Source organism: Endozoicomonas sp. ALB115, assembly GCF_049310245.1.
Lineage (GTDB): Bacteria > Pseudomonadota > Gammaproteobacteria > Pseudomonadales > Endozoicomonadaceae > Endozoicomonas.
In genome coordinates this window covers 1-57,671 of record NZ_JBLYZG010000004.1, presented here as the reverse complement: position 1 = coordinate 57,671, position 57,671 = coordinate 1, and the positions used below count along the sequence as shown (strand labels likewise).

The following is a 57,671-nucleotide window of genomic DNA, read 5'->3' as shown; positions in this document are numbered from 1 at the left end:
ACCTTTCTAATGAGTTGCGTGACCTCAGGGAAAAACTTAAAAGTAACGAAGGTGATGTAGCTCGTTTGGTGGAAGAAAATAAACAACTGTCAGAAGAAAAAGCAAAGCAAGATGAAGATTTAAATTCTCTGGAAATGTTGATTAGTGGAGAACGTTCGGATAGTGCGGATTTAACAGGTTTAAAAGGAGCATTAAAAGACAGGCTTGAAGCTGACGCTATGACAATCGGGGAGCTGGACGCTAAATTAAAATCTATTGATGAAGCAAAGCTCAAACTGCTGACACAAAATCAGGAATTGCATTACGAGAATGAGCGTTTATTGCAAGCAGTCAATCAATTTGAGGCGCTGCAGGAACAACAGGAAAAATTCATTGAACTTAATAAGGAGCTGCAGCAACAACAAAAGCAAGACGATCAAAGTACCGCTGAATTACCTCGGACTGAAACGCCTGGGTCAGTAGCTGCAAATGAGGTAGTAGAATCCGAAAATGTTGAACAAAAGCCATAACGCCAGTAGCAACCCAAAGGACGGCATTATCGCAAGCAACAGTTCGGCTGGATAGTGTCATGATTGGTTTAGTGAAGTGGCCCTATAGCCAGCTCTACAAATCCTTGTATCTGGCTTTTGATTACGGAGCGAAGCCCATGGCCTCATGGACATGGAAAAAGAGTACGGCTATTGCCGATTCTATACGGCAGAGCACCGGTTGGCTTAGTCGGAAGATATGGGCAAAAACGCCTGATCGGGCCGATTCCTGTGCTAACACGGACAGTCTGCCAGTGTCTTCCAGGCCGGAAGCGGATACTTCAACTTTACCCGATAATCCGGAAGTTTAGTTACGGCTATGCTATCCGGTTTATTCCTTGCATAGTCAGCCTCCGAGAAGCCTGCCTTACTTAATACTGTCCTGCGCGGCAACTGCTCCTGCGTTCCCCTGATACATGGTTTCAATGTCATTGATGGGTTCTCTATCAATGACGCCCAAACTTTGTTCATCCCAAGCGGAGTCGAAGGGTGTAAACACCATACCCAAGACTGTGCCAATCACCCTTCGTTCGTGCATCCTGCGCTGAGATTACACCTCAAACTCATTGAAACGGTGTGCCTGCTCCTGCATCCATGCAGTCGTGCGGTTGCGATAAATGGGTCTAAAACCCCGAACAACCCGATTGTCGAGTTTTCTCTCCCTGGTTTTCAGATAAGTAGCTAACCATATGAAATCGAATATTTCTGACTCCTTGTGCCGGCACTCTGCTTCGTTACAACTCCGGTCACATAGCTACGGCTATGCTCCCTCCGTTGTGCCTCGCATAGTACCAGCCCAAGTAGCCAGAAATATTCGATTCCATATGGCCAGCTACTTAATGAGTTATCGGATATTGAAATTAAAACACTGTCTTTTGATTTTAAAAAAAATATGAATTCATGCAACTTTCTCCAGCTTTATCTTCTCCAAGCATTGTTATTTTGGCCCAACAAAAAATGCAAGGTAATAAAATGTCTTATAGCAATATCATGACAACTCCCCCCGCGCCCAGCTTATATACTGGTGTGCCGCCGTCTGCTCCCGAAACGGGGCAGGGGCAGGGGCAGGTTTCCTGGGGGGGGAATAGAGTATCTGATCACAAGGCTGACATGCCTCATTTGTCAGGGCATCAGGAAGGGCGAGCTCCATCATTTGATGGCTCTCCCCCTTTTGATGGTCGTGTTGTTGATCATGTTAACCCTGAGGCTATGTTCAGGTTGAAGGATCACAACAATGAGCTGAGGAAGCAGAAAAATGAACTTCGCATGGCACTTCGTGACACCAGGGAAAAACTAAAAGCCAGTGAACAACGAAGTCATCAACTGGCAAAAAGAGCTGATATTACTCCTGACAGATATACTGAATTATTAGCGACGGAGCGAAGATCCTCAAGATGGGAGAATTCGAGCCAGCGCATGACTGATTGTACGGAGCGACTCCTGGACTCTCACCAAATGGCCGGTCAAACAATCGAGATGCTACTGGCGAAGAATGAATCATTAACTGAGTTACAGGGGCAGATGAGTGACACTCTTAATAGTGTCAACCATGAGCTCAAAGGGGAGAGAGAGCAATCAGAGCAGGCTCAATTGAAATGGAGCGAGGCAGAGCAAGAGGTAGCCCGACTAAACACTGAGTTGCAATCTGCGCATGCGGATAAACAATCTCTGGAAGGTCAGCTCAATCGCGCGTTAGACCATGCAAGCAATGCTGAAGGCAAGATGTATGCAGAGGCTGAGAAGAATCTTCAGCTGAAATCCGCAATGTCAGAGCTGGTGACTGAAAAGTCAGGGCTGTCAGCGACCATTGAGAACATGGATCGTCGCGTGGCTTTTTTGAACAAAGAGATTGAGCGGGATGGGCAGGCGCTGTCTGCAACAAACCTGGAGAAGAACCAGTTAAAAGAAGAGTTGGACTCATATCGGAAAAATGAGACCCGGTTGCAAAATGAACTACATAACACGAAAACCAGTCTGGAGGTTGCCAATGACCAACTGACCCGCTCGGAGAATTTATTAAGTGATACACAAAATGAACTTTCGGAAATAAAGAAAGAGGCACTTTCCCTGGAGCAACAGCTGACCAGGGTTCAGGCGGATAAAAATCACGTATCGGAATGCGCCAGGCAACTGCAGACCACGCTAAAGGAGAAACTGGAGTCAATAGAAAACCTCCAGACTGAACGTGCACGAATGGGAAAAGAAGTTGACTCTTTACGGGAGGAGGTGGGTCAAAGTAAGGGACGGGTCGCTCACCTGGAGCAAGAACTGAAAGCAAGCGAAAGAAATATTAAAGGTTTAGAGCAACGAATCGAACAACAGGTGTCAGAACTTGGCACTATGCATCGCATGGGAACGGAGTTTAATACTACAAAAACCCTTAATACAGAGTTGCAGCAGAAAAATCAGAAACTAACGGGTGAATTGGAAACAGCTCATAAGCAGGCCAGGGATAACCGGGCCCTGTACGATGCAACTTTACTTGAAAAGGGTAAAACGGATCAGGCTCTGATGAAGGAGCAGAAGTCTCATAAAACAGATATTGAAAATTTTCAAAAAACGATCCAGAGTCAACAGGAGTCAATTCAGACTCATTTGTCATCAATTTCGGCGCGTGAGAAAGAAATTCGTGATCTGAACACTCAGGTACGTGGCCTTGGTGCCGAATTGGCTACCGCTAAAGCTGAAGGTAATAAGGAAGAAATTCAAAGACTACGCCACGATGTTGCCGTAAAAGAACAAAAAATTGCGATACTTCAGGAACAGCAAAGGGTATCCCAGACACAGATAGATACGCTGCGTGAACAGATCGATCAGCTGCAGCAAAAACTGGCTGAATCTGAACTGGAGTGTAAGAAGGGGGTGGCAACCATCAATGGTCATATGTCTTTAATGAATAAAGCAGAAGTTGAGATCCGGGAGCTACGAGAACAACTGGAGGGAATCAACAGTATTAAAAAAAGCATTCTTGAACTGAAAGGTGGTGTACAAATGACTGGTAAGCGTATGGATGACTTCAGTGTTCGTTTACAAAATTGTGAGGGAAAAATACAGGAATTTATCAGCAAAATAGAATCAATTATTAATATCCCGAACCTTGGACCAATGGTGAATGATATAAAGAGTGAATTGAAAGGGCTGGGTAAAGAGTTCTCGACGATAAGAACGGAGCAGGGGCAGAACGAAAATAGACTTGCTTCTCTGGAATCAAGAACAGAGCTGCTGGAAAGTACCAGCAAGACAAGTGTCACCATTAAAAGAGAAGAGAGGTCTATTGAGTCAGGCCCTTCTTCATTGGTGATGAGTACGCCTGGCTTTGATGACCTGTCCCAGTATGAGATCCAAAGAGGGCTCGCTGCCGACCTGGGGGTTGAGGGTGCAGCCAGCAGTATCAGCCAGAGTCGCCTGGACCAGACTGGTGTGGATTCAGCGTACACTTCATTGCAATTACAGAGTCAATCAACAGCTGATGGAACAATGGTTCAATCAAGGCCGACCCACCTGCAGGATGGCTCCAGCTTGATAGGCGGCCTGACACCGATTGGGCGTTATGGGGACGGCTTTTCATCCTCGGAGGATAACTACTTGCGTGATCCTTCCCCTGACATTCAGGAACTATTAAATGAGAATTTTGACTCTGAATCTCGTTCGGAAAGTATTGACCATAGTATGAGTAGTTCGAGGGATATGGACACCATGGAGTCGTTAACAATGCCACTCAACGGAGATAGCAGCGACGAAGCGTGACACTAATCATCTGGCTGAGGATACCTCTGAAGCGATTCAGAGGTATTTTTATGTGTATGGAATGAATACCTCTGTGAAAAAATTGTTTCAATCCGGAACGCTGCCGATGGCAGTCCCCATTTTTATTTTGTTGTCTGGCTGGTGGTGTTCAAGCCAGCCCAAATCATTTGTCTCAGGGTTCCGCTGGTGGGCATGTGAACACGATGATAGTCCCCCGGGGAGAGGTAGATAGTCATAAACAGGCCATGCTTGAATCGGCTGGCCAGCTGATTGTCTCCGGCAAATAACGCTGAAAGGCTGTAATCATGTTGCTTTGCCTGAAAAATCCGGCCGTTGTCAACAGCTCCCATCTGGCTGATAGTGCCATCTACCGGGCTGATGATCAGATCCGGGTCGTCCGGGAGCGGGCGTGCCCCTTTTTTCAGGGCGCGTGTGAAAAAGTCGTTAAAGTTCCGATAGTTATCAGGATGCTCATGGAGCGCTTCACTCAAATCGATGTTATTTCTGGCGGTGAATTCGCTGATTAACTGATTTTTAAGCCATGGCCATTTTTTTTCAGCGAGGGAGTGAGCCAGATAGTTGATCAATTGGTGAGGCAGCAGCCTTTGCAGGTAAGGGGGGACGCTGTAAGCAGTTTCTGACTGGGCAGGGGGCTGCTCAGCTATAGAACATTCAGAAAAGCTGATAATTGCTGTCAGAATAATGCAGCCGGTCAGTAGTATTCGCTGTAAACAGAGCATGCAGGGTATCGCGGTCAGTGCCTTCCAAGTAGTTGGTTAAAAGATTAGACCGCGAAAAGAGAAAAAAGTTACCCGGGAATCGGGTTTCTGAAGTCAATAACTTCAGGACAGGGACCCCTTGAGGGATCCCATTGATTAGCTACTTACGCTTCACCAGCCCCCTGGGAGGCACGGCAAACGTAGATATCAGCCACAAGGCCATTGGAGCAGGTCGGATAGTGTTCAGTAACCGCCTGTGTGACCGCATCCACTTTTTCCGCTGGAATCAGTGCAACGACGCAACCGCCAAAGCCGCCACCGGTCATTCTGACACCGCCTTCACTGCCAATCACCGCTTTGACAATATCAACAATACCGTCGATGGGCGGTACGGTAATCTCAAAGTCGTCCCGCATGGAGAGATGGGATTCAGCCATTAATCTGCCCATGGCTTCCAGGTCACCCCTGCCCAGTGCTTCGGCAGCGGCCAGGGTGCGATCATTTTCAGTCACCACATGGCGGGCCCGCCGGTAGGTCAGTTCATCCAGTTCGCCCTGGCTGGCTTCCAGCTGGTCCAGGGTGATATCCCGCAGAGCTTTGACGCCAAAGTGCTGTGCTGCTGCTTCGCACTGTGCACGACGGGTGTTGTATTCGCTGTCTACCAGGCCACGTTTGACATTGGAGTTGATAATCACCACCGCCGCATTTTCAGGGATGGGCACCAGTCGGGTATCCAGGGATCGACAGTCCAGCAGCATGGCATGGTCTTCCTTGCCGCAGGCGGAAATCATCTGGTCCATAATGCCGCACTTGCAGCCAACAAACTCGTTCTCTGCCTGCTGGCCAATCAATGCCAGCTCTTTCAGGCTGACATCCAGTCCGGCCATTCGGGTCAGGGTCAGTCCGGTAACCACTTCCAGACAAGCGGATGAACTGAGGCCGGCACCCTGGGGAACATTGCCAATAATGGCAATATTGACACCCTTGAGGCTCATTTCCTTTTCCAGCAGTACGGTGGCGACACCACGGACGTAGTTGCTCCAGAAGGCTTCTTCACTGTGCGGAACCGGCAGGGACAGTTCAAACTCGGTTACCTGCCCGTCGTAACTGTGCGCCGTGGCCATGACTTTCTGGTCATCTCTGGGAGAAGCCGCAATCACTGCCTGATAGTCAATGGCACAGGGCAATACGTAACCATCGTTGTAGTCGGTGTGCTCACCAATCAGATTGACCCGGCCAGGTGCCTGGAAATAGTGGGTTGGCTGATGACCGAAGGTTATCTCGAAAAGTTCAGTCAGTGTTTGTTTCTGGTTCATCTTACTTTCCATAACTCGGAGCAATCTTAAAGGCTTTTTGCTGGTTCAGCGCAGTTTTCCAGATAATGCACATCGGACAGTTCGCGCAGACGGGCGGCAGCCTGTTCCGCGGTCAGGTCACGCTGGGTTTCTGCCAGCATTTCAAAACCCACCATAAACTTGCGAACGGTTGCTGATCTCAGCAGTGGTGGATAGAAATGAGCGTGCAGTTGCCAGTGACTATCATCAGTACCTGCCTCACCCGGATGACAGGGCGCACCATGCCAGCCCATAGAGTAGGGGAATGACGTCTGGAACAGATTGTCGTACTTTGTCGTCAGTTTTTTCAGGATGTCGGCCAGGGCATCACGTTCCACTTCGGTCAGATCCGGCATGCGCAGCACCTGTCGCTTGGGCAGCAGGAGCGTTTCAAACGGCCAGGCCGCCCAGTAAGGGACCACGGCAATCCAGTGATCATTTTCAACGACGGTACGTTCACCGGACTCAGATTCCCGCAGGGCGTATTCAACCAGCATATTGGTGCCTTTTTCCTGCAGCCATTGACGTTGGTTGTCGTCTTCTTTGCGCGCTTCGTTGGGCAGAAAGCTGCTGGCCCAGATCTGCCCATGGGGGTGGGGATTGGAACAGCCCATCACGGCCCCTTTATTTTCAAACAGCTGTACCCAGGGGTAACTCTGTCCCAGTTCGATAACCTGTTCTGCCCAGGTATCAACCACCTTGCGGATTTCCTGTTCGGTCAACTGTGGCAGGGTTTTACTGTGATCCGGTGAAAAACAGATCACCCGTGCTTCTCCCCTGGCGGAGCTGCTCTGGAAAAGGTCTGACTCGCTGGTTGCATCCGGGGTATCCGTCAGCAGTGCCGGGAAATCATTGGGGAAAATGTAGGGATCGGTGTAGTCCGGGTTGTGGTCACCGGTAATACGGTCATTTCCCGGGCAGAGAAAGCACTCAGGATCATGCACGGGGCGAAAGTCCGGCGCTGTTTTTTCCACCTGCCCCTGCCATGGGCGTTTGGCACGATGGGGAGATACCAGTACCCAGTCGCCAATCAGCGGGTTGAATCGACGGTGTGGGTGATCAACAGGATTAAATGGTGTCATTGGTTAAATCCGTTCGGGTTTTCTGACTGCCAGCGCCAGGTATCGATGGTCATATCGTCAACGGTGCGGGTGGCTTTCCAGCCCAGCTTTTGTTCTGCATAGGCCGGGTCGGCGTAACACTGGGCGATATCCCCGGGACGGCGTGGCTGGATTTGGTGAGGCAGTTGTTTGCCACAGGCTTTTTCAAAGGCGTGCAGCATATCCAGAACACTGCTGCCTTTGCCGGTACCCAGGTTATAGGTGTGGACACCCTGATCGGTCCAATGGGTACGCAATGCTGCCAGATGGCCAAGGGCCAGATCAACCACATGGATATAGTCACGCACACCGGTACCATCGTGGGTCGCGTAGTCGTTACCAAAGATGTTGAGCTGCTCCAGCTTGCCAACGGCTACCTGGGCAATATACGGCATCAGGTTGTTGGGTATACCACTGGGGTCTTCACCGATAAGACCGGATTCGTGGGCACCCACCGGGTTGAAGTAGCGTAGAATACTGAAATTCCATCGATCATCGGAAGCCGCCGTATCACGGAGGATCTCCTCCACCATGAACTTGCTGCGTCCATAGGGGTTGGTAACCTGGCCAACCGGGAAGTCTTCCCTGATCGGCACTTCATGGGGGTCGCCATACACGGTGGCAGAAGAGCTGAACACCAGGTGTCGTACGTCAAACTCACCCATGACTTCCAGAAGTTTTACCGTTCCGTTGACGTTGTTATCAAAATAAGCCAACGGTATCCGGGTAGACTCACCAACGGCTTTTAACCCGGCAAAATGAATCACCGCTTCAATGGTGTGTCTGGTGAATACGGTGCGCAGGGCCTCTTTATCGCGTATATCCACAGGATAAAAAGCGGGCTGCTTACCCGTCAGGCTTTCCACCCGGTGTAGCGCGGTCTCATGGCTGTTGCACAGGTTATCTACGACGACCACGTCATAACCGGCATTCAGTAATTCCAGACAGGTGTGGCTGCCAATGTAGCCAGCCCCGCCGGTGATCAGGATACTCATTGTCTACCTCGTTCAGGCAGCTTGTCTGCCCGTTAAATAATCGATTGTGGTCATTTTAAGAACAGGCAGCAGGATATTTCTTTTACGGTTTTTTTCTTGTTTTTCCCGAAAACAAAGATTTGTGCCACGGCAATGGGTATCATTGTGGGGCTTTTTGATAAGGGTCAATATTTGTGAGCAGTCAGCAGCTATTGTCGGTCAGGCAATGTCGTGGAACCGGTCGCAGAACCGAAGGTGTGGTCCCCATGCCTGGCTCGATTTCCGATATTCAGGGGGACATCTTTTATATCGAAAACCGGGCCCCTTATATTATGGACAGTGGCCATGTTCATGGCCATGTTGAGCTGAACTATCTGCTGGGTTGCTCGGCCACTTATATTGTCAATGGCAGGGAGCAGCGCATTCCTGAAAACCGGCTGGCCATCTTCTGGGCCAACATGCCCCATCGACTGGTGGGCCTGGTGGAAAAAAATCCGGGGAAAGGCACCCTTTATAATCTCTATATCCCGTTACCGGAATTTCTTCAGTGGCCACTGATGGGACAGCTCCGGCAGGAGGTGATGACCGGCGCTATTGCCCTGGCAAAGCCGGACCATGACTACCTGGTCATGAGATTGAGTCGCTGGCATGAGGATTTTCGCAGCGGTCACCCGGAATTAAAGGAGATTATTCTGGGTGAGCTGTCACTGCTGTTAAAGCGCATCAGTTTTCAGGGGTGGGATCACCCGGAAAGTGTCTCCGAAGACCATCTTGAGCAGGCACCGGCTGCCGGTCATCCGGGCAGTGGTCGTTTGAAAGGTGCACACCATGTTTCTACCATGATTCACTTTATCGGGGAAAACCTGCATCGGCCTATTTCAACCGCCGATGTGGCGGCTCATCTTGGGCTGCACAAGAATTATACGACCAACCTGTTTACCAGTGTGATGGGGGTCTCTATCAAGCAATATCTGCAGTTCCAACGCCTGCAGAAAGCTCAACTGCTGCTGATGGACAGCAAGCGGCCCATTGCCGATATTGGCTATGCCTGTGGTTTCAGTTCTCTCAGCCGCTTTTATGAAGCTTTTCAGCGTTATTTTGGTATGCCGCCAGGGCAATTCAGAAAACAGCTTTTATAACTCAGTGCGTGTTATCAACCACTGACCTCAATACCCGTTTACCTTCAAAGTACACCGTCAATTTTTGGTCTGGATAATACCAGCGGGTGATGGCGGGTTCACCAATGGTTTCTGTCTGGCTGGCGCTGCCCAGCACCTCCCTGACTTCATCCATGGTTTGACCATGTTTCGGTAAAGCCAGAGATTGACGCAACTGCTGAGACTGACTGCCCACGGGAGTCACAGTGATACCTTCGGAGTACGGAGTCTGGTCGGGAGCAAGCTCATTGGCAGTGACCTGGATAATAGACGACGAATAAATAATTGCTATAGTCACGGAAAGAGTACCAACAAGTGTTTTCATAATAATTGCGTCCTGCTTGACTCGAAAAGAAGGCTGAAGCGTTAATCAGGCATCACGCAAAGAGATTACTCCTGCCAGTGGTTCATTGAAAGTGCGTTCTAATTATTTTCTCAGCAACAATAGCTCTGGTTCTTAGGGTAGATTAAGCATCTATCCGCCCTGATACCGTTAATGATAAAACCAGCATAAGCGATAACATACACAACAATACCCATTAACTGAACAACAGAATACGTAATATGGATTTGAGATGGACAGCATCAACTCACTGGCTGAATTGAAAAAAATATTTCAAGATTACCTGTCACACACAGGTCCCGCCATGGATCTCACGCTGTGTGAACTGGGTTTAACCCATGATAACAAAGTGGTTCAGCTGCCAGATTATCCGGGTCAGCAAGAAATACTTAAGGGCAATCTCGATAATGTATTAGACGAAATGGCACCGGTATTACTCAGTGATCGAAAAATTACTCTGCAAACAGCCTGTCAGAAGTTAGAACTACAAGATATAGTCGAAGCAAAAGAACCGAAACCAGACCCACAATCCGTAGCAAACCGTGAACATGCAAGAATTCAGCAGCTCCTGAATGAGCTGAAAATCACTTACAAAAAAGAAAATGAACATTTAGCTGAAATGACAGAGACCTTTCCAAGCAAATATTCAGATGGACAGGAATGTTATTATACATTTACATCCAAAGATAAATTGGATAAATACGGCCCGTGCAGATTTATCAATACCTTTACGCCAGAAGCCTGGTTTTTTAAACTCAATTTCAAGTCGGATATAGTGCCCGGGCATTTTTTTTTCATGTCCAATGTCGTTGCCTTGCAGTATGAGAACTGTTTCAGAGACAATGGATGGCCACTTCAACTGCCGGAAACCATTCATCGATGTGATATAAACAACAAGCAATCTGATACCTTGATCCTGAAATACACGGGCCAACATGACTCATCAGCATTTATGGACGATTTTCTTCATAACACGGTAAACGGCAAGAGTACCCGGAGAATTGCTGACGCTTTTGGGCTGGAAATTTATCAGCTGGCCGTGCGTGAAGGTCACATAGATCGTATAGAATCTGCACGGCGGGCCAATCCGCATCTGCCCAGGAAGCTATTTACCGTCGTTGCTCATGTAAGACCGAAAAGCTAATATTTCTTGTCGAACAGGGGTGGAGGAAACAGTCGCAAAGCGCAGGAAAATTCGACGGGAATTATACCGCTTTATGGCATAATGCCAGCTTACTGGCTTTTGAAACAAGTGGCCAATCCGCCCCTGACACGCCGATGGCGCAAGGAATACTGGCAGAATAAATGTTTAGACCATTACCTTTTTTTATCGGTTTGCGCTACACCCGCGCAAAGCGACGGAATCATTTTATCTCCTTCATCTCCGGAACATCCATGGTGGGGCTGACGCTGGGTGTTTCGGTACTGATTATTGTGCTGTCAGTGATGAATGGCTTTGATCGGGAGCTAAAGCAGCGAGTGCTGGGTATGGTTCCCCATGCCACCATCACGGCAGCCGGTGGTGGTATTGAAGACTGGCAGGCGCTGGTCAATACCATTCCGGACAAAGAAGGCATCGAAGCGGCTGCGCCGTTTGTCGATGCCCAGGGTATGTTGGCCAATGGTGATCTGGTGCGGGGAACGCTGGTTTACGGTATTGATCCCGGCTACGAAAGAAGGGTCTCTATTATTGCCGATCACATGAAGCAGGGCGCATTGGAAGACCTGCAGCCCGGAGAGTTTGGTATTCTGCTGGGTGATATTCTGGCCAATTATCTGGGGTTGTCCGTTGGCGACAAAGTGACCATGGTTCTGCCTGAAGCCAGTGTCAACCTGGCGGGTGTTTTGCCTCGCCTGAAACGATTCACTGTCGTTGGTACTTTCTCGGTAGGTGCCGATGTGGATGGCAACCTGGCCTACGCCCATCGTGAAGATCTGGCCCGTTTTCTGCGGGTGCCTGAAGGGGTAACAGGTATACGACTGAAAATGGATGATCTGTTTGCCGCACCGAAACTGGCCTGGGATGTAGCGATTACCTTACCCGGTCGCTACTACGTTCAGGACTGGACCCGTAGCCATGGCCGTCTGTTTCAGGCGATTCAGATGGAAAAGACCATGGTCGGCCTGCTTCTCACCCTGATTGTTGCCGTTGCCGCCTTTAATATTGTCTCCACGCTGGTCATGGTGGTGACCGATAAGCAGGGGGATATCGCCATCCTCCGCACATTTGGTGCGACCCCGAAAATGATTATGGGGATTTTTATGGTTCAGGGATCCCTGATTGGTGTTATCGGAACGCTGCTGGGGGTTGCCCTGGGCATTGCCGGTGCGCTGAATGTTTCCGAAATTGTGGGTGCCCTGGAAAAATTATTGGGCATTCACTTTCTGAGCCCTGACGTTTACTTTATCAGCTACCTGCCATCGGAGTTAATGTGGCAGGATGTTGCGGTGATCAGTGTCTCTGGTTTGTTGATGAGTTTCCTGGCAACCCTGTATCCGGCATGGCGAGCCTCCAGAACCCAGCCTGCGGAGGCGCTTCGCTATGAATAATTCCGAAAACCGTGCAGTTCTGGAGTGCCGCAGGCTAACCAAAGTATTTGCTGAAGGGCCTGAAAAACTCGAGGTGCTCAGAGGCATAGACCTGTTGGTATCACCCGCTGAACGAGTAGCGATTGTCGGTACTTCCGGTTCAGGAAAAACAACGCTGCTTCAGCTGTTGGCCGGGTTGGATCACCCTTCCAGCGGTGAGGTAATACTCTGTGGCCATCAGCTGATGAAGGTGTCTGAACAAAAACAGGGTGAATTGCGGAACCGTCACCTGGGGTTTGTTTACCAGTTCCATCATTTGCTGCCAGAATTTACTGCCCTGGAAAATGTCGCCATGCCCTTACTGCTGCGAAAAGAGGTATCCGTGGGGCAGGCAACCATGAGAGCTGAAGAAATGCTGGGCATGGTGGGGCTGTCGAAACGGGCCAGCCATAAGCCGGCGGAACTTTCCGGTGGTGAACGGCAGAGGGTGGCTATTGCCCGCGCACTGGTCGGTAGTCCGGACCTGGTTCTGATGGATGAGCCAACGGGCAACCTGGATCCCAACACCGCCAGCAAGATTCATGAGCTGATGAAATCCCTCAGTGAACAGTTGACCACCAGTTTTATTGTTGTGACTCATGATATGGCTTTTGCCCGACAGATGGACCGGGCATTGCGCCTGGAAGATGGGCATCTTGTCCCTGTAGTATAAAAAAAGCCCTCTTCTGAGGGCTTTTTTGGATCAACTATTGATTATCACCGCCTTTCTTCTCTTCATGGATTACATAAACTTCAAAGGCGCTGCTGTTATCTTCGGGTCCGTCATAACCGTCACCTCCTTTGAACTTGCTTTCAGGCCAGACAAAGTCGGTGGAACTGAAGGTCGGGCCTGAATGGTCAGCAATGTAGTAGGCATTATCACCTCCAGTGACTCTGCGCTCGTTGGCGATGGCTGATGCGGCACTGATGGCTAATCCGGCAATAAGAGTTATGGTGGTAGCAGTTCTGATGATCATGGTTCGTCCCTGTGATGTTGTTTACGGCTTTACTTTTATCGTCCATGGCCTGCTATGAATTAGTCCGAATCTTTCCTCCGTTGTCGCAAAACTCGTAAAAGGCACTTTCTGTCTACAATCGACAAGGTGAATACTGAGTCTTTATGTCTGGCACGGGAATTTTTCGGGCAAGAATATGTCAAAGGGATTCTTGGGGGAGATATAAGCAAGAGGAGACAGTAGCATGCTGACTGCACCCACTACCAGTTATCACGAAGCCATGAATAATGAATATACCCTCTAACGCAACCACGGAGCTTCACCCCAGACAAACAGCGAACAGTCGTCAGAAGGACAGCAGTAACACCTTATTTGCCAGTAAGAAAACAGGCCATGCAAAGACTGTAAAGATTTATATAAAGGAATCGTTTACACAGAGAGATCAGTCATTAGTTAATCCCGCTATTACCAATAAAACAATCATTCACAGCTTTGAAATCGAAGGAAGGGCTTATAAAGCAATTTGTGGTGAGGGCGCTGATGAATACATAAGGTCGCTTTTTCAAGACCAGGATGATGACATTTCTTTTGTTGCCAAAGACCAGAATGACAGGGAGTATGAATATCACCCTCCAGTCGCCTGGGGGAAACGATTTATCAAGTGGATTTCACAAGGGGAGAGCTACTGTACGACTTCCGAAGACAGTAAGGATCAGCGATCATCCTGTCATCAGTTTGAACATTTTTTACACTGCGGAGTCAACAGGTTCTCTATTAAAAAAGTGATGACCTGTTATAACGAAACTGTCGTCAATGATATAAAAACAGTTAAGCCATTTAGCTATCTGAATCTGTCAGATACCTATACGCAAGAGTGGATTCATTCCATGACCTACATAGGTTCCGGTTTCTGCATCGGAAAATTTGGCGAAGGGGGCTCCATTGCCATCCAGACTGTTGAAAACTCGTTATTACATTGGAGCAACAAGGACTGTGAAAGCCGCAGGCCTATTACGCTGTGGACTGGTTTGTTGTATGCGGGTTTCAGGTCGTAAAGTTGCGGATATTGTTTGCTTATTATTGGCCGTGTTCTGGTGGCAAGTGGCAAAAACAAAGCCCGAAACATGCCGGGCTTTTAATCAGGAAGCGTGGTCAAGCGGCTCTATCTGGATTTCAGGTGTTGTTGATCAGAAAATCCATCAAGAGCTTTATTAAAATACTCAAGCAGCCTGGGCAGTTTGCACTCCCACAAAATCAGCTGCTTTTTTCGGTGGTTTGACCATAAGACCAATGGCAGCCGCTGCAAAACTTACTCCGGCACAGATCATAAAGGTGCTCTCATAACCGCCCGTGGTGTCCAGCAGATAGCCTGCCAGTTTCGGACCGGCCATGCCCGCAACACCCCACGCGCTGAACAGGATAGCGTAGTTAAAGCCCAGGTTCCGGGTACCGAAGAAGTCTGCCGTTGCAGACGGGAATACTGCCAGCATTGCACCATAGCCGAAGGTGATAACCAATGAACCCATCAGGATCATGCTAAAGGTATCAAAACCACTGAACATCAACAGCACAGCACCTTGCAACGTGTACAGAATGCTCATGGTGCGGGCACGACCGATCCTGTCAGATATTAAGCCAGCACCCGGGCGGCCCAAAGCATTGGCGACAGAGAACGCCTGAACCAGCAGGGTAATGTTAAAGGTATCGGTCAGTTGCAGCTTGGCAATGTTACCAATATGACCAATCATCATCAGACCGGTCATGGAACCTGCCAAGAACATCAGCCACAACATGGCAAACTGTGGCGTCCTGATCATCTGCTTCCAGTTGTACTCACCGGTTTGTGGGCCATCAGCAACAACCGGTCTCTCTTTGGCCTTTTTATCCGCAGTCGCCATGCCTGTTGTGGTTTCCGGAACACTCATGAACTGGGCACCAGTAACGATCACACTACCGAAGAACACCGCCAGTATATTAAAGCTGGCAAACAGGCCATATTCTGCGATCAGGTATTTGGCCAGCGGTGCCGCATACAGTGGTGCCAAACCAAAGCCGGTGACAACCAGACCGACAATTAACCCTTTTTGCTCCGGTTTGAACCATTTCACTGCTGCCGGAGCTGTTGCGGAATAACCCAGACCGATTCCTGCACCATTGAGAACACCAAAACCCAGGATAACGCCGGTCTCGGTGGGCATGGCACTGCACAGGAACATACCTGCCGCAGTGCACAGACCTGCGATGGTGATCACAACGCGCGGCCCCAGGCGATCCTGCAGCTTACCACCTACCAGCATGACCAGCGCAAACGCGGCAATGGCCGCTGCGTAGGGCGTGGATGCCTGAGAAGCGGTCCAGCCCTGAGTGTTGATAAAATTCTCGGAGAAGATACTCCACGTGTACAGACTGCCAAACATTAAGTTAATCGCCAGGCCAGCCGTCACTACGACCCAGCCACGATTCGTACCAGTTGCCATTGATGCCTCACTTAAAGCCAAGTTTATAATTTCTGTCACTAACCGAATGCTCTATTTGTTTTCCAAATATCAATGCCAAAGTAAAACAGCTTGCACCACTGTTAAATAAAGAAATGAAAAACAAATAACAGCAATAAACAAACGATTTTCCACGGCAAAGAAAAAAAGTAAGTAGCACAGGGCATTGTTGTTCGTTAATCCTTGCAAAGGATTTTGCCTGCCTGCTTTACAGATGGCGATACCACCTGTAACAATTTTTCGAAAACAATAAGAAGGTGTTGTTCAATTGTTTCCTGTTATCAATATTTTCTGCATATATTCTCTACCATGGCTTTCAAAACAGTCCTGTAAGGAAAATAATCATTACTGAGATAAAAGCTCTGATTCTGATTGTATTTATTAAATCAACTGGAAAGATTGACAGAAGTCAAATAACAATCAATTAAAAATAATGTTGCCTTTATTGTAATTACAGGGTGTTATATTTTTAAAAATGATATTATTTGTATCATTGTTGATGTTTCCCTGAAACCTGTTTTCAAAGGGCTAATCAGATATTCAGTAGCATCATCAACATGCCGCCAGTTAAATGAAGTAACTGATCGATTGGTACTGCACCGCCCAAGCCTGAGCATTGTTTTGATCGGACAGCCTCCTGGCCCCACCTGACCGGTAGGGCTGGCTTCCGTCTCAGTCAGGCATCAGGGTTATCAGATTCTCTCAGACGTTCCTGCCGTTTCTGCTCCTCAGCCAGAACTGCTTTTATTTCGGCCAGCACTGAGTCCACATCGGCGGCTTGCTCCGCTTCGGTGAACAGGCCGGTCAGTTCGGTTTCCGGGGTCAGTTCGCCATCTTCGTAGAGTGCCCACATCTCTTTGGCATACTGGCTGTTCAACAGGTCCGGTGCAAATTGTCCATAGTATTCTGTGATGTTGTTGATATCCCTGGCCAGCATCGAGCGGGCATGGTTGTTGGCCGAGGCATCCACGGCCTGGGGCAGGTCAATAATCACCGGGCCGTAGTCATCCACCAGAACATTGAATTCCGACAGGTCGCCATGAACCAGGCCAGCGCAGAGCATCAGCATGACATAATGCATCATGGTGGCGTGGTCTTCACGGGCCTGTTCGGCGGACATGGTCACTTCACCCAGGCGCGGGGCAACCTGACCTTCATCATCCGTCAGCAGTTCCATCAACAGTACGCCATCCAGGCAGATATAAGGCTGTGGGACTCTTACGCCCGCTCTGGCCAGGCGGAACAGGGCGTCAACCTCGGCACTCTGCCAGGTCTCTTCCTGCTGTTTCCGGCCATATCTGGAGCCTTTCTCGATGGCTCGCTGCCTGCGACTGTTGCGCTCTTTGCGACCTTCCTGATATTGGACGGCCTTTTTAAAGCTGCGCCTGGCCGCTTCCTTATAAACCTTGGCGCAGCGGATATCATTGCCACAGCGCACCACATAGACATCGGCTTCTTTACCACTCATTAGCTGGCGGAGTACTTCATCCACCAGTCCTTCATCAACCAGGGGTTGGATTCGTTTCGGGGTTCTCATAAGGCACTTTTACCTTATTTGAACCCGCTAGGGAATAGCGCTTTTGGTAATAACCTTTGGGAATAGCGCATGACAGGCTGATGCGTTTGGGAATTGCAGTATAAGCCGTGCGCCGAAATCGTGTTGTTGGTCAATCTCCTGATTTGCCATATATGGTTTATAAAAGCTAATGTCCTAATACACCACTGGATTGAATGAGGCTCCAATGAAGAAGCTGAAGAATGAAAAAGAGCTGGTAAAGAAGGCCATTGAATATGGCATGAAATATGGTGAGAAGCGGGGGGTTGTGGAATTTGAGGCGACCGATTCTGCCAGTGAGAAAATCGAATATATATACCGGCTGCTGGTCCATGATAACCTCATCCAGCCTCTGCCAGAGGATCAGGTATCCCAGGTGACCATGAAGCACAAACTGGCAATCTGGGCATCTAAACAGAAGTTGGGCTGATCACGGCCTTATGCCATTTGCAAGGAGGTTTTACGTGCCACACTGTATTATCGAATACTCGCGGCCACTGGAAGCAATTGTCAGTCCAGAGGCCCTGATGGAAAGTGTGCATCAGGGAGCTGTCAGCTCCGGGCTGTTTGACGTGTCGACCATTAAGGTCCGGGCGCTGCCTTACGATCATTATCGTACAGGTACGGAGCAGGGGGGGCAGTTTATTCATATAACGGCTCGAATTCTATCCGGACGGAGTTTGCAACAGAAACAGGAACTGTCCGGTATTTTGCTGGATGCTGTAGAGGGAACTCCCCTGGATAATGTCTCCATTACTGTTGACGTGGTTGATATGGAGCGGACGGTCTACGGCAAATCGATGATTGGCTAATGAGCCTGAGGAATACCTCTCCCGGGCTCATTTTGATGATTTGGTCTGGTTTTCAGGATGGAACATCTCATCGTAGGTTTCGGAAAAAACCAGCTGCAAGTGAGGAGCAATATGATCTCCAAGGGTTTCTTTTGCCTCACTGATGCTGTGGAAAATAGCGGGGGATGTATCGTTATTTCTCAGCAGGTGCTTACCGTCCACCCGGCATAGATAGATATCCCCTTCCTGACTCAGCAGCTGGACAGGCAGCTGGTTTTTTTTGAAGGCTTTTTTCAGTTCTTTAATGGTCATTGATCTTCTCCATTGGATTATTTGAACATTGATGAAGAAAACGACGATTTAACCTGGATGTTTTCCTGTAACCAGCTGTCCGGCAAAAGGGTTGTCCAGTCCACGGGATGGCATTCCCAAAGGTTGTATGTAAGCAATCCAACTCATGGTTGCAACTCCTTTGCAGTGAAATACTTATAACTTTTGAGCCCTACCCCAAGCCACTTAACCTGATAACAGGCTTCTGGCGCATTGGAGGCAGCTTTTTTGCCGTGAATTCATACCTTATTCAGAAGCTGCCTCTGTTGTCAATCACCAGACAAAGTTAGCCTTCGCCATCTCGCCGTTATCCACCAGAACATCCTGTGCGGTCATACTGCGATTGATGATCGCCATAAAGTAAACCCACTGTGCTATTTCTTCAGAACTGGCCCATTTTGGCAGTAGCGTTTCATTCATGATGGCCTGCCATTTTTCAGGATCGTCCATGACCGGTCTGTTCAGTTCGGTAAGCACGCCTCCCGGGGAAATACTGTTGCAGGTGGCACCGTATTGAGCAACCTGCAGCGCAGTCCATTTAGTGTAGGCGACAACACCGCCCTTTGAGGCTACATACTCTGGAAATTCAGCACCGGAATGAGCACTGGCAGAGGCAACATTGACAATGGATTGAATCGCCGGTTGCAGGCCGTACAGCATGGTACAGTTCATCACCCCGCCTAAATTAATGGCGATGTCCTGTGTGGTGTTTTGCACCCCGGCGTTGTTGATCAGGTGTGTTACGCCCTTAATGGCTGGGAGCGATTCCGGGTTCGCCACATCGGCTAAAAAATGGTGGTAACGGTCGTTAACCAGTTCGCCGGGATTAACATCGATACCCACCACGGTGATGCGTTCATCTTGCAGAAAACGCTGACAAACCGCCAGGCCAATACCTGCACTGGCTCCGGTAATAATGACTTTCATGTACGCTCCCATATTTCCCTGACCTTGATTTTTCTGCACAGATACACGGCAGGAGTATCACACAGGCTGGTCACCACAAAGATACCATAGCTGGTGATGATGATACTGAGCAGGTCCGGCACCGGGAACGTCCCGTAAAACGCTCCGAAAGTAAACAGAACCGCATTCAGGAACTGCGAAATCATGGTGGACACATTGTTGCGCAGCCACAGATAATTCTCGGTAAGCCCGGTCCAGTGCCAGATTTTGTGGTAAAGCCACACATCAAAGCGTTGTGTAATGGCATAAACCAGCAGGCCGGTAATCATCAGGCGAGGCGTGTTGCTGAAGATGGCCTGAATATGCGGCATGGCAAAATCCAGGGAATTGGGCATGAAATACAGCCAGCTCTGGGAAATGGCAATAAACAGTGCCGAGGTAAAGAAGCCGACATTGACTGCGTAGTCAGACCATTTTTTACCACCCACCTCACTGAGGATATCGGTCACCAGGAAGGTGGAGGCAAACATGATATTCCCCAGGGTCATCTCCATACCGAAGGCATTGATCTGCACCAGTACTTCAATATTAGCGGCCACGATGGCCAGCACGGTGTAACAGAGGAGCCCCATTTTGCCGAACAGGCGGTAAGTTAAAATGACCATGCCGTAAAATAACAAAAGCTGGCCAATCAATAGTAATTCGTTCAAGTGTACCCTCAGATATCAACTGCTTGTTATGGTGTTGCGATTAACGGATGTTTGAGAGCAATTTTCAATACCAACATATACCGAATTATTGGTGTCACCGGCCATCAGGCTGTTGCCTTATCGGTTATGGCGTGCTCTTATTTTTTATGTCTTGATATTCTATGGTGCGATAAGTCTGTATCGGCTGCCAGCCAGCCTGTTTCCTTCAGTTTTTCTGCTCTTGCATGCATCTCAACCATTTGGCCTTTAAATGTATAATCCATCAAATCATCGGGTAGTTTGATGTTGTGTTTTTTCAGGCTATTGATAAAGCTGAAAGATCGAAGAGCACAACCTGTTGAGCCGATATACAATAATTTGTCGTATAATTCTACATGCTTTTTCCGTGAGGTAATGCGTTTCAGCATTTGATAGATTGTACTTGTAGGAGCCTGATGGTAAATCTCTTTTTTGTTAAAGCCGTAATGATAGACATAGTACAACATCCAGTCTGCCTTCTGTGGTACGGAGTTAAACGTCATACCTTCTATTGGACTTATGTTAACAATCAGGTTTGCACTCTTTAGCCTGCTATCGAAATTTTTGAAATTAAACTGATATCTGGTAAGTCTATTGAGAAACCAGGCGGCAAACTCCTTGGGTAAGGCTGGTATAACATTTTTTTTGCCAACGGCAGGATAGGGAGTAACCGTCTTTGCCCAGGTGCCGCCAAACTTATCTACACATAAATCAGCCAGTTTTCGTAATGTCAATATATTCCAGCGGGTGATTCCTTTAATGGCAGGGAGGGGGAGGGGGGGAGTCCCTTCTTTAATGCTAATCAAGGCACTTTCCAGTACTCGGGGCCCCTGGTTTTTAACCAGCTTATTTTGCAAATACTCATGCAGATAGCGTAAATAGGTATCTTGTGATTCCGCAGGATTCAGTACTCGCATGACTTTAATGAGTTCCCAGTCCGAAAATGGTCGTTCCGGTTTGGCGACTCTATGCAGATGCCTGATATGGGCAGGAAGCCACTTTTTGTAAGGTAAAAAATATCTTTTGCATGGTTCGGGAAATGGAAATACATGCTTGATAAAGCGGCGGGTCATATTGGTAACATGTTTTGATGATTCGATTGTTGATTTACTTAAAAAGTCAATCAAATATTGATAGTAGTCCTCTGATTTTGGATTAATGATGGCTAAATCTTCAAGGTACAGAACTTTTACATCAAGGTTCATTTTCCAGGCCAGAACCCGTACCAGACTGGTTGACCATGCTTTTCTGTGTGTTGATTTTACGGTGTTAAATGACGGGATCTTTACATTATTTCTTACCAGTCTTTGCCTGGTGATTTCAGTATCCTGTTGTTTACTTATGAACTCTTCAAGATAAAAATAGGCAGGTATGGCTGAATAGTCTGTGGTATCCCTGTTAACTGGCACTGCCTGTATATCGGCGGCCGGTAGTGCCTTAACGGCAGTTTCCGAATGATAGGGTGTTATTTTTACCTTTATCTTCTTATAATCTTTACCTGTTGGTGATAGATATTGGTCGGCAATAGTGCTGATAAATTGCTGCCACTGGCTTCCTGGCCAATATTCATGCTGACACGGATCAGCAATGTAAATATCGGAAGCAGCCATATAAGATGGCTGATGATAGCTCCCGTCAGCACAATGCAGATCACTATGCATATATTGGTGTTTAGCTTCATACCATTGGCTTTGCGTCTGTACACTATCACCTGAAAGACTTGGGCATACCATCAAACATACATGAGTGGTGGTTCCATCATTACCTTTCTTTGGTCCGGTTCTTACACAAAAAAAGCTGATAACCATTTTGAACAGGCTGATGGCCGGGTTTTCCAGGCAGCAGGAAGCCATTAAATGGGTCATCTCATCACATTGGGCCACTTTGTAGGTTTTGACTAACTCTGCTATTTGCATGGCGTATTTGGTCTGCTGTTGTGCCAAGTCATTAATAGGGGAAAGTTCTTGTATCAAGTGATGAATCTTCGGTACCAGTAAATACTTATAAATGTTTTCAAGACAGATGAAATTACCGTGAATGGGTAATCTTTTATGCTCTGGCATTTGAGCGGATTTATCAGAAGTTATGACATACTCAATATCCATTTTACCAATATCATCCAGTACTTTACTCAGTATTGTGGGGATTGAATGACTTTCAGCGCTCTGCTTTGAATCAATCTGCAGTTTACTTTTCTGAGAGTTTTGGTAAACAGGCTGGCCTTTTGCCATGGCAACCTGATATTCCGGTAGTTTCTTTTGAACGCTTTTCTGTTTAACACGCCCCTGATGATTAATCCGGGTGGTGTCCAGCCTGATCTTTTTCGAGGGATTGTTGTTATCCTGTTGCTGTTTTCTTTTATTCTGACGGTTTTTTTGGGGCTTTCGATCATCCATAAGCCGTATGTGGTGATGGGTAGCAGTGGATACCAGCATATTATGATTTAACCTGTTAATGGCAGTGGTGTTGTGATCTCTCAAGGCATTAGAAAACTTTTTTATGTTTTATTTTTTTATGGTACGACAGGTCTATATCCGCTGCCAGCCAGCCAGATCCCTTCAGTTTTTTCGCTCTTGCATGCATCTCAGTCACCTGCTCTTTGACTGTGTAATCCATTAAATCATCGGGTATTTTAAAGTTGTGTTCTTTCAGTCTCCTGATAGCAGTGAGCGATTGAAGACCAAAACCTGTTGAGCAGACATACAATAATTTATCGTATAATTCTGAATGCTTTTTCCGGGAGGTAATGCGTTTCAGCATTTGATAGATTGTTCTTGTCGATGCCTGATTGTAAATCTCTTTTTTGTCAAAGCCGTAATGGTAGATATAGTACAGCATCCAGTCTGCCTTCTGTGGTACGGGGTTAAATGTGATACCTTCTATTGGACTGATGTTAACAATCTGGTTTGCACGCTTTAGACTGCCATCGAAATTACTGAAATGAAACTGATATCTGGTAAGTCTATGGAGAAACCAGGTGGCAAAATCCCTGGGTGAGGTTGGTATAATTTCTTTTTTGTCAACGGAAGTATAGGGAGTCACCATTTTTACGGAGATGCCGCCAAACTTTTCGACACATAAATCAGCCAGTTTTCGTAATGTAAATATATTCCAGCGGGTGATTCCATTAATGGCAGGGAGGGGGATGTTAGCCTTTTTAATGGTGATGAAGGCATTTTGCAGTATTCGGGGCCCCTGGTTTTTAACCAGCCTATTTTGCAAATACTCATGTAGATAGCGTAAATAGGTATCTTGTGATTCCACAGGATTGAGCACTCTCAATATTTTAATGCATTCCCAGTCCGGCAATGGTCGTTCAGGTTTGGCTACTTTGAGCAAATGCCTGATATGGCCTGGCAGCCACTTTTCTGATGGTAAAAAATATCGACTGCATGGTTCAGGAAATGGAAAACCCTGGATGTTAAAGCCGTCGGTCATATTGGCAACATGATTTGATGATTCGACTGTTGATTTAGCTAACAAGTCAATCATATATTGATAGTAGTCCTCTGATTCTGGATTAATGATGGCTAAATCCTGACGGTACAGAACTTTACTATCAAGTTTCATTTTCCAGGCCATGACTCGTATTAAACGTATTGACCATGCTTTCCTGTAGGCTGATTTTACGGTGTTGAATGAAGGGATCTTTACTTTATTTTTTATCAGTTTTTTCCTGGTGATCTCAGTAGCCTGTTGTTTATTTACGAACTCTGCAAGATAAAAATAGGCCGGTATGGCTGAATAGTCTGGGGTATCCCTGTTAACTGGTACTGCCTGTATATCTACGGCCGGTAGAACCTTAACGGCAGTTTCTGAATGATAGGGCGTTATTTGTACCTTTATTTTCTTAAAATCTTTACCCGTTGGTGATAGATATTGATCGGCAATATTGCTGATAAATTGTTGCCACTGGTTTCCTGGCCAATATGCATGCTGACACGGATCAGCAATGTAAATATCGGAAGCAGCCATATAGGATGGCTGATGATAGCTCCCGTCTGCACAATGCAGATCACTACGAGTAGCTCGGTGTTTAGCTTCATACCATTGGCTTTGTGTCTGCACACTTTCACCAGAAAGACGTGGACATACCATCAAACATACATGAGTGGTGGTTCCTTCGACAATTCCTTTTTTTGCTCCGTTTCTGACAAAAAAAAAGCTGATAACCATTTTGAACAGGCTGATAGACGGGTTTTTCAGGCAGCAGGAAGCCATTAAATGGGTCAACTCATCACATTGGGCTACTTTGTAGGTTTTGACTAATTCTGCTATTTGCATGGCGTATTTGGTCTGCTGTTGTTGCAAATCAGTAACATGAGCAAGTTCTCGTATCAAGTGATGAATCTTTGGTACCAGTAAATACTTATAAATTTTTTCAACACAGGTGAAATTGCCGTGAATGGATAACCTTTTATGCTCTGGCATTTGAGCGGATTTATCAGAGCTTATGGCATACTCAATATCCATTTTACGAATATCTTCCAGTGCTTTACTCAGTATTGTGGGAATTGAATGACTTTCAGTGCTCTGATTTGTGTCAATCCGTAGTTTACTTTTTTGAGAGTTTTGGTGAGCAGGCTGACTTTTTGCCATAGTAACCTGGTATTCTGGTAGTTTCTTTTGATCTCTCGTCTGTTTAACACGCCCCTGATGATTTATTCGGGTAGTGTCCAGCCTGGCCTTTTTCGGGGGATTGTTATTATCCTGTTGCTGTTTCCTTTTATTTTGACGGTTTTTTGGGGGCTTTTGATAATTCATAAGCCGTGTGTTTTGATGGGTAGCAGTGGATACAAGCATATTATGATTTAACCTGTTATTGGCAGCGGTTGTTATGATTTCTCCGGGCGTTAGAAAACCTTTTTATGTTTTGATTTTTTATGTTTTGATTTTTTATGGTACGACAGGTCTATATCCGCTGCCAGCCAGCCAGATTTCTTCAGTTTTTCCGCCCTTGCGTGCATCTCAATCATCCGGCCCTTGACTGTGTAATTTATTAAATCATCGGGTAGCTTGATGTTGTGTTGTTTCAATTTTCTCAAATAAGGGTGAGTTTTAAGAGCACTCCATGTTGAGCTGAGATACAGTAATCTATCGTATAATTCTGAGTGCTTTTCTGGTGAGGTAATGCGTTTCAACAGTTGATAGAGTGTTGTTGAAGAGGTCTGGTGGTAAATCTCTTTTTTGTCAAAACCGTACTGATAGACATAGTACAACATCCAGTCTGCCTTCTGCGGTACGGGATCAAATGTGATACCTTCTATCGGACTGATGTTAACAATCAGGTTTGCAGTCTTCAGGCTGCCATTGAATCTATTGAAATTAAATTGACAGTTAGTAAGTTTGTTGAGAAACCAGTCGGCAAACTTATCGGGTAAGGTTGGTATAACTTCTTTTTTGCCAGCAGAAGGATCGGGAACAACCGTTTTTGCGGTGATGCCGCCAAACTTTTTTACACATAAATCAGCCAGTTTTCGTAATGTCAATATATTCCAGCGGGTAATTCCTTCAATGGCAGGGGGAGGGACGTTTCCCCGTCTAATATAGCGGATGGTATTTTCCAGTACCCGGGGGCCCTGGTTTTTAACCAGCTTATTCTGCAAATACTCATGTAGATAGCGTAAATAGGTATCTTGTAGTGCCACAGGATTCAGTACTTTCAATACTTTAATCAGTTCACAGTCCGAAAATGATCGTTCAGGTTTGGCTAGTCTAATCAAATGCCTGATATGGCCCGGCAGCCACTCATCCGATGGTAAAAAATATCGACTGCATGGTTCAGGAAATGGAAACCCATGGTTGTTAAAGCTTTTGGTCATTTTGATAACATCCATTGATGATTCGATGGTTGATTTACCTAAAAAGTCAATCATATATTGATAGTAGTCCTCTGATTTTGGATTAATGATGGCTAAATCCGTACGGTGCAGAACTTTAACATCAAGGTTCATTTTCCAGGCCAGAACTCGTATCAAATTTGTTGACCATTTTTTCCTGTGTGATGGTTTTACGATCTCAAATGAAGGGATCTTTACACTATTTCTTACCAGTCTTTGCTTGGTGATATCAGCAACCCGTGGTTTATTGATTGGTTTCTTTACAAATTCTTCAAGATAAGAATAGACCTGCATGGCTGAATAGTCTGTGGTATCACTGCTAACTGGCGCTGTCTGTACATCTTCGGCCGGTAGCTCCATAACGGCAGTTTCCGAATGATAGGGCGTTATTTGTACCTTTATTTTCTTAAAATCTTTACCTGTTGGTGTGAGATATTGATCAGCAATATTGCTGATAAATTGCTGCCACTGGCTTCCTGGCCACAATTCATGCTGACACGGATCAGCAATGTAAATATCGGAAGTAGCCATATAGGATGGCTGATGATAGCTCCCGTCAGCACAACGCAGATCACTATGAGCATGTTTGTGTTCAGCTTCATACCATTGGCTTTGCATCTGCACACTATCACCTGAAAGACTTGGGCATACCATCAAACATACATGCGTGGTGGATCTTTTCATCTTTCCTTTCTTTGCTACGGCTCTCGCACTAAAAAAGCTGATAACCATTTTGAACAGGCTGATGTCCGGATTTTCCAGGCAACAGGAAGCCATTAAATGAGTCATCTCATCACATTGGGCTACTTTGTAGGTTTTGACTAACTCTGCTATGTGCCTGGCGTATTTGGTCTGCTGCTGTTTCAAGTCATTAACAGGAGAGAGTTCTTGTATCAAATAATGAATCTTTGGTACCAGTAAATGCTCATAAATCATTCCAACACAGGTAAAATTGCCGTGAATGGGTAATCTTTTATGCTCTGGCATTTGAGCGGATTTATCAGAGCTTATGGCATACTCAATATCCATTTTACGAATATCATCCAGTACTTTACTAAGTATTGTGGGAATTGAATCACTTTCAGTGCTCTGTTTTGAATCAATCTGCAGTTTACTTTTCTGAGAGTTTTGGTGAATAGGCTTACCTTTGGCCATAGCAACCTGATATTTCGGTAGTTTCTTTTGATCTCTCATCTGTTTAACAAGCCCCTGATGATTAATCCGGGTGGTTTCCAATCTGATCTTTTTTGAGTGATTGTTGTTATCCTGTTGCTGTTTTCTTTTCTTTTGACGGTTTTTTTGGAGCTTTTGATCATCCATAAGCTGTGTGTTTTGATGGGTAGCAGTGGATACCAGCATATTATGATTTAACCTCTTAATGGCAGTGATTGTTGTGATCTCTTAACCCAGATATTTCATAAACGTGCTCCCGATCCTTTTTTATGTCTTGATATTCTATGGTGCGATAAGTCTATATCGGCTGCCAGCCAGCCAGATTTCTGCAGTTTTTTGGCTCTTGCATGCATCTCAGTCACCTGATCTTTGACTGAATAATCCATTAAATCATCAGGTAGTTTGATGTTGTGTTTTTTCAGGCTCCTGATAATACTAAGAGATCGAAGGCCAGAAGCTGTTGAGCTGACATACAATAATTTATCGTATAATTCTGAATGCTTTTTCCGGGAGGTAATGCGTTTCAGCATTTGATAGATTGTGTGTGTAGGAGCCTGATGGTAAATCTCTTTTTTGTCAAAACCGTAATGACAGACATAGTACAACATCCAGTCTGCCTTCTGTGGTACGGGTTTAAATGTGATACCTTCTATTGGACTGATGTTAACAATCAGGTTCGCAGCCTTTAGCGTGCTATCGAAATTAATGAAATTAAATTGATATTTGGTAAGTTTGTTGAGAAACCAGTCGGCAAACTCATCGGGTGAGGTTGGTATCACGTCTTTTGTACCAAAAGAAGGATAGGGTGCAACCGTTTCTGCGGAGATTCCGCCAAATTTTTTTACACATAAATCAGCCAGTTTTCGTAATGTCAATATGTTCCAGTTGGTGATTCCTTCAATGGCAGGGAGGGGGATGTTAGCCTTTTTAATGGTGCTGAAGGCATTTTGCAGTATTCGGGGCCCCTGGTTTTTAACCAGCCTATTTTGCAAATACTCATGTAGATAGCGTAAATAGGTATCTTGTAGTTCTACAGGGTTCAGTACTCTCAATATTTTAATCAGTTCACAGTCCGAAAATGATTGTTCAGGTTTGGCTACTCTGGCCAGATGCCTGATATGGCCTGGCAGCCACTCCCTGGATGGGGAAAAATATCGACTGCATGGTTCCGGAAATGGAAATCCATATTTGTTAAAGCTTTTGACCATATTGATAACATGTTGTGGTGATTTGATTGTTGATTTACCTAAAAAGTCAATCATGCATTGATAGTAGTCCTCTGATTTTGGATTAATGATGGCTAAATCCTTACGGTGCAGAACTCTAACATCAAGGTTCATTTTCCAGGTCAGAACCCGTACTAAGTTTGTTGACCATTTTTTCCTGTGCTTTGATTTTACGGTGTTTAATGAAGGGATTTTCACACCATTTCTTATCAGTCTTTCCTTAGTGACCAAAGCAGCCCGTTGTTTTAGTTTCTCAGCTTTTTTCGCTGTATTGGCTGCGAACTCCGCAAGATAAAAATAGGCAGGCATGGCTGAATAGTCTGTAGAATCACTGTTAACGGGTACTGCCGCCTGTACCTTTGCAGCCGTTAGCTCATTAGCAGTAGTTCCCGAATTATAGGGCGTTATTTGTACGGTTATTTTCTTAAAATCTTTATCTGTTGGTGTGAGATATTGATCGGCAATATTGCTGATAAATTGCTGCCACTGGCTTCCTGGCCAAAATTCATGCTGACACGGATCAGCAATGTAAATCTCGGAAGTAGTCATATAGGTTGGCTGATGATAGCTCCCGTCAGCGCAATGCAGATCACTATGAGTATATTTGTGTTTAGCTTCATAGCATTGGCTTTGCATCTGCACACTATCACCTGAAAGCCTTGGGCATACCATCAAACATACATGAGTGGTGGGTCTATCCAGCTTTCCTTTTTTTGATCCGGTTCTCGCAAAAAAAAAGTTGATCACCATTTTGAACAGGCTGATGGCCGGGTTATCCAGACAGCAGGAAGCCATTAAATGCGTCATCTCATCACATTGGGCCACTTTGTAGGTTTTGACTAACTCTGCTATTTTGATGGCGTATTCGGTCTGCCGTTGTTTTAAGTCATTAATAGGGTAAGATTCTTGTATTAAGTGATGAATCTTTGGTACCAGTAAATTCTTATAAATCTTTTCAACATAGGTAAAATTGCCGTGAATGGATAATCTTTTATGCCTTGGCATTTGAGTGGATTTATCAGAGGTTATGGCATACTCAATATCCATTTTACGAATATCCTCCAGTACTTTACTCAGTATTGTGGGAATTGAATGACTTTCAGCGCCCTGCCTTGAATCAACTTGCAGTTTGCTTTTCTGAGAGTTTTGGTGAATAGGCTGACCTTTTGCCATAGCAACCTGGTATTTCGGTAGTTTCTTTTGATCTCTCGTCTGTTTAACACGCCCCTGATGATTAATCCGGGTGGTTTCCAATTTGATCTTTTTTGAGGGATTGTTGTTATCCTGTTGCTGTTTTCTTTTATTTTGACGGTTCTCCGGAGATTTTTGATAACCCATAAGCCGTGTGTTTTGATGGGTGGCAGTGGATACATGCATACTATGATTTAACCTCTTAATGGCAGCAATTGTTATGATTTCTCAAGGCGTTAGAAAACGTTTTTATGTTTTGATGTTTGATGCTGTGACAGGTCTATATCCGCTGCCAGCCAGCCTGATTCCTTCAGTTTTTCCGCCCTTGCATGCATCTTAATCATCCTGCTTTTGGCTGTACAATACATTAAATCATCGGGCAGTTTGATGTTGTGTGCTCTCAGGGTTGTCAAATAACTGCTGGCTTTGAGGTCACTCCATGTTGAGCTGAGATACAATAATTTATCGTATAATTCTGAATGCTTTTCCCGTGAGGTAATGCGTTTCAGCATTTGATAGAGTGTTGTCGAAGAGGTCTGATGGAAAATCTCTTTTTTGTCAAAACCGTACTGATAGACATAGTACAATATCCAGTCAGCCCTCTTTGGTACGGTGTTAAATGTGATACCTTCTATCGGGGTGATATGAACAATCAGGTTTGCAGTCTTTAGCTTGCCATCGAAATTGTTGAAATTAAATTGATTATTGGTAAGTCTATTGAGAAACCAGGCGGCAAACTCATCGGGTGAGGTTGGTATAACCTCTCTTTTGCTAACAGAAGGGTAGGGGGTAACCGTTTTTGCCCAGATGCCGCCAAACTTTTCTACACACAAATCAGCCAGTTTTCGTAATGTCAATATATTCCAGCTGGTGAATCCTGCAATGGCGGGGAGGGGGATGGGGTGGGGCCCATCTTTAATGCTGCTCAAGGCATTTTCCAGTATTCTGGGGCCCGGATTGTCAAGCAGCTTATTTTGCAAATACTCATGTAAATAGCGTAAATAGGTATCTTGTAGTTCCACAGGATTCAGTACTCTCAATACTTTAACCAGTTCGCCGTCCGAAAATGCTCGTTCAGGTTTGGCCACTCTAAGCAGATGCCTGATATGGCCCGGTAGCCACTTTTTTGATGGTAAAAAACATCGACGGCATGGTTCAGGAAATGGAAATCCATACTTGTTAAAGCTGTTGGTCATATTGCTAACATGTTTTGATGATTCGATTATTGATTTACCTAAAAAGTCAATTATATATTGATAATAGTCCTCTGATTTTGGATTTATAATAGCCAGATCTTCACGGCACAGAAGGTTAACATCAAGATTCATTTTCCAGGCCAGAACACGTATTAAATGGGTTGACCATTTTTTTCTGTGTTTTGATTTTACGGTGTCAAAAGCCGGGATCTTTATACCATGCCTTACCAGTCTTTTCTTGGTGATTTCTATAGCCCGTTGTTTTTCTCCCTGAACTTTTTTGCTTAATTTCTTTACAAATTCTTCAAGATAAAAATAGGCGGGTATGGCTGAATAGTCTGTGGTAGCCCTGTTAACTGGCACTGTCTGTATATCTGCGGCCGGTAGCTCGTTAACGGCAGTTTCCGAGTGATAGCGCGTTATTTGTACCTTTATTTTCTTAAAATCTTTACCCGTTGGTGTGAGATATTGATCGGCAATACTGCTGATAAACTGTTGCCACTGGCTTCCTGGCCAATATTCATGCTGACACGGATCCGCAATGTAAAGATCAGAAGTAGCCATATAGGACGGCTGATGGTAGCTCCCGTCAGCACAATGCAGATCACTATAGGCATTTTTGTATCCCGCTTCATACCATTGGCTTTGCATCTGCACACTATCGCCTGAAAGTTTCGGGCATACCATCAAACAGACATGAGTGGTGGATCTATCCAGCTTTCCTTTCTTTGATCCGGTTCTCGCAAAAAAAAAGTTGATAACCATTTTAAACAGGCTGATGGTCGGATTTTCCAGGCAGCAGGAAGCCATTAAATGAGTCATATCATCACATTGCGCTACTTTGTAGGTTTTCACTAACTCTGCTATTTGCATGGCGTATTCGGTCTGCCGTTGTTTTAATTCATTAATAGGGGAAAATTCCTGTATCAAGTGATGAATCTTCGGTACCAGTAAATGTTTATAAATCTTTTCAACATAGGTGAAATTACCGTGAATGGATAATCTCTTATGCTTTGGCATTTGAGCGGATTTATCAAGACCTATAGCATACTCAATATCCATTTTACGAATATCATCCAGTACTCTATTCAGTATTGTAGGAATTGAATGACTTTCAGTGCTCTGCTTTGAATCAATCTGCAGTTTACTTATCTGTGAGTTTTGGAGAACAGGCTGACTTTTTGCCATAGCCACCTGGTATTCCGGTAGTTTCTTTTTTACCCCGCTCTGTTTAACACGCCCCTGATGATTTATCCGGACAGTATCCAGCTTGACCTTTTTCGAGGGATAGTTGTTTTCCTGTTGCTGTTGTCTTTTGTTTTGGTGGCTTTTCGGGGCTTTTTTATAATCAATAAGTCGTCTATCGTGATGGGTAGCAGTGGATACAAGCATATTATTTTGCAACCTCTTAATGGCAGCGATTGTTGTCATTTCTTAACCCGGATATTTCATAAACGTGCTCCCGATCTCGCTTGTCCTTTGCCGCTCTAAGGGAGTTTTGCTCAGTCGACCGTACTCCCCGGTACGGTGCTCCCTCACAAAATCCCTTAGAGCGACAAAGTCCTGCGCGAGATTCGGGGCAGTTTATGAAATATCCGGGTTAAGGTGTTGGAAAGCTCAGGGCATATTTCTTTTTAGGGGCGCTTATCATTTTATGCAAGCTTACTGGTGACGGCCTTGATATTATTCAGGCTGAATCATCGCAAGCAGTGTTGTGATAAAGTCCTTTCTTTTGATCTCGTAATCACTCTCATGCACAGCTGTCAATAGCCAGCTGTTCACTCTGTGCTCAAACGCTTGACGGTAAATATGGCTCTTCAATTTCACTTGAAGATTCTCCGTCAGCACTTGCAGGCGCTGTTGTTGTTTTTGCCGCTGGTGAGTCTGGCAGTCAGGTTTTCCGGGTTTGCTTTCACAGTGCAGAGCGATGAACTGCCTGGCTTTATTCAGGGTGAGCAGGGAGCGCATCAGCAGGCCATAAATATGCTCCTCCGGGTTTTGTGGAAAATTAAACAGAATGGTTCGTGGTATGGAAAATATCTCTCTTCTTTGCAACCGATCTGTCAGCAGGTCAAGGTTATCGGCAAGGTATGCCAGCGTATTGTTCAGTAATCCGGTTTCTTCAGCAAACGACAGACACCACACCGGCCTGTTCACGCCAGGAACGTCAATGGCCAATCGTGCTGTATTTCTGTCTGTTACCAGGGCGTTAACACTGACCTGAAGGTCCATTACTTTCATACCCAGATCGCCGTCTTTAAGCTGAATATTGTAAGCTGTCGGGAGTTTAATCGCCGGACATCCAGGAACCCGGCTGATGGTCATGCTCTTGGGGATTTCTGAATCCCTGTCGGTGTTAAGTACCTGCAGCTTTTCAAAGAGGGTTCTGGCAGACTCATCTGTCGTGCAAATAATGTCAATATCATTGAATGAGGAGCAGAGGTTCTGTAAACAACGCGCGTATGAACCGGTCACCAGTATGGCGGGAGCGTCACAGGCGTCATTGATTGCCTGGATGATCTCCAGTGTTTTCAGTATGAGCACATTTAACCGGGAAGCCTGCCTTTCCGGGAAGCCCGGTCCGTCTGCTGTTGCTACGGGATACTTCCCGCGCACGGGAACCGCCGCTTTGTGTTGACTGGCGGAGGCTGCGTATCCCTGGGGACTGCCCCCTGAAGCAACGGTATTTGCCCGTTTATACAGCAAACTGTCAATTATTCTGGCTTTATGCATTTCGCAGTTGCGTTGCTCAAACCAGCAGACCAATGCATGGCGCCGTTTGCTTCCTTCCGGAAAATGCTGAAGGCAATTCAGAACCTGTTCCTTATGGATGGCTTGTCCATTAATAGACTGGCTGGTGATATAGCAGTGTGCCAGGAAGAAAAAATGTATACGTGAATTCTTGAATGAGCGCCTCAGGCCGGTGATGGATTGCAATACCTGTTGCGCTGACACCACCTGATGATCAATTGACAGCCCATGCTGCATAGCCATGAATTTCAATAGACATTCCAGTCGATCATGCTCATCGTCTTTGACCGATACGCTGTTCAGGATTTGCCAGGTCTCTTGAAGTGTCTCCTGAGCTTCGCTGGTTTCCTCGTACTTTTGAGATTGTTTCAGCTTTTGAATCAGATACCTGATTTGTTTTGCAGAGTGATCCCCGGGTGCTTCATTAAACGCTGCCAGTACTTTCCGATTATCCAGACAGGCGCTGTTCAATTCTCTTGCATTCAATGCCAGCTGAGAATAAAAAACAGCTCTTTCGAGCAACCAGCCACCGCGTTCATAATCCTTAACCACCGCCTCCGGTGTAACCTGCTGACCATTGAACGCCAGTCCCCTCAGACAACATTGATCCCTGAAGCGTACTATTCCCAGTTTGCCTTCCAAATTTTGTGGGAAATCCTTAACCACTGCATCCGGTGTGACCTGCTGGCCATTAACCGCCAGTCCCCTCAGGCAACATTCCATTTTGAAGCGTGCCTGCGCCAGAGGTGCCCTGGCCGCCCTGAAACCCCTGACCACCTCATCCGGTGTGACCTGCCGGTGATTCAACGCCAGGGCCCTGAGGCAACATTGTTCTTTAAAGCGTGCTATCCCCAGTCTGCCTTCCCGGGTATTCGGGAAATCCTTGACCACCGCATCCGGTGTGACCTGCTGGCCATTCAACACCAGACCTCTCAGGCAACATTCCTCTTTAAAGCGTGCCAGCTCCAGTGTTGCCCCGGCTGCCTGATAACCCTTAACCACCGCATCCGTTGTGACTTGCTGGCCGTTCAGCACCAGCCCCCTCAGGCAACATTCTGCTTTAAAGCGCGCCAGCTCCAGTGTTGCCCCGGCCCCCTGATAATTCTTGGCCACCACATCCGGTGTGGCCTGCCGGTTCTGCAACGCCAGGCCCTTCAGGCAACATTGTTCGCTGAAGCGTAATCTCCCCAGTCTGCCTTCCGGACTGTTTGGGAACTCCTTAACCACCGCGTCCGGTGTGATCTGCTGGCCATTTAATACCATGCCCTTCAGGCAGCATCGTTCCTTAAAGTGCGCCAGCCCCAGTCTGCCTTCCGGATTATCCGGGAAATCCTTAACCACCTCATCCGATGTAACGTGCCTGCCTTTCAACCGCAGGCCTTTCAGGCAACATTCTGCTTTGAAGTGCGCTAGCTCCAGCGTCGCATTGGCTGCCTGATAATCGTTAACCACGGCATCCGGTGTGACCTGCTGGCCATACAACACCAGGCCCCTCAGACAGCATTCCGCTTTGAAGCGTGCAATACCCAGTTTGCTATGCGGACTCTCCGGGAAATCCTTAACCACCTCGTCCGGTGTGACCTGTTGGCCATGCAGTGCAAGGTCTCTCAGGCAGCATTCCGCTTTGAAGCGTGCAATACCCAGTTTGCCTTGCACACTGTCCGGGAAATCCTTAACCACCATATCCGGTGTGACCTGCTGGCCCTTCAGCAACAAGCCTTGCAGGCAGCATTCTGCTTTGAAGCGCGCTATCTCCAGGGTTGCTCTGGCTGCCTGATAATGCCTGACCACGGCATCCGGTGTGACCCGTTGGCCATTTAATATCAGGCACTTCAGGCAGCATTCCGCTATGAAGCGTGCTTTTCCCAATGCGCCTTCCGGGCTATCCGGGAAAGCGTTAACCACCTCGCCCGGTGTCACCTGCTGGCTATTCAACAGCAAACCCTTCAGGCAACATTGTTCCTTAAAGCGTGCGATCCCCAGTTTGCCTGGCAGACTATCCGGGAAGGCCCTGACCACCGATTCCGGTGCGACCTGCCGGCCCTTTAACGGCAGACCCTTCAGACAACATTCTTCCATAAAGCGAGCCAGCTCCAGTGTTGCCCGGGCGACCTGAAACTCGTTAACCACCTCATCCGGTGAGATCCGCCGACCTTTCAACAGCAGGCCTTTCTGACAACATTCTGCTTTGAAGCGCGTGATCGCCACCAGATACTTATTTCGGTCTGGCTTCCGGGTGAATTCCTGGATGACCTGATCCGGGGTCACTTTTCTGCGATTGAGTAGAATGTTCTGTAAGCACAGTTTTGACAGAAAAAAGCCACCTCTGAGAGAGGTTCTATCTTTTCCATAGGCGTTCAGCACCACAGCGGGGGTGACTTGCCGTCCCTGTAATGGTTGCTTTTTCCAAAAAGCCTCCTCAATACCTTTGGGATCATCCCGGGGTGGGGCTATACCCCTGTGGGATTGATGGTTCGAGACTCTTTTGCCATTAAATGTACTTCCGTTGCGGTCAGGACCCCTGCTTGAAACGGTTTGCTGGCGAACCCGGTCAGCAGGCTTTGGGTGGGCGTAGGTTGATGTGGTTGCTTTCAGAATAAAGCCCTGCGCACATTAGAAGACTGTAAATATCGCTATCAGACCTCAAAATGATGAACAGGTTCCGTTTCAGGTGGATTGCGGGGGGGGGCGAAGCTGGGAACACTAAAATTATGGAACTAATTTCTAAATTCAGGCTCTTAAAAGATTTAGACATCTTTGAGGGTAATTTGAAATGCAAGCATCTTCATCAACTTCATCAATTATCCAAATGCCTCTGACTCAGAGTGCGGAAGCCTCTGATTCACCATTTATTCCAGAACCGATATTTTGTCAGTGTAAGTGTATGGGACGAAATGTTTCACTGTTGGAACGAACAGCTGTTAATCTGGCTTTTAGCCTGCCTACAGCCTGTGGTGTTGCAATTATTGTCGGACCTGTTGTTACGGCGGTTGCCGGTCCTTATGCAGGTAGTTTGGCAGGTAGTTTGGCAGGTAGTTTGGCAGGTTTTTTTGCAGGTTTTGTCGTAGGTGGTGCTGCCGGTATTGTCGCCGAGCATGTGTATGTTCGGTGTCGGCATGTAGCCCCGACGGAATCACCTGTACGGCTTACAGGGATGATCAGTCATGACCCTGAGCAGGTTGTTTGAAAATAACGTAATTGTTCTTCTTCTGAGAGTAATAACCTGTTCTCACTGTCCTGGTATTGAGCGGTCGATTATTCACTCTCAGTCAACACTATTTGTCTGGCCGTTGTGGACGAATTGCTGCTCTTCCAATATCTCTGGAAGCTGACCCGGATCAGGGTCAGCCAGGCAAAATCAATGGATCAACGGGTTGCCTAATGCTTCACACGCACCGGTCAGGCCGGGATTGTCGTGAACAATCAGGTTGGTGGGGATACCCGCCAGATAACCGGCCATCTTATCGTTAAGGTCGAACGATGTCCTGAAGTCCGATTGAGCGAAGAACTCCGGGAAGCGTGGAATAATACCGCCAGCAATATATACACCCCCCTGGGCTCCGGTGGTCAGTGCCGCATTACTGGCGGCCCTGCCCAGCAGTTCACAGAAATGCAGTAGTGTCTGGCGACAGAGGGGTTCTCCGTCCAGGGCCTGGGCCGTGATCTCATGATTTTTCAGTGTCTGTGTTTGGCCAGACAACATACTGTGGGCCTGATACAGCCGTTCAATGCCAGAACCGCACAGTACCGATTCCCAGGAAACATAGCCCAGCTGCTGCTGAAGAATACCGAGAATCTCCTTATCCATGGCAGATATGGGAGAAATCGCCGCATGTCCGCCCTCTCCGGGCAGAGGCAGCCAATGATCGCCTACCTTCTTCAGTGCGGCGACGCCAAGGCCCGTGCCTGGTCCAATAATCAGTTTGGTGGCCCCCGGGATTGCCTCTCCGTGGCCAATCCTGACCAGGGTGTTTTCAGGCAGGGCAGGGAGGGCAAGCGCCTGGGCGGTAAAATCATTGATCACTTTGAAGGACAGCAACTTCAGCGTGTCTTTCATGTCAGACTGGTTGAATGCCCAATGGTTGTTGGTCATTTTTATCGTCTGGCCACTTACTGGGCAGGCAAACGCCATGCAGGCATGATCCACGGCGACTTGCTGATGCTTCAGGTAATGGCTGACCGCATGATCAAGGTTGTCGAAGTCATTACAGGCCAGCACTTGTATCGAGTCTGTTTGCAGCTTGCCACCCAGTGAGAGTGCAAACCTTGCGTTGGTGCCACCGATATCCGCTACCAGTGCCATTGAGTCATTCAATAAAGTGTCACGTGACATAATGAAGAGTGCTTCTGTTATGTACCCAGAGCAGACGATCCTGTTGCTAGGGCCTGTTGACGTTTCGTTGCGTGCTCAGCGTATCAGGGCGCTCCTATGACGAGGCGCGGCATTGCAGGAAGGCTGGGTGCCTTTCAAAATGCCGCAACGAAGTCATAGGGGCGCCCTGATACGCCCGAAGGGTGGCTCAGAAAGGCGCCATCTGCTTTGTCAGACTTGCTTGGCGTAGAATAACTACGCGCTGCACAAGTCTTTCGCGCATCTGACGCCTTTCTGAGCCAGACTGCGCGTCCCGCTGAGCACGCAACGAAACGTCAACAGGCCCTAAAGGCTTTGGGGCTCTGGCTACGGGTGAGGGTGAAGTAGCGGGCGGGAGTTTACCTTACTGTTGAGTAAAGGCGTAGTGTGATGTCATGACATGAGTCAATGGGCGGGTATGCAGTGTTTACTCCCCGTGTTGGCAAGACAACGTCGACAGGTCCTGGTGGATGGATATCGGAGCAATTCCAACCAACAGGCTATTGTTGTAAAATCACTCAGTTGTATTACAGGTTTTGGTAATGGCCTTGTCGGCCAGCTGTTGTTGTGAGCAGTGTTTCATAGGCAGCCATGTGTTGCCAATTTCATTCCCATTGTATTTTCAGAGCGGTCGGTATTGGTCAGCTCCCGGGAGCCTGTTGGACTTAAGCGTCCGTCTAGGCGACCCCGTAGCGAGGATTGCGAGAAATTGAGGATGAAAATTTCTGCTTCTGAGGAGAATAGCGGGGCTATTTGACGAAGAAGCAGGAATTTTTAGACCAATTTATCGCAACCGAAGCAGGACAGTCTTAAGTCCGACAGGCTCCTGGATGGGGCTATAGCAGTATTTAAGTGTGGTGCCGTGTGCACCTGAAAAAGTGAGTGATATAGGGCAATGTTTGAAGTCAATCCCATTAAGGAGCGTATCAAGGACCTGAGAGCGCGTACTGACGTGCTTAGGGGGTATCTTTGACTACGCTCACAAGAGTGAGCGGTTGCAGGAAGTAGAACGGGAGCTGGAAGACCCGAACGTCTGGAACGATCCGGAGTACGCCCAGAAGCTGGGCAAGGAGCGTTCCACCCTGGAAGCGATTGTTTCCACCATTGAAGAGCTGACCAGTGGCCTGGGGGATTCTGAAGAACTGCTGGAAATGTCGGTAGAAGAAGAAGACGAAGAAGGTGTCCAGGGCGTTGTGGATGAGCTTGATGAGCTGGCCCGGAAACTGGAAGTACTTGAATTTCGTCGTATGTTCTCCGGTGAAATGGATCCTAACAGCGCCTTTCTGGATATTCAGGCCGGTTCCGGCGGTACTGAGGCCCAGGACTGGGCCAATATGCTGCTGAGAATGTACCTGCGCTGGGGTGAGGCCAACGGTTTCAAAACGGACATCATTGAAGTCTCTGCCGGTGAAGTGGCAGGGATCAAATCGGCAACGGTTCAGTTTAACGGGGATTATGCGTTTGGCTGGCTGAGAACGGAAATCGGCGTTCATCGCCTGGTGCGTAAATCCCCGTTTGATTCCGGTAATCGTCGCCATACCTCCTTTGCTTCCGTCTTCGTTTCTCCTGAGATTGATGACAATATTGATATTGAAATCAATCCGGCGGATCTGCGTATTGATACCTACCGTTCCAGTGGTGCCGGTGGACAGCACGTCAACACCACCGATTCCGCCGTGCGTATTACCCACGGGCCAACGGGAATTGTTGTACAGTGTCAGAATCAGCGTTCCCAGCACCAGAATAAAGACAAGGCCATGCAGCAGCTGAAGGCCAAGCTTTATGAGATGGAGATGCAAAAGAGAACGGCGGAGTCTCAGGCGATGGAAGATTCCAAGTCGGACATCGGCTGGGGTAGTCAGATTCGCTCCTATGTACTGGATGACTCCCGTATTAAGGATCTTCGTACCGGGGTAGAAACCCGGAATACCCAGTCTGTGCTGGATGGTGACCTGAACAAGTTCATTGAGGCGAGCCTGAAAAAAGGCCTGTAACTGGAAGAATATTTTATGTCTGAAGAACATTTTTTGTCGCAACAGGCGCAGGCAGAAAAGGCTGCTGAAGCCCATGAAGAGAACCGCCTGGTTACCCTGCGCCGGGAGAAACTGGCGGCCATTCGCGCAAAAGGGGTGGCATTTCCCAATAAATTCCGTCGTGATTCGCTGGCTGGCGATCTTCAGGAGCAGTTCAAGGATCATGACAAGGCTGCCCTGGAAGGCCTGAACCACCCTGTTAAAGTGGCTGGCCGTATCATGTTGAACCGTGGCGCGTTCATGGAACTGCAGGATATGTCTGGCCGTATCCAGCTCTATGTGAACCGCAAACAGCTGCCGAAAGAGACCCTGGATGCCATCAAGACCTGGGACCTGGGGGATATTATCGGTGTAGAAGGTGCTGTCCAGCGCTCTGGCAAAGGCGACCTTTACGTTGATATGAGTGCTGTCCAGCTGCTGACCAAGTCTCTGCGCCCACTGCCTGAAAAGCACAAAGGCCTCACCGATACCGAGCAGCGATACCGTCAGCGCTATGTTGACCTGATTACCAGTGAACACTCCCGGGAAACCTTCCGGATCCGTTCCAGAATCATTCAGGGTATCCGTAACTACTTCCTGGGTCAGGACTTCATGGAAGTGGAGACGCCGATGCTACAGGTGATTCCCGGTGGTGCCACGGCCAGACCGTTTGTGACCCATCACAACGCGCTGGATATCGATATGTACCTCCGTATCGCTCCGGAACTGTACCTGAAGCGTGTGGTCGTTGGTGGTTTTGAACGGGTATTTGAGATTAACCGGAACTTCCGCAATGAAGGGCTGTCTACTAGACATAACCCGGAATTTACAATGATCGAGTTCTATCAGGCTTACGCGGATTATACCGACATGATGGATCACACTGAAGCCATGCTGAAACAGCTGGCTCAGGACGTTCTGGGTAAAACTGAGTTCGAGTACCAGGGGCAGATGATCGATTTTGGCAAGCCGTTTGCGCGGATGTCGGTATTTGAATCTATCTTGCATTTCAACCCGGATCTTGATGCCGCTGATATTGACAACCTGGAGTCAGCCACACAGGTTGCCGGTAAACTGGGCATTGATGTGAAGCCGATCTGGGGGCTTGGCAAGGTTCAGATGGAAATCTTTGATGAAACGGTGGAACATCACTTGCTTAACCCTACCTTCATCACGGATTACCCGACCGAAGTGTCGCCTCTGTCCCGTAAAAATGACGACAACCCATTTGTTACTGAGCGCTTTGAGTTCTTTGTGGGGGGTCGGGAAATCGCTAATGGCTTCTCTGAGTTGAATGACTCAGAAGACCAGGCTGAGCGCTTCAGACAACAGGTAGCAGAAAAGGATGCCGGGGACGATGAGGCAATGCATTACGATGCAGACTATATCAATGCTCTTGAATACGGTCTGCCACCCACTGCCGGAGAAGGTATTGGTATTGACCGGCTGGTAATGCTGTTTACGGATGCGCCGTCCATCAGGGATGTGTTGTTGTTCCCTCACATGCGTCCTCAGTAGATATTGACGCGGGAGTAATTGTGCTTAAGTTTGTACTTGTCAAATATGTGAATCGACGATGCAGGTATCATTTGCATTGGTTATATGAACCTGCCGTTTGGTTACCGTATTAGTAATTACCTGCTTAACTCAGTTATTTTCTGAGTCGCTGATAGTTCAGGATTGACGACATGAGCAGGCCAAGCCTGCTCATGTAGTATCCGGGAGCCTGAAGTTGAGTCGATGCGCTTTGCTGGTGAAGCCAGGAGTTTGCCATACGCCCGGTCTGATCGGTCTATAAGGATATGGGGAGTACTCCAGGTATGGCGGTCTGATAACCCTGAATAGTGGCAGGGCCGGTTTTCATACGTATGGTTGATTTCTGTACTAAGATGCTTGTTCAAGCGACGGTACTGGACGAACGCTATAAAACAATCAGGCAACTGTAAGGCAGTCTTAATATGGTCTCAACAATGGATTCCTCATCAGAAGGCATGAAAAGCTCTGGTAAGCACGACAGTGATATGAAACTGAAATACCAGGGGCGAAAAACCAGTCGTGCCAATAGTGAACAGCGTCGTCGTACAATTCTTGAGGCGGCATTAAGAATCGTTGTCAGAGATGGAGTCAGGGGTGTCCGTCATCGTGCTGTTGCCAAGGAAGCCAATGTTCCTCTTTCTGCAACCACCTATTATTTCAAAGACATTACGGATCTGATCACTGACACCTTCACTCTGTTTGTGGAGATGGGGGCCCAGAAGTTCAAGGCGTACTGGGAAGAGTCTGACAGTATGCTGAAAATGGCCATGAAAGAGCTTGTACCATCGGACCAGGCCAGTCGTCAGGTATTTGCTGACCGGATCAGTGATCTTGCTATTGAGTATGTTCTGATTCAGCTGGCAGAGCATCGTGACTACCTGATCGCAGAGCGTGCTTTCCAGCAGGAATGCCTGCGAAACGAAAACCTGAGGCCCATTGCCTTCAGTCACCAGAAGTTCTTTCTCGACAGTCTCAAAACATTCTTTGCAAAAATCGGCTCTAACCATCCTGATATTGATGCTGAACTATTTGGCAGTATTATCATTCATGTTGAGTACCAGGGATTAATTGCAGGTTTTGAAGACGAAACAACAGTGGACAGGCTCCGGGTAATGCTCAAGCGTCAAATAGAGTTGATGCTGGGTGTATACAGTTAGGAATTGCCTTTTTATAAGTTCCCGATTTCCGTTCACCCTGAGTGCTGAGCTTGTCGAAGTATCGAAGGGTCGTGCCACCGAACTTCGATACTTCGACAAGCTCAGCACTCAGTCCGAACGGAGTCAGGCAATGAAAATAGGGAAGTTATTTCCAGACAACTCCTCTTCTTCCACCGTGGAAAAGCCTGCAGAACCATTTGAACTCTCATGATTCTTCAGGCTTTCACTAATTTTTCAATGCATGGAAGGGAAATGCACAATCGACGAAGAGTAAAAGAAAAAATTTTCTTTTACTATTACTCCATTGAAACATTTATTAATGCCAGAGAATTGGAAATTCGAGCATTCCGACAGTGCTGTTATGATCGGAGATAAACATCTGCGTAATGTCCAGCTCTTCCATGAAACCAAATACCAGAATTGCACTTGAAAGACTGGCTTCATTGGTGCCGATGGATGAGGCCTGATCCAGGATATATCGCTCCAGTTTGCCTTTGTCCAAAGACATTTGGTGCATGGTGATATCTTCTGCGAAGCCTTCCTGAAATACCGGGCCGATACCGGTGATTTTAACCTGATCTTTCTTCAGTTCATTGCGAATAATGACCGGCGTTCTCCGGGCAAGATATCGTGCGAAGGTGATACCTGCTTCGAGTTCTTCAGTTGATATGGGGGATAATGACCCCGGCAAATCAGTTGGTTTGTTCTGGACAACTTCCTTCAGGTATTCCATAAAAGAAACAGAACCAAAATCACCTTTGTGGGCAAATGGGCCAGCTTCAGGATCGGAGATAATCAACTGAAAACTCTCCTTCCCGATATCCCAGACGACGGGTGATTCAGAATGATCAGTCGCCGTTAAAGCAGAGAAAAAATCCATTCGATCTTCTTCTTCAGGGGAGAGAATGCGAATATCGATACCGGTTGTACGCCGTATCTTTTGCACCAGCTCTTCGGCGTTATGAGCCTCCCTGAAAATATCAGTAGCAACGGCTCTTACTTGCACTGCCTTGAAATGTTCCTGCCGGGTTCGCAGTTTTTGAAAGAGTCTCTGAGCCTTTTTTAGCATAAAGTTGCTGAAAAAACCGTTGTCACTGGCTGACAGGTCATCGTAGAAACCCGCTTCCAGAGAGCCGTAATCAAGGTGCCGGTAAACTTTGTCGGTCTTGTTGTTGACGTCGGCGATGGCGAAGTGAATAGAATTGGCATTGATTTCGATGGCCATCCTGCGTTCGAGCATTGCCAGGGACTGGCAGCTAAAAAGAAGGGCTGCAACCGCAGAGATTCTGATCGATGCTTTATTAAAAGTTTGCATTGTATTGAAGGCGATCCGTAACGAAGACTGAGTTGTTATTAGTAAATGTGTTGCTGTGCTAAAGTGCGTTGGCTGGCAAAGAGTGTAGTTGGCTCTTATGCGGTTGGAGGTAATTTATTTGTCAATGTTATTTGAGGTAGGGTGATGCCAGACATCAAATTGGAGCCTTCCTGGAAAGCCATGCTTCAGGATGAATTTACCAAAGAGTATATGCAGACCCTGCGCACCTTTCTGCAACATGAAAAGGCTCAGGGCAAAATGATTTACCCCAGGGGGGCAGAATACTTCCGGGCCCTGGACCTGACACCGTTTGCGCGGGTCAAAGTGGTGATTCTTGGGCAGGACCCTTATCACGGACCGGGTCAGGCTCATGGGTTAAGTTTTTCGGTACGTCCCGACGTCGCCATTCCTCCTTCACTGGTTAATATGTATAAAGAGTTGGAGTCAGATCTGGGCATTCCGCCGGCCAATCATGGATTTCTGGAACACTGGGCCCATCAGGGAGTGTTACTGCTCAACAGTGTGTTGACAGTCGAACATAAGCAGCCTGCTTCTCATCAGGGCAGGGGATGGGAGACATTCACTGACCAGATTGTTGCCGCGTTAAATGAGCAGCGAGAGCATATTGTTTTTATTTTGTGGGGCAGCTACGCACAGAAAAAAGGGCGGTTTATTGATACCGGTAAACACCTGGTTCTGACATCTGTTCACCCATCGCCACTATCAGCTTATCGAGGCTTTTTTGGCAGCCGACCTTTTTCCAGGAGCAATGATTATCTGGTCAGTCATGGAATACAGCCTATAGACTGGCGACTGCCAGCCCTGAATTGACCGGTGATATTTTGTTCCATGAGTACTGTACATAAGGCAATGGTTTATGTATGATCCACGCCACTGAATGCAGACGGTTGTTTCAACACAGTTTGCAATCGTTTCAGTCTATACGCGCTCGTAGCTCAGCTGGATAGAGTACCTGGCTACGAACCAGGCGGTCGGAGGTTCGAATCCTCCCGAGCGCGCCATCAAAAAGAATGATTCACCAGATTTTACAGCTGAATTGGCTTATTGAAGATGCTGTTCTCCTGCTCAAACTCAATCTTTCAAAGCGCTCATTCATACGCCAGGTAAGCATGGTAGATTGCTAATCTCTCTTTGGTGCTTTGCGTGATCGAAAATATTCTCGTTGCGGCGTCTAATGCGCTCCCTTTGCAGCATTCTTTTACGCTCTAAGTAAACGGGATCCTTACTATGCTTCCTTTGGTACTCCCTGCTTTTCTCCCTTTTATACTCTACGTAAGCGGGATCCTTACTACGCTTCCTGTGGTACTCCCTGCTTTTCTCCCTTTTATACTCTACGTAAGCGGGATCTTTGAGACGCTCCCTCTGGTAGTTCCTGCTTTTCTCCCTGTTACGCTCTGCTATAGCAGGATCTCGGAGACGTTTCCTTTGGTTGATCCTGCTTCTCACCCTGTCAAGCTCTGCTTTAGCGGGATCTCTGCGACGCTTCCTTTGGTACTCCCTGTTTCTCTTCCTTAAATATTCTGCATATACGGGATCTTTGCGACGCCTCCTTTGGTACTCCCTGTTTCTCTTTAAATGCTCTGCATAATAAGCGGGATCTTTGTAACGCATCCTTTGGGAGTTCCTGATTCTCTGCCTTTGACATGCATTGTAGGCGGGGTCATTGCGAAACTTCCTTTGACCCTCAACTATTGCAGCGTTACCGTCAGCGAACCCCTCTGATTTGGGTATTTGGCTATAACTTGTCGTTTGATTTAGATTTTGTGGGCTAAAAGGTGCGGTAGAAAGATTGATTATCTGATCATCTGGATGCCAATGGCACGTAGGTATTGGATTTCTGGTTTCTGGCTCACTCACCGATAAGAATGCCTGCTGAATAAAAGGGGCACCTGGCACTGGTGTTAGCCTGGACTTAACAAGTTCATTATCAGAATCCCAGGGTACATAGTAATCAAGGTCTGATTGTTGTATGTCAGGGAGTTCATTGCCGAAAGTCGCGGCTGAATCGGTAAAAATCAGATGATCAATATCATATTCAAGCAGGGAATGAAAAGAACCAGGATTATTTTGGCAAAAATCCGAATGATTATGGTAAGCAGGTAAAGATAATTCCAGCACATGAACAGACATACCATGATATGAAGGCTGCTGATCGTTATCAACAGGTGGAATCAGTTGCTCTATTGAATATAATGAGCAGGAACGAGTATCTGAACAGGAAGGCTCGAATGAGGGTAAGTTATTAAAGAGATTCATTGAATTATAAAATTGTCGAATTAAAGGCTGAGGCAATTATTTTATAAAAAAGTTCCTTCCTGAAAAAAAAACTGGTCAATATTCACCTCACAAAACCGAATTTTTATCCTCAATTTTCTGTCGTCCTCGCTACGGGGGCACCTAGCCAGAGTACGGTGAAAAACACCTGCTTACTTTTCGTTTGTTGATCGTCCACTCAAGATAGGTTGGGTTTGAACCCGATTGTTGATATTTGTTCTTTCATTAAACTGCAGAGGATGGGGTAGCAATGAAGAAAGTTCTGCTTGTTTTGCATTAGCTGCCTCTTTTCCTTTTTCCCTTGCTACTTTTTCACTAAAGCCTTTTCTTATAGCTTTTTTGTAGGCCATTAAATTTGCACTATATATGGCATTTTTCACCTTGCCTTTGACGGATGAATAATATTTGGCTTTGGCCCTGTATGCGACCATCTTGCCCTGGTCGGACGTTCGGTATCTGGCTCTGGTCTCCTTGCCTTTGTCTGATGCCTCGTATCTGGATTTGGTCTTCTTACCTTTATCAGACGCTTCGTATCTGGCTCTGGACTTCTTACCTTTATCAGATACTTCGTATCTGGCTTGGTTCTTCTTGGCTTTATCGTATCGTTTATCATTAACCATGATGCTTTTATACGACATTGATAAGGTGTCTCCGAGAGTGTTGGCTTGAGATAAATGACTCACTACAGGTTGATCTTCGTTTGCAGGGTTGTTAATGATTGCTATTGACCTATTTCCAAGCATTGGATTATCAGATGATTTATGAAAAATCACCGTTAGACACTGAGAGTCATATTTGTTCGTTGTATCAATACGCATCGAACATAGAATATTAGCTGCTTCGATCACTTCACGGGAGAAAGCCTGAACCGATACTCCAGATAAAGAATCAGTATTATCTTTAAAATAAGGGAAGAGCTCAGAAGTAATATTTGATTGAGTAGAGAAATCAGAAATTTTCATTGAATTATTGAATTGTTAAGTTTCATAGTAAGATTGCTCTTTCTTATAAAAGTTCATCTCTGAATTTTAAGCCAGACTGGTTTATTTGCCTTAACTCTCCTGGATTGTTCATAAGCTTTCCTGTATGTCTTCAGATCAGCTTTCCGTTTCTCGGTCTTCGAGTAAGCTCGATGGTAATACTTACGTTTCTCGGACTGTTCAAGAGAACTGCAGGAAGAAATACATTTCTCTGGTTCGTTGTAAGTCTTTCGCTTTTCAGGCCATGGGTAAATCCTATCATGATAGATGGGTAAAGATTGATCGTTGTGATTAGATTATCGTTCTGTGTTTTAATTCCGACAGGTAAGTGAATTGGATGATCATCTTTCATATAGTTGTTTGCGATGCCTATCGACCTGTTGTTAAGCCGGAGATTGGAAAATGGATTATCAAAAAGCACCATTGTCTGAAGGTGACTTTTAGTCGTTTCGTCAGTATGAATAATGCATTGAATATTGTCTACATCAACAACTTCACGGGAGAAGGCCTGACACGACGTGGCAGATTGAGAATAAATCGTAGTTTGGAAATAATTAAAGCGGTCAGAAGCCACATTAAAGTTAGCAGGATAGGCAGGAATATTCATTGAATTATTGAATTTTAACTTAAGACCTCTATTTGCTTATAAAAGTTCCTCCCCAAGGCATACCAATCAATATTTAAGTTAATAACAATGAAAAGCTTTTTATGACTATTTGATCAAGTTATAAAATAAATGGAAAGAAAATAGAGCTCGAATCAAGCTTGGTTTTTCATTACTCGATACGAATCCAGGATAATGGCGGCAGCTTCCTTTCCGGCAATTCTTGCCTTTTCCCGATCACCATCGACTCCGTTTAAAACTGAATTGTAAGCCTTCCGGTAAGCCTTCATGTAAGCCCTTCCTCTCTCGGACTTTGCCCAGTTGTTTTTGGAAGACTTTCGTTTCCTGGAATGAGAGTAAGACTTTTTGGAAGCCTTCCCTTTGTAAGACTCACGGTATGTTTTCTTATAAGCCCTGGTATTTCTGGACTGTGCGTAACCTTTCCAGTGAGCCTTCATTTTCATGGACTGCTTGTGAGCTTCTGCGGGTGTCAGGGGCAGGGGTTCCTCAGAACTGCACGATTCATGTGTCTTACTCTCAACGGTTGCAGTTATAACTTGCTCTTGTGTGTCTTTATGCAACAGATCAGGGGGAGTGTCTGGGCGTGATGACGGATTAGACAAACATGCCAATGGATTTTCCGGAGGTAATTGATGGGCTGTTTGTTCTGCGTTTGTTAATGTTGGATCTGTGCATGGATGGTCACAAGAAAAAATTTCGTCAGGTGGCTTCGGTGAATAAAGATCCGGGCGCATTATTTCTTTTTCAAATAATGGGGAATGAGATATTGAAAAATCATTAAGTGAACATGGAGATGGAAGTGTGACCTGATTGAGCAATCTATCCACTAAAAAAACATTGTGAGATGGATCAAGTTTCCGCACATAATGGCCAGTCATGCTTGGCATCGGACTGGAATCATCAGGTGGTATTACAGTTACGTCTGAAGAATCCTGAACACAGGAAGAGGCAGAAGCGATATGTGAGCCTACGTTAAGTCTTTCCATTGAATTATTGCACTCTTGAATTATAGATTAAGACCGCTATTTTTTTAAAAAGTTCCTGCCTGAAATAAAACTAATTTGTCTCAAGTGATCTGACGTTTTTGGCTGATTTACTGCTTTGGTTCCAATAGTTGAACTTTTTATTATAAAATTTTTGCTTTATGTGATTCTCTTATCAAAGTAGAAGCTTGCTTGCCAGCGATTCTTGTTTGTTCTCTATCACCGGTATTCTTGAAGGCTTTATAGTAAGCTTTTTGGTAAGCCACCGTTTCTCGGTCTGTGCGTAAGCTTTATTGTAAACCTTCTGGTAAGTCTTACCTTGAGAGATGGTCTGAGATTGGCCCAGTTCGGAAGCCGAAGTTGTAATAGCCAACTTATTTCCGGTAGGTGATGTATTTTTTTGAATCTGATCACTGTTTAATCGAGTGTTGATAGTAGAAACTGCCAACTTTGGCCTGAAGAAAGGACCAGCAAGATTTTGACTGTTGGGTAATGGAACAGAGATTTCACAGGGATTGGGGTGAATATCTGTAACTGATAAGTGTTGCCCGGTTGGTTGTGCTGACTTTAAAATGGGCTGGTTTGAAAGCCGTTCATTACCTGGAGTATCTGAAGGAGGGGGGGTATTAATCTGATGCTTTCTTCTGACCGTAAAGTCAGGTGATTGATTTTGTTTAGTATGGCTGGTAATGATCACTATCGACCTTTTTTTCAGCCGGAGAGTATCAATTAAAATATGAACAGGCTCCCTCGGCTGCTGAAGGTGTTTTCTGGTTTTATCAGTATGCATGGCACATAGAATATTCGCTGCCTCTACAACTTCACGGGAGAATACTTGACTTGATAAGCCGAATTCAGAAAAAGCAGCATCGTGATAATTAGAAAAAACATCAGAAGCTGCAATAAATCGAGTAGAAAAAATAGGTCTTTACATTGAATTCTTGGATTATGGAATTACGGCTTATGACAGATATTCTTATAAAAAGTTCCCCCGATGACAACCCACACTTAATCTTTACGTCAATCCAGATGCACAGGATGGCTTGAGACACTCATCTGTTGTATAACCAGGATCATTCTCGCAGCCCGCTGTTTGCTGCGCACATTGACGTTTTAAGTTCGCTTGATTTCTGCGGAGCTGCCTAAGGCGCTCTCTTTCGCGCTCTGCGAAAGCCGGATCTTTGTAACGTTCTCTATAGCGCTCCCTGCGACGCTCCCTTTCCCGCTCGGCATAAACAGGATCTTTGCGACGCTGCCTGGAGCGCTCCCTGTCGCGCTCTGCGAAAGCAGGATCTTTGCGACGCTGCCTAATACGCTCCCTTTCGCGCTCGGCGTAAGCAGGATTTTTACGAAGCTCTCTTTGGCGCTCCCTCTTGCGCTGCAAGTAAGCAGGATCTCGGCGATGCTTTCTTTGGCACCTGGCTATTGAAGCGTTACTATTAACAATATCCTCTGACTGTTTCGTGTGGTTATCACTTGTTTTTTTGTTCAGGCTTTGCGGCTTGGAAGATGCGACAGAAAGATTGGTTATCTGATCATCGGGATTCCAATGGCTCGCTGTTGTTGGCTCCCCGATCCCAGGCTCACTCTCTGCTAGGCATAGCACCTGAAGAAAAGGAATATTTGGTATTAATGATAACGTTTCATCTTCAGGTTTATAACTGGAGCTCCGGGGTAAATATTGATTAAGAACTGACTCTGGTATGTCAGGATCATCAGTACGGATAAAGTTTGCTTTATCGTCAGGTGTTATAGGTTTAATGCCATGTTTATTCAATGAATTACAAGAATTATTGTTATTTTTTGGCATGTTTGACTGGTTATGGTAAATGGGAAAAGGAGTTTTCAATGCCTGAACAGGCATACACTGATACGTCAAATGACCTTTGCCTGAACCAGATTTACCTATTCTTCCTAATAAATCTGATGGACTGAAACAAGGGTCAGGAAAAGCAAATTCTATTGGAGCTGGCTTATTTGAGAGACTCATTGAGTTGTTGAACTAATTAATTATAGTCTAAGACCAAGGGTTTATATTAAAGTTTCTCCACGTTTTTGCCGCATTTTTATCCTGATGGATAGCGATCAGTATCTACTGATTCCCTGATTACTCAGAACTTAACCCAGTTATCTTGTTTTACAGGCTGAATATGATGATGTTTTTTTATATGGGTAAATAAGTTGGAAGACTGAGAAAAAGATGTTTTACACTTCAGGCAAAGATAGGGTTTAATTCCTTTGTGAATATAAGTATGTTTTATAAAATCAGATCTGTGAAAGAATCTTTTTTTACAGGTTTGGCACTTAAAATTTTTTTCGTTTAAATGAATCGATCTCTCATGAATCCGGCGCGTACCATCCGTTACAAATTTTTTACCACACCCAGAATAGGAACACATAAATTTCTTGTTGTCAGGTTTTTTTTCAGTTGGGTCACGATCAGAAGATGTTTCTTCAGTAGCGTTAGTTAAAATTTGTACCTCAGGTACAGCTGAAGCAACAGAAAGCTGTTGGTATAAGGCTGGGTGTGATTCATTATTGACCTGATTAATATAGGCTGGAGACAGACCAATGAAGGTGAAATAAGGAACTGGGGGCAAATTATTAGTATTAAAAAACATAATGAGGCTATTTAATTATTGAATCAATACTCTGACCTCTTCTTATTAAAATAGTTCCGCCTTTAAACAAAAAACAAACAACCCATTCGTTATGACAACAAGGCATAAAATTATGCTGCTGCTATTTAGAATGATGATGTAAAGTTCTTCGAAAGTCAGCGTTATCATGGTTTGAAGGGCGGTGGTTGTCTGGTTAGTGGATGTTCAGCCTGATTGAAATGAGGGCAGGAGATATAGTGGATACTTTGTGAACTTAAACTAACATGCCTGTTTTCAGAGATCACCTCTATGATGGTTTCGAGATAGGCTCCTGAACTGCACAGCGGTGCCGTTTGATTATCACACCGCAGTATTTTTATGCCAGCAGCTGACAGTATAAAATTAATACTTATGTCCAGTTTTTCATCCGGTGAGATTTCAAGCCGGAAGTACAACGGAGGTCAGTGTTATGAATTCTCTAAGGCCATTTTCAGTTTGTCAGCAAGATCCACCCGGCTTATGACATTTGATTTTAAAGGATCAATCAGAACAGATGTCTCATACCCTCTAAGGGCAAGATCATTCAGAAATGTCAGCATTGCTTTTGTGAAATCATTCGGGCATTCAAATTCAACTTTTCTTGTGTATTGAAAATTGAAGGGATCACCAATGGAGAGGGCCAGGCGTTTCCAGAGGGTGGGAACTTCACCGACAATACGTAATGCTACTGGAAAGTTAAAATCACTTAAGTACAATGACTCTCCCGTTGCCGTTATTGGTTCCAGATGATCCAGTAAGTCAGGACAAACATCATCCAGTTGGAACATCTGATTTTCATGGATAATTTCGCAACTTCGTAACAGGTCAAGCTTTTCTAATCCGGCCTTCAAGCCTTCCTGAGAAAAATAGTGGCGGAAAAATTCAATTCTGGTTTTTTCCAGACTGCCTTGATTATTCTCGCACGCCTCAGAATATTGATTGAAGTGGCGGCTGGCAAAGGCAAAAGCGATCAACTGTTTGGGGGATAGAAAGGATAGTTTGTTAACAATCCACTGATCCAGTTTGGGGAACCTGGTAGCAAAGTTATCCTGTTCGGCAAGCACCAGGCGATTGGCCGGAGTTTTTGCCATGTCATTATGTTTTTCAATCACTCGCTTTAATACGGCAGTTTGACTTTCTTGTTCGTAATCCAGATTTTTCAGCCCATCTAGTAACAATTTAGCTGCTTGCTCAATTGATACTTTTGGTTGCTTGGGCTGACCGGGCCAATAAGCCTCAGGAAGCAGGTGAAACGGTGATTCACTGCCCTGCGAATTGCTGTTAGAAGCAGCCGGAATAGTTGGCATTTTGTCCTGAATCATGATGATAACCTCAGTTAATGGTTCATTAATATGGACTGCCAATTACTTAGATAGTTCCACAAGATAAACAGATCCCGATAAATTACTCTGGCTATCTTTAAATCCCTGTTTGATATTGCACCGAGTAATGCCTGCTGTATTTTGCTGACGTGACGCGAAGAATTGAAGTCCTTGTTTTGCGACTGACGGTTATGAACCTGTTTGCTTTTTTTGGGGTAGCCAATCAATCCATGGCGTTGATGCTCGCGGATAACCGGCAGTTCTCCGAAGCTTTTGATCATTTCAATGGCGCTCCCGTAAAGGCGCAGCAGATTTACCGGTTGCTTATCCAAAACAAACACAGTTACAACTTAAGTCTAAAATTATTTACAGTACCTGGTGTGATATAGTTTCAAGCATCGGAATGAGTGAAAGATATACCAATGATAACAAATAGTTAAGATAAGGAACCATCATATGGATAATCGTATCCCGCCGAATTCAAGAAAAGTTACCTTTGCAAATCAAGATGTTAATCAAAATCAGCTGGCTGAGGATTCTGGAGAATTTGATGTAAAAAAGGTTTCTTCGAAAAATCCTATCAAGATACTCATCATTTCACTTAAAAAGCTCAAAAATTTTATCATGAAGTCAATTCGTGACAGACAGATAAAATCTTATAACCAGGCTCTGGTAAAGGCCCGTATAAATAAGCATTATGCCAGGAATTTAAGGAATTCGAGAATTGATAAGTCCTACTATAATTTTTTAAATGAAAGAATGGATAAAGCTGGATTTGACAAGGGTTTACTTAAAGAAAAAAACTCCAAAGAAATTGCTGATATTCTTATAGATCATAAAATCATGACCAAGGTTGATGCCAAATACCTGCATAGAATTAATGTTGACTTAGACGGTTCACCATTTTGGTAGATAAATGAGTTCAATTACTGTCTCATTCAAAAATATTCATATTAGGCATTTTAAATTCGAACATGATTTTTCAATCTCTCCATGTGCCACTGTTTGGTTGATTCTACCAAATATGGCATTTGCTCAGCAAAATGGGTTTGTCCCAAGGATTCTGTACTTTCGACTCCCAAATATTGTCGTGTAAGTAAAGTATAGAGCGGCATATAGCTGAACTTTACAGATGGTTCCATCAGCAAAGTGGATTGAGCAATCATGCTTGCAGTGAGCAGTCATGTAACAGGTTTCACCAACTTTGAATAGCGAAATATCTGTAATAGAAGGGGTGTTACCAATAAGACCTGGCATTTAGTTAGTTTCCTGAGGGGCATGCTGTTGATGAGCCAGTCAACTTAGACCAAATACCGGGAATTGGTAACGAATCAATAAATCGAATTGACGTTTACAGTGGTAAAACGTATCAGACCTCGATAGTTTTCTGGCTGTAACCCTATGCTTTTACAAAAATTATCAAAGAGCATTTCTATTCTATTTGAATCAATATCTTCAACGTCATCCAATTTTAAAAATAATGGAATTTTATTTTTTTGTTTTTGCGATAGCGTATTCATCCATGCCAGTATTATCTCGTTAATTTTTCTTGCTTCCTGACCTGTTCGGGCACCATGCCAGAAACGTAATTCGAGAGTTCCATCTGGTTTACAGACTCTTTTGTCTGAACTATTGCTTGCATGTTGCGGGGCAAGTCTGATTTTAGCAGGACAATATACATGTTTTAATTCCCATAGTTGTTGAAAGGCGTACGCATAAGTATAAAAACCCGTAGGTTGCGTTGTTTTTCCGGCAGCAAGCTCTTTATTGATTAGTTGAATGGTGTGATCCAGGAGCGATTTCCACTGAGGAGCGCCATTACACATAGACAGATATGGAAAATATTCTTCACACTCACTCTCTCGGTCAAGGGCTTTGACTAAAAAGCGTTCATTTTCTACCGAAAGTAAAAATCTGAATAACAATTCCGGATTATTTGAGATAGAATTTCGGATATCTATATGTTTATGCCCAGATATGCCTTTCAATAAAAAAAGTTCTGCAGGGGCAAGAATAAATATATCAAAAAGTTCATAAGCAGTATAAGTAGCTCCATTACAGGTGAAAACTTGCTCTATTGTATAAGGGCTGCAATTCACCTCAAAGACATCATAATCAGGATAAAACTTAGAATTCCAGTCACCAAAAGTGAAATAAAGCTCTTTACCCTGGTTGCCATTCTTAATGGTTATTGAAAATTCTGATTCAGGTATATTCATGGATGAAATTATGGCAGATATATGTTCAGACCACTTTATTATAAGGAGATCTGGTGAATACTTTTTACCTGATGCACTTTTAAAGCTGAATTCAAACTCTTCTCCAAATCTTATAAGGTCGGAGTTAAATTCTGCCGTTTTTAAAAGGGTATTTTTTAATAAAGAATTCTGACTTTTATATGCCGGTTCATCATAACATGAATGTTCATGATCTGAAAATCCATCAAAAAGAATTTTGAATAAATATTGTGGTGCTGCAGAATTGAAGAAGAAAGACCATAACTCACTTTTTTTAGAGATTTCTACTGTTTTTGTTTCCAGTGTATCTTTTGTATATAGTGTACTCCAGTAATAATTATTCAGCATCAGAAAAAGTGGGGATAAATTTAGTTGATTGTTTTTTTCAGAGAAGTAATGGAATAACTCTTTTTTTTCATTGTAAGTTTTTAAATAGTTTTTAATTGTTTTTTTATTTAAAAAGAAGTCTCTTCCCCCACCAGAAGTCATTGAGAGAAAAAAGTCTGCGAGAAAATGGTCCGGAAAGCGAAGTGTAGAGTCAGGTAAGTCTACGTGATTTTCAAGTTCAATTAGCAAAGGAAGTAATCCAAGAAAAAATATAATGTTTTTTTCACAAAACCGGTCTTTGCTATTTCTTACACAAAAGCCACAGGCTTTTATTATACACTCATTATTTTCAGTCATTGGATATTTTTTTAAAAGTTCAAATGGGTCTTTTTTTTCAAAAGAAGCCATTTCTTCATCAATTGTCAACAAGAATTCAGTTAATCGACTAATTGTATTTGCAGCTTCTGTTTCATTACAAAAGCAATGTACAAACTGACTGTGAGTTTCAAGCAAATACCTCATGATTTCAGGATTGTTCCAGGCCCTGTTGATTATTGGTGCAAAATGGTGGAGTTGAGTGAAATCTGAAGTTTCTGATTCTTGAACTTTTATCTTCTTAAAATCCCGATTGAACTTAAACTTTGCTTCTTCTGAATATGTTCTTGAATCTATACCAAACAAACTTGGCTCAACTTTAGCCTTTTTCACCTGGCGATAATGAGATTGACCAGCTGATTGTAGCTGAGTTATTGAGGCATTAAATACAGCCGTTGAAAGGCTCTGTTGTTCTTCTATTCCTTGTAATCTATCCATATTACACCAATTAAATTCTTTTACATTGTATTTTTCAGGATTCAGATGGCTAAAAATCTCAATCATATGAAACTTGATTGGAGTGATGATAAGGGCTGGGAAATCGGAAGAACAACCTCGTTACCTAATTCATCTCAATGTCTAATAGACAGTGACAATTCGCATAAGTTCATAATAACTCAGTAAGAACACATAACAAAAAAATTCCAGGCACCTGTTCCTGTGGCTAAGCCTGAAAATCAGTGATAGGAGGCCTTCAGGTAAAGAAAAGAATTGGCTGGCAGTTGACAGAAGTACCTTTAACCGTAAAGAGTTGCAAATCATCAATTTCATCATTGAAAGGCCATTATCTGGATAATCAGGTACTGGCTTTGCTGTGTTCAGCCACCGGCCAGGAACAGGGTTTAGACTTTCCGGCCATCCTGCTGCAGCTGGAATCCATTAACGAAGAGCAGCGCCAAGGCCAACAAGGAAAGTACCGGATGACGTTCAAATTGAAGTCGTCCTTTAATATCAATCCAATGCCATTTGCTCCAGCGTAGCCAACTCAACAATTTCAAGCGCTGTCATATTGGTCGCGTTCAGGTAAACCGGTGGGGCAACACCTGCCTTATTGGCCTCTGCCCAACGAGTTGCGCAAAGACACCAGCGGTCACCGGCATTCAGACCGGGAAAACCAAAATCAGGGTTGGGTGTGATGAGGTCATTACCTTTGGACAGGGAAAATTGCAGAAACTCATCGGTCATCCGGGCGCAGACTGTATGACTACCAGCATCCTCCAGACAGGTATGACAAAACCCGTTCCGGAAGAAGCCTGTCATTGGACTTTGGCAACACACCTCTAACTCAGTACCCAGCACATTGGGCTGTTCAAACACCAGTTCTACCATGTGAAACCCTCCCATGATTAACCCATGACCTACAGGATAGATGAAAAGTCATGTCTACAATGGATCGTAGTTTATCGGTGCCGGAAGCATATACATCAAACCCGCTGATGATTCCGCGCCCCTGCTGCCGGTTGGCAACGTCAGCCAGTTTCAATTCAGTTTTGAGGAAGATAAAAAGGAGCTGAAAACTACCTGGGCGGGGGTGATTATGAATTGACTAAATCCGGTATCAAGGTCATTGCCGGTGGCAGCATTAATAACCTGGGTTGCAGATTGATCTGGCGCAGTAACCCACCGTTTGCTTCTTTCCATTCAGCACCTGGCTCCTTAAAAGAGCAGGTTTTTTTACTGGAACTCTGCGTCGTTTCAGCTCAATTAGAAGTCAGTGGTTAATCACCTGAGTTTTAGCTGACTTGACTGACTGACGACACTGCTTTTTGCGCTCCCTTTGGCGCTGGGCGTAAGCGGGGTCTTTGCGAAGCTCCCTTTGGCGCTCCCTTTGGCGCTGGGCGTAAGCGGGGTCTTTGCGAAGCTCCCTTTGGCGCTCCCTTTGGCGCTGGGCGTAAGCGGGGTCTTTGCGA

Annotated in this window: 48 protein-coding genes, 1 tRNA gene and 1 pseudogene (1 of these 50 running past the window's edge); 19 read left to right on the top strand and 31 right to left on the bottom strand. The window is 45.6% G+C overall.

All coding sequences use genetic code 11. From position 1 onward, the window contains the following. The 3 genes from ACO6VE_RS03035 to ACO6VE_RS03025 all read left to right on the top strand — a co-directional run. Positions 1-509 carry the final stretch of a hypothetical protein gene (locus ACO6VE_RS03035; RefSeq protein ID WP_422459626.1) on the top strand. It extends 1,420 nt beyond the left edge of the window, so the window shows 509 of its 1,929 coding nt (coding positions 1,421-1,929); the start codon falls outside the window, past its left edge; its stop codon occupies positions 507-509. 59 nt (positions 510-568) lie between these two features. Then, on the top strand, positions 569-838 hold the full coding sequence (locus ACO6VE_RS03030; protein ID WP_422445670.1) for a hypothetical protein: 270 nt from the start codon (positions 569-571) through the stop codon (positions 836-838). A 661-nt stretch (positions 839-1,499) separates the two neighbouring features. Then, entirely contained in the window at positions 1,500-4,274 is a 2,775-nt protein-coding gene (locus ACO6VE_RS03025) for a hypothetical protein (RefSeq protein WP_422459624.1), read from the top strand. A gap of 122 nt (positions 4,275-4,396) precedes the next feature. On the opposite strand, the gene asd is transcribed toward ACO6VE_RS03025, so the two are convergent. The 4 genes from asd to galE form a co-directional block, all read right to left on the bottom strand. Further along, positions 4,397-5,014, bottom strand: coding sequence for an archaetidylserine decarboxylase (gene asd, locus ACO6VE_RS03020; protein ID WP_422445666.1), 618 nt, complete (start codon positions 5,012-5,014; stop codon positions 4,397-4,399). Positions 5,015-5,157: 143 nt separating this feature from the next. After that, positions 5,158-6,309, bottom strand: coding sequence for a galactokinase (galK, locus tag ACO6VE_RS03015; RefSeq protein WP_422459622.1), 1,152 nt, complete (start codon positions 6,307-6,309; stop codon positions 5,158-5,160). Between the two features lie 26 nt (positions 6,310-6,335). Further along, positions 6,336-7,409: a UDP-glucose--hexose-1-phosphate uridylyltransferase gene (locus ACO6VE_RS03010; protein WP_422459620.1), complete on the bottom strand. Its 1,074-nt coding sequence runs from the start codon at positions 7,407-7,409 to the stop codon at positions 6,336-6,338. Beyond that, on the bottom strand, positions 7,406-8,422 hold the full coding sequence (galE, locus tag ACO6VE_RS03005) for a UDP-glucose 4-epimerase GalE (protein WP_422459618.1): 1,017 nt from the start codon (positions 8,420-8,422) through the stop codon (positions 7,406-7,408). Before galE ends, ACO6VE_RS03010 begins: the two co-directional genes overlap by 4 nt. Before the next feature lie 173 nt (positions 8,423-8,595). Here galE and ACO6VE_RS03000 point away from each other — a divergent pair, with 173 nt between their 5' ends. Further along, complete coding sequence (locus tag ACO6VE_RS03000) at positions 8,596-9,540, top strand: helix-turn-helix domain-containing protein (protein ID WP_422445658.1); 945 nt, start codon at positions 8,596-8,598, stop codon at positions 9,538-9,540. Position 9,541: 1 nt separating this feature from the next. Here the strand turns inward: ACO6VE_RS03000 and ACO6VE_RS02995 are convergent, their stop codons facing one another. Then, entirely contained in the window at positions 9,542-9,883 is a 342-nt protein-coding gene (locus tag ACO6VE_RS02995) for a hypothetical protein (RefSeq protein ID WP_422445656.1), read from the bottom strand. Positions 9,884-10,250: 367 nt separating this feature from the next. Between ACO6VE_RS02995 and ACO6VE_RS02990 the strand changes: the two genes are divergently transcribed. The 3 genes from ACO6VE_RS02990 to lolD all read left to right on the top strand — a co-directional run bounded on the left by ACO6VE_RS02990 (position 10,251) and on the right by lolD (position 13,142). Continuing rightward, positions 10,251-11,045, top strand: a complete 795-nt coding sequence (locus ACO6VE_RS02990) for a hypothetical protein (protein ID WP_422459616.1) — start codon at positions 10,251-10,253, stop codon at positions 11,043-11,045. A 161-nt stretch (positions 11,046-11,206) separates the two neighbouring features. Beyond that, the gene (locus tag ACO6VE_RS02985; protein ID WP_101748679.1) at positions 11,207-12,451 is read left to right on the top strand and encodes a lipoprotein-releasing ABC transporter permease subunit; all 1,245 of its coding nucleotides are present in this window, start codon (positions 11,207-11,209) and stop codon (positions 12,449-12,451) included. Further along, on the top strand, positions 12,444-13,142 hold the full coding sequence (lolD, locus tag ACO6VE_RS02980) for a lipoprotein-releasing ABC transporter ATP-binding protein LolD (RefSeq protein ID WP_422445652.1): 699 nt from the start codon (positions 12,444-12,446) through the stop codon (positions 13,140-13,142). Before ACO6VE_RS02985 ends, lolD begins: the two co-directional genes overlap by 8 nt. Positions 13,143-13,176: 34 nt before the next feature. Here the strand turns inward: lolD and ACO6VE_RS02975 are convergent, their stop codons facing one another. Further along, complete coding sequence (locus ACO6VE_RS02975) at positions 13,177-13,446, bottom strand: hypothetical protein (RefSeq protein ID WP_422445650.1); 270 nt, start codon at positions 13,444-13,446, stop codon at positions 13,177-13,179. A 266-nt stretch (positions 13,447-13,712) separates the two neighbouring features. On the opposite strand from ACO6VE_RS02975, the gene ACO6VE_RS02970 reads away from it, so the two are divergent. Next, the gene (locus tag ACO6VE_RS02970; protein WP_422459614.1) at positions 13,713-14,480 is read left to right on the top strand and encodes a hypothetical protein; all 768 of its coding nucleotides are present in this window, start codon (positions 13,713-13,715) and stop codon (positions 14,478-14,480) included. Next, positions 14,461-14,640 carry a hypothetical protein gene (locus tag ACO6VE_RS02965; RefSeq protein ID WP_422459612.1) on the top strand — a complete coding sequence of 60 codons (180 nt, stop codon included), beginning with the start codon at positions 14,461-14,463 and terminating at the stop codon, positions 14,638-14,640. Before ACO6VE_RS02970 ends, ACO6VE_RS02965 begins: the two co-directional genes overlap by 20 nt. 5 nt (positions 14,641-14,645) lie before the next feature. Here the strand turns inward: ACO6VE_RS02965 and ACO6VE_RS02960 are convergent, their stop codons facing one another. After that, positions 14,646-15,902: an L-lactate MFS transporter gene (locus ACO6VE_RS02960; protein ID WP_422445642.1), complete on the bottom strand. Its 1,257-nt coding sequence runs from the start codon at positions 15,900-15,902 to the stop codon at positions 14,646-14,648. 694 nt (positions 15,903-16,596) lie between these two features. Beyond that, the gene (locus tag ACO6VE_RS02955; protein WP_422445640.1) at positions 16,597-17,457 is read right to left on the bottom strand and encodes a PA4780 family RIO1-like protein kinase; all 861 of its coding nucleotides are present in this window, start codon (positions 17,455-17,457) and stop codon (positions 16,597-16,599) included. Positions 17,458-17,662: 205 nt separating this feature from the next. On the opposite strand from ACO6VE_RS02955, the gene ACO6VE_RS02950 reads away from it, so the two are divergent. Together ACO6VE_RS02950 and ACO6VE_RS02945 are read left to right on the top strand one after the other, a co-directional pair. After that, entirely contained in the window at positions 17,663-17,905 is a 243-nt protein-coding gene (locus ACO6VE_RS02950) for a DUF5062 family protein (protein WP_269674641.1), read from the top strand. A 34-nt stretch (positions 17,906-17,939) separates the two neighbouring features. After that, complete coding sequence (locus ACO6VE_RS02945; protein ID WP_422445638.1) at positions 17,940-18,287, top strand: 5-carboxymethyl-2-hydroxymuconate Delta-isomerase; 348 nt, start codon at positions 17,940-17,942, stop codon at positions 18,285-18,287. 27 nt (positions 18,288-18,314) lie between these two features. On the opposite strand, the gene ACO6VE_RS02940 is transcribed toward ACO6VE_RS02945, so the two are convergent. The 9 genes from ACO6VE_RS02940 to ACO6VE_RS02900 all read right to left on the bottom strand — a co-directional run bounded on the left by ACO6VE_RS02940 (position 18,315) and on the right by ACO6VE_RS02900 (position 35,875). Continuing rightward, complete coding sequence (locus tag ACO6VE_RS02940) at positions 18,315-18,578, bottom strand: DUF6482 family protein (protein ID WP_422445636.1); 264 nt, start codon at positions 18,576-18,578, stop codon at positions 18,315-18,317. 291 nt (positions 18,579-18,869) lie between these two features. Continuing rightward, positions 18,870-19,523 (bottom strand): SDR family NAD(P)-dependent oxidoreductase, encoded by a 654-nt coding sequence (locus ACO6VE_RS02935; RefSeq protein WP_422445634.1) that lies wholly within the window; start codon positions 19,521-19,523, stop codon positions 18,870-18,872. Continuing rightward, on the bottom strand, positions 19,520-20,212 hold the full coding sequence (locus ACO6VE_RS02930; RefSeq protein ID WP_206679223.1) for a queuosine precursor transporter: 693 nt from the start codon (positions 20,210-20,212) through the stop codon (positions 19,520-19,522). Before ACO6VE_RS02930 ends, ACO6VE_RS02935 begins: the two co-directional genes overlap by 4 nt. A gap of 137 nt (positions 20,213-20,349) precedes the next feature. Then, positions 20,350-22,461 (bottom strand): hypothetical protein, encoded by a 2,112-nt coding sequence (locus ACO6VE_RS02925; protein WP_422445631.1) that lies wholly within the window; start codon positions 22,459-22,461, stop codon positions 20,350-20,352. Between the two features lie 253 nt (positions 22,462-22,714). Beyond that, entirely contained in the window at positions 22,715-24,703 is a 1,989-nt protein-coding gene (locus ACO6VE_RS02920) for a hypothetical protein (RefSeq protein ID WP_422459610.1), read from the bottom strand. A 380-nt stretch (positions 24,704-25,083) separates the two neighbouring features. After that, positions 25,084-27,390, bottom strand: a complete 2,307-nt coding sequence (locus tag ACO6VE_RS02915; protein ID WP_422445627.1) for a hypothetical protein — start codon at positions 27,388-27,390, stop codon at positions 25,084-25,086. 95 nt (positions 27,391-27,485) lie between these two features. Continuing rightward, complete coding sequence (locus tag ACO6VE_RS02910) at positions 27,486-29,846, bottom strand: hypothetical protein (protein WP_422459608.1); 2,361 nt, start codon at positions 29,844-29,846, stop codon at positions 27,486-27,488. Positions 29,847-29,896: 50 nt separating this feature from the next. Further along, positions 29,897-32,287, bottom strand: coding sequence for a hypothetical protein (locus tag ACO6VE_RS02905; RefSeq protein WP_422459606.1), 2,391 nt, complete (start codon positions 32,285-32,287; stop codon positions 29,897-29,899). A 252-nt stretch (positions 32,288-32,539) separates the two neighbouring features. Next, entirely contained in the window at positions 32,540-35,875 is a 3,336-nt protein-coding gene (locus ACO6VE_RS02900; RefSeq protein WP_422445619.1) for a hypothetical protein, read from the bottom strand. Between the two features lie 505 nt (positions 35,876-36,380). Here ACO6VE_RS02900 and ACO6VE_RS02895 point away from each other — a divergent pair. Beyond that, positions 36,381-36,794, top strand: a complete 414-nt coding sequence (locus ACO6VE_RS02895) for a hypothetical protein (RefSeq protein WP_422445617.1) — start codon at positions 36,381-36,383, stop codon at positions 36,792-36,794. Between the two features lie 171 nt (positions 36,795-36,965). On the opposite strand, the gene glk is transcribed toward ACO6VE_RS02895, so the two are convergent. Next, on the bottom strand, positions 36,966-37,940 hold the full coding sequence (glk, locus tag ACO6VE_RS02890) for a glucokinase (protein ID WP_422445615.1): 975 nt from the start codon (positions 37,938-37,940) through the stop codon (positions 36,966-36,968). Between the two features lie 913 nt (positions 37,941-38,853). On the opposite strand from glk, the gene prfB reads away from it, so the two are divergent. The 3 genes from prfB (at position 38,854) to ACO6VE_RS02875 (ending at position 42,663) form a co-directional block, all read left to right on the top strand. After that, positions 38,854-39,952 (top strand): peptide chain release factor 2 gene (prfB, locus tag ACO6VE_RS02885; protein WP_422445613.1). Its coding sequence is split into 2 segments (ribosomal slippage): positions 38,854-38,928 and positions 38,930-39,952, totalling 1,098 coding nucleotides; the frame shifts between segments, so codons are not numbered across the junction. 15 nt (positions 39,953-39,967) lie between these two features. Next, the gene (lysS, locus tag ACO6VE_RS02880; RefSeq protein ID WP_422459604.1) at positions 39,968-41,488 is read left to right on the top strand and encodes a lysine--tRNA ligase; all 1,521 of its coding nucleotides are present in this window, start codon (positions 39,968-39,970) and stop codon (positions 41,486-41,488) included. 452 nt (positions 41,489-41,940) lie between these two features. Beyond that, a complete protein-coding gene (locus ACO6VE_RS02875; RefSeq protein WP_241693334.1) occupies positions 41,941-42,663 on the top strand; it encodes a TetR/AcrR family transcriptional regulator in 723 nt (240 codons plus the stop codon). Between the two features lie 316 nt (positions 42,664-42,979). Here ACO6VE_RS02875 and ACO6VE_RS02870 read toward each other — a convergent pair whose 3' ends face one another. Then, a complete protein-coding gene (locus tag ACO6VE_RS02870) occupies positions 42,980-43,978 on the bottom strand; it encodes a Ppx/GppA phosphatase family protein (protein ID WP_422445609.1) in 999 nt (332 codons plus the stop codon). A 144-nt stretch (positions 43,979-44,122) separates the two neighbouring features. On the opposite strand from ACO6VE_RS02870, the gene ung reads away from it, so the two are divergent. Both ung and ACO6VE_RS02860 read left to right on the top strand, forming a co-directional pair. Then, entirely contained in the window at positions 44,123-44,809 is a 687-nt protein-coding gene (gene ung, locus ACO6VE_RS02865) for a uracil-DNA glycosylase (protein ID WP_422445607.1), read from the top strand. Between the two features lie 114 nt (positions 44,810-44,923). Next, positions 44,924-45,000: transfer RNA gene (locus ACO6VE_RS02860), tRNA-Arg, on the top strand. A gap of 91 nt (positions 45,001-45,091) precedes the next feature. On the opposite strand, the gene ACO6VE_RS02855 is transcribed toward ACO6VE_RS02860, so the two are convergent. From ACO6VE_RS02855 to ACO6VE_RS02815, 9 genes are all read right to left on the bottom strand, one after another. Continuing rightward, on the bottom strand, positions 45,092-46,117 hold the full coding sequence (locus ACO6VE_RS02855; protein WP_422445605.1) for a hypothetical protein: 1,026 nt from the start codon (positions 46,115-46,117) through the stop codon (positions 45,092-45,094). Positions 46,118-46,425: 308 nt separating this feature from the next. Continuing rightward, positions 46,426-47,235 (bottom strand): hypothetical protein, encoded by an 810-nt coding sequence (locus ACO6VE_RS02850; protein WP_422445603.1) that lies wholly within the window; start codon positions 47,233-47,235, stop codon positions 46,426-46,428. Positions 47,236-47,365: 130 nt separating this feature from the next. Then, on the bottom strand, positions 47,366-47,860 hold the full coding sequence (locus ACO6VE_RS02845; RefSeq protein WP_422445601.1) for a hypothetical protein: 495 nt from the start codon (positions 47,858-47,860) through the stop codon (positions 47,366-47,368). 152 nt (positions 47,861-48,012) lie between these two features. After that, positions 48,013-48,864, bottom strand: coding sequence for a hypothetical protein (locus ACO6VE_RS02840; protein ID WP_422459602.1), 852 nt, complete (start codon positions 48,862-48,864; stop codon positions 48,013-48,015). 172 nt (positions 48,865-49,036) lie between these two features. Then, positions 49,037-49,651, bottom strand: coding sequence for a hypothetical protein (locus tag ACO6VE_RS02835; RefSeq protein WP_422445597.1), 615 nt, complete (start codon positions 49,649-49,651; stop codon positions 49,037-49,039). A 225-nt stretch (positions 49,652-49,876) separates the two neighbouring features. Next, positions 49,877-50,851, bottom strand: coding sequence for a hypothetical protein (locus ACO6VE_RS02830; RefSeq protein WP_422459600.1), 975 nt, complete (start codon positions 50,849-50,851; stop codon positions 49,877-49,879). Between the two features lie 121 nt (positions 50,852-50,972). Next, positions 50,973-51,482 (bottom strand): C2H2-type zinc finger protein, encoded by a 510-nt coding sequence (locus ACO6VE_RS02825; RefSeq protein WP_422459598.1) that lies wholly within the window; start codon positions 51,480-51,482, stop codon positions 50,973-50,975. A gap of 446 nt (positions 51,483-51,928) precedes the next feature. Beyond that, the gene (locus ACO6VE_RS02820) at positions 51,929-52,822 is read right to left on the bottom strand and encodes a hypothetical protein (protein ID WP_422459596.1); all 894 of its coding nucleotides are present in this window, start codon (positions 52,820-52,822) and stop codon (positions 51,929-51,931) included. 14 nt (positions 52,823-52,836) lie between these two features. After that, the gene (locus tag ACO6VE_RS02815) at positions 52,837-53,154 is read right to left on the bottom strand and encodes a hypothetical protein (protein ID WP_422445589.1); all 318 of its coding nucleotides are present in this window, start codon (positions 53,152-53,154) and stop codon (positions 52,837-52,839) included. A gap of 124 nt (positions 53,155-53,278) precedes the next feature. Here ACO6VE_RS02815 and ACO6VE_RS02810 point away from each other — a divergent pair, with 124 nt between their 5' ends. Then, positions 53,279-53,734: a hypothetical protein gene (locus tag ACO6VE_RS02810; RefSeq protein ID WP_422459594.1), complete on the top strand. Its 456-nt coding sequence runs from the start codon at positions 53,279-53,281 to the stop codon at positions 53,732-53,734. Between the two features lie 419 nt (positions 53,735-54,153). Here the strand turns inward: ACO6VE_RS02810 and ACO6VE_RS02805 are convergent, their stop codons facing one another. Further along, the gene (locus tag ACO6VE_RS02805) at positions 54,154-56,265 is read right to left on the bottom strand and encodes a hypothetical protein (RefSeq protein WP_422459592.1); all 2,112 of its coding nucleotides are present in this window, start codon (positions 56,263-56,265) and stop codon (positions 54,154-54,156) included. Between the two features lie 218 nt (positions 56,266-56,483). On the opposite strand from ACO6VE_RS02805, the gene ACO6VE_RS02800 reads away from it, so the two are divergent. Beyond that, positions 56,484-56,741 (top strand): hypothetical protein, encoded by a 258-nt coding sequence (locus ACO6VE_RS02800; RefSeq protein WP_422445583.1) that lies wholly within the window; start codon positions 56,484-56,486, stop codon positions 56,739-56,741. Here the strand turns inward: ACO6VE_RS02800 and ACO6VE_RS02795 are convergent. Next, a complete protein-coding gene (locus tag ACO6VE_RS02795) occupies positions 56,713-57,105 on the bottom strand; it encodes a DUF2237 family protein (protein WP_422445581.1) in 393 nt (130 codons plus the stop codon). The two genes, ACO6VE_RS02800 and ACO6VE_RS02795, sit on opposite strands and share 29 nt — an antisense overlap. 367 nt (positions 57,106-57,472) lie before the next feature. Further along, positions 57,473-57,671, bottom strand: a pseudogene (locus ACO6VE_RS02790) (hypothetical protein); the annotation flags it as partial.

What these genes read in the sequence shown, in the direction of transcription:
- asd (WP_422445666.1), bottom strand. Translation starts at nt 5,014, where the DNA reads ATGCTCTGTTTACAGCGAATACTACTGACCGGCTGCATTATTCTGACA.
- ACO6VE_RS02975 (WP_422445650.1), bottom strand. Translation starts at nt 13,446, where the DNA reads ATGATCATCAGAACTGCTACCACCATAACTCTTATTGCCGGATTAGCC.
- ACO6VE_RS02805 (WP_422459592.1), bottom strand. Translation starts at nt 56,265, where the DNA reads ATGATTGAGATTTTTAGCCATCTGAATCCTGAAAAATACAATGTAAAA.
- ACO6VE_RS02985 (WP_101748679.1), top strand. Translation starts at nt 11,207, where the DNA reads ATGTTTAGACCATTACCTTTTTTTATCGGTTTGCGCTACACCCGCGCA.
- lysS (WP_422459604.1), top strand. Translation starts at nt 39,968, where the DNA reads ATGTCTGAAGAACATTTTTTGTCGCAACAGGCGCAGGCAGAAAAGGCT.
- glk (WP_422445615.1), bottom strand. Translation starts at nt 37,940, where the DNA reads ATGTCACGTGACACTTTATTGAATGACTCAATGGCACTGGTAGCGGAT.
- ACO6VE_RS02850 (WP_422445603.1), bottom strand. Translation starts at nt 47,235, where the DNA reads ATGAAAATTTCTGATTTCTCTACTCAATCAAATATTACTTCTGAGCTC.
- ACO6VE_RS02960 (WP_422445642.1), bottom strand. Translation starts at nt 15,902, where the DNA reads ATGGCAACTGGTACGAATCGTGGCTGGGTCGTAGTGACGGCTGGCCTG.
- ACO6VE_RS02965 (WP_422459612.1), top strand. Translation starts at nt 14,461, where the DNA reads ATGCGGGTTTCAGGTCGTAAAGTTGCGGATATTGTTTGCTTATTATTG.
- ACO6VE_RS03030 (WP_422445670.1), top strand. Translation starts at nt 569, where the DNA reads ATGATTGGTTTAGTGAAGTGGCCCTATAGCCAGCTCTACAAATCCTTG.
- ACO6VE_RS02950 (WP_269674641.1), top strand. Translation starts at nt 17,663, where the DNA reads ATGAAGAAGCTGAAGAATGAAAAAGAGCTGGTAAAGAAGGCCATTGAA.
- ACO6VE_RS02920 (WP_422459610.1), bottom strand. Translation starts at nt 24,703, where the DNA reads ATGGATATTGAGTATGCCATAAGCTCTGATAAATCCGCTCAAATGCCA.
- lolD (WP_422445652.1), top strand. Translation starts at nt 12,444, where the DNA reads ATGAATAATTCCGAAAACCGTGCAGTTCTGGAGTGCCGCAGGCTAACC.
- ACO6VE_RS02995 (WP_422445656.1), bottom strand. Translation starts at nt 9,883, where the DNA reads ATGAAAACACTTGTTGGTACTCTTTCCGTGACTATAGCAATTATTTAT.
- ACO6VE_RS02970 (WP_422459614.1), top strand. Translation starts at nt 13,713, where the DNA reads ATGAATATACCCTCTAACGCAACCACGGAGCTTCACCCCAGACAAACA.
- ACO6VE_RS02795 (WP_422445581.1), bottom strand. Translation starts at nt 57,105, where the DNA reads ATGGGAGGGTTTCACATGGTAGAACTGGTGTTTGAACAGCCCAATGTG.
- ACO6VE_RS03010 (WP_422459620.1), bottom strand. Translation starts at nt 7,409, where the DNA reads ATGACACCATTTAATCCTGTTGATCACCCACACCGTCGATTCAACCCG.
- ACO6VE_RS03025 (WP_422459624.1), top strand. Translation starts at nt 1,500, where the DNA reads ATGTCTTATAGCAATATCATGACAACTCCCCCCGCGCCCAGCTTATAT.
- ACO6VE_RS02835 (WP_422445597.1), bottom strand. Translation starts at nt 49,651, where the DNA reads ATGCATACTGATAAAACCAGAAAACACCTTCAGCAGCCGAGGGAGCCT.
- ACO6VE_RS02915 (WP_422445627.1), bottom strand. Translation starts at nt 27,390, where the DNA reads ATGGATGATCAAAAGCTCCAAAAAAACCGTCAAAAGAAAAGAAAACAG.
- ACO6VE_RS02825 (WP_422459598.1), bottom strand. Translation starts at nt 51,482, where the DNA reads ATGTTTTTTAATACTAATAATTTGCCCCCAGTTCCTTATTTCACCTTC.
- ACO6VE_RS02910 (WP_422459608.1), bottom strand. Translation starts at nt 29,846, where the DNA reads ATGCATGTATCCACTGCCACCCATCAAAACACACGGCTTATGGGTTAT.
- ACO6VE_RS02935 (WP_422445634.1), bottom strand. Translation starts at nt 19,523, where the DNA reads ATGAAAGTCATTATTACCGGAGCCAGTGCAGGTATTGGCCTGGCGGTT.
- ACO6VE_RS02955 (WP_422445640.1), bottom strand. Translation starts at nt 17,457, where the DNA reads ATGAGAACCCCGAAACGAATCCAACCCCTGGTTGATGAAGGACTGGTG.
- ACO6VE_RS02905 (WP_422459606.1), bottom strand. Translation starts at nt 32,287, where the DNA reads ATGACAACAATCGCTGCCATTAAGAGGTTGCAAAATAATATGCTTGTA.
- ACO6VE_RS02870 (WP_422445609.1), bottom strand. Translation starts at nt 43,978, where the DNA reads ATGCAAACTTTTAATAAAGCATCGATCAGAATCTCTGCGGTTGCAGCC.
- ACO6VE_RS02940 (WP_422445636.1), bottom strand. Translation starts at nt 18,578, where the DNA reads ATGACCATTAAAGAACTGAAAAAAGCCTTCAAAAAAAACCAGCTGCCT.
- ACO6VE_RS02875 (WP_241693334.1), top strand. Translation starts at nt 41,941, where the DNA reads ATGGATTCCTCATCAGAAGGCATGAAAAGCTCTGGTAAGCACGACAGT.
- ACO6VE_RS02925 (WP_422445631.1), bottom strand. Translation starts at nt 22,461, where the DNA reads ATGGCAAAAGGCCAGCCTGTTTACCAAAACTCTCAGAAAAGTAAACTG.
- ung (WP_422445607.1), top strand. Translation starts at nt 44,123, where the DNA reads ATGCCAGACATCAAATTGGAGCCTTCCTGGAAAGCCATGCTTCAGGAT.
- ACO6VE_RS02895 (WP_422445617.1), top strand. Translation starts at nt 36,381, where the DNA reads ATGCAAGCATCTTCATCAACTTCATCAATTATCCAAATGCCTCTGACT.
- ACO6VE_RS02820 (WP_422459596.1), bottom strand. Translation starts at nt 52,822, where the DNA reads ATGATTCAGGACAAAATGCCAACTATTCCGGCTGCTTCTAACAGCAAT.
- ACO6VE_RS02840 (WP_422459602.1), bottom strand. Translation starts at nt 48,864, where the DNA reads ATGGAAAGACTTAACGTAGGCTCACATATCGCTTCTGCCTCTTCCTGT.
- galK (WP_422459622.1), bottom strand. Translation starts at nt 6,309, where the DNA reads ATGAACCAGAAACAAACACTGACTGAACTTTTCGAGATAACCTTCGGT.
- ACO6VE_RS02810 (WP_422459594.1), top strand. Translation starts at nt 53,279, where the DNA reads ATGGATAATCGTATCCCGCCGAATTCAAGAAAAGTTACCTTTGCAAAT.
- ACO6VE_RS02845 (WP_422445601.1), bottom strand. Translation starts at nt 47,860, where the DNA reads ATGAATATTCCTGCCTATCCTGCTAACTTTAATGTGGCTTCTGACCGC.
- ACO6VE_RS02830 (WP_422459600.1), bottom strand. Translation starts at nt 50,851, where the DNA reads ATGAGTCTCTCAAATAAGCCAGCTCCAATAGAATTTGCTTTTCCTGAC.
- galE (WP_422459618.1), bottom strand. Translation starts at nt 8,422, where the DNA reads ATGAGTATCCTGATCACCGGCGGGGCTGGCTACATTGGCAGCCACACC.